We start from the raw sequence: 55894 nt of genomic DNA on the forward strand, positions 1-55894 counted from the left end.
GGCCGAACGAGGGGTCTCCTGATGCATCTCTGCCTGCAACAAGCCTCCCTGCACCGCGTGCTCACTTCGGTTCAGATACGCCTTGATCAAGTCGAACTCTGCGCGGCTCAATCCGCGAAGTTCCAGCTCCAGCGGACGCTCATCGCGCAACCGCCCGGCTGTCTTTGCTGCGTCCAGGGCCATCCCCAGACGGTCTATCAGTTTTTCGTACAACTCGGGTTGCGTTACTGTTGCATGCGACTCCACCATCCCTCACCTCATTGAAGATAAGACTCACTCCCCAACTAGAGCTTAGCTTCGTCGACAAAACAGGCTGCACGCCGCGACCAACGGCCCCAACAGTGGGTCACCCGGCAATCAGGGTTTCCCTAGGCCGAGCGCGGTCATGTATGCTACGGCGCTTCCTGTAAATCCGCTTTCAGCGCGGCTGGACACCGAAAACGCCCGGTTTGGCGTGATCAACCTCCAGCGTTGCCTTGAAGAGGATGAGGCCACCCCTATTCAGTTCAAAAGTAGCCATGCACGAACAATATCAGCCCCGTGAAATAGAAGCCGCCGCCCAATCCTTCTGGGACGAGCAGAAGTCCTTTGAAGTCAGTGAACAGCCAGGCAAGGAGACTTACTACTGCCTATCGATGTTCCCTTACCCCAGCGGCAAGCTACACATGGGGCACGTGCGCAACTACACCATCGGCGACGTGATCTCCCGCTACCAGCGCATGCTCGGCAAAAACGTCCTGCAGCCCATGGGTTGGGACGCCTTCGGCATGCCGGCGGAAAACGCCGCGATGAAGAACAACGTCGCACCGGCCAAGTGGACCTACGAAAACATCGCCTACATGAAATCCCAGCTGCGTAGCCTGGGCCTGGCGGTGGACTGGTCCCGCGAAGTCACTACCTGCAAGCCGGATTACTATCGCTGGGAACAATGGCTGTTCACTCGCCTGTTCGAAAAAGGCGTGATCTACCGCAAGAACGGCACCGTGAACTGGGACCCGGTCGACCAGACCGTACTGGCCAACGAACAGGTGATCGACGGTCGCGGCTGGCGCTCCGGCGCGCTGATCGAAAAGCGCGAAATCCCGATGTACTACTTCAAGATCACCGCCTACGCGGATGAGCTGCTGGAGAGCCTCGACGAGCTGACCGGCTGGCCTGAACAGGTCAAGACCATGCAGCGCAACTGGATCGGCAAATCCCGCGGCATGGAAGTGCAGTTCCCGTACAACGTCGACTCAATCGGCGAAGCCGGCACCCTGAAAGTCTTCACCACCCGTCCGGACACTCTGATGGGCGCCACCTACGTGGCCGTGGCTGCCGAGCACCACCTGGCCACCCTGGCGGCGCAGAACAACCCTGAGCTGCAAGCGTTCATCGCTGAATGCAAAGGCGGTAGCGTGGCCGAGGCCGATGTCGCTACCCAGGAGAAAAAAGGCCTGCCAACCGGCCTGTTCGTCGAGCACCCGCTGACCGGCGAGAAGCTCCCGGTATGGGTCGCCAACTACGTGCTGATGCACTACGGTGACGGCGCGGTAATGGCTGTGCCGGCCCACGACGAGCGCGATTTCGAATTCGCCCACAAGTACAACCTGCCGATCAAATCCGTGGTGCGCACCAGCTCCGGCGAAACCAACCCGGCACCCTGGCAGGACGCCTACGGCGAGCACGGCACCCTGATCAATTCCGGTGAGTTCGACGGCCTGGACTTCGTCGGTGCGTTCGACGCAATGGAAGTCGCCCTGATCAAGAAACAACTCGGCGCCTCGCGCACCCAGTTCCGCCTGCGCGACTGGGGCATCAGCCGTCAACGCTACTGGGGCTGCCCGATCCCGATCATCCACTGCGCAGCCTGCGGTGATGTGCCGGTGCCGGAAGACCAGTTGCCGGTCGTCCTGCCAGAAGACGTGGTACCCGATGGTGCCGGTTCGCCGCTGGCACGCATGCCCGAATTCTACGAGTGCAGCTGCCCGAAATGCGGCCAGCCGGCCAAGCGTGAAACCGACACCATGGACACCTTCGTCGAGTCCTCGTGGTACTACGCCCGCTACGCCTCGCCTCACTTCGAAGGCGGCCTGGTGGAAAAGTCCGCGGCGGATCACTGGTTGCCGGTCGACCAGTACATCGGCGGCATCGAACACGCCATCCTGCACCTGCTGTATGCGCGCTTCTTCCACAAGCTGATGCGTGATGAAGGCCTGGTCAGCTCCAACGAGCCATTCAAGAACCTGTTGACCCAGGGCATGGTGATCGCCGAGACCTATTATCGTCGCGAAGCCAACGGCGCCTACACCTGGTTCAACCCGGCCGACGTCGAACTCGAGCGCGACAGCAAGGCCAAGGTGATCAGCGCCAAGCTGAAATCCGATGGACTGCCGGTGGAAATCGGCGGCACCGAGAAGATGGCCAAGTCAAAGAACAACGGCGTCGATCCGCAGTCGATGATCGACCAGTTCGGTGCCGACACCTGCCGTCTGTTCATGATGTTCGCCTCGCCACCTGACATGAGCGCCGAATGGTCGGACTCCGGTGTCGAAGGTTCGCACCGCTTCCTCAAGCGCGTTTGGCGTCTGGCTCAGGCCCACGTCACCCAGGGCCTGCCGGGCAAACTGAACCTCGCTGCGTTGAGCGATGAGCAGAAAGCCGTTCGCCGTTCGATCCACCTGGCCATCAAACAAGCCAGCCAGGACGTGGGCCAGAACCACAAGTTCAACACCGCCATCGCCCAAGTGATGACCCTGATGAACGTGTTGGAGAAAGCCCCGCAAGGCACCGAGCAGGATCGTGCGCTGATTCAGGAAGGCCTGGAAACCGTGACCCTGCTGCTAGCCCCGATCACGCCGCACATCAGCCATGAACTGTGGCAGCGCCTGGGTCACGCCGACGCGGTGATCGACGCCGCTTGGCCGGTGTTGGACGATAGCGCCCTGGTGCAGGACAGCCTGCAACTGGTGATTCAGGTCAACGGCAAGCTGCGTGGCCAGATCGAAATGCCCGCCAGCGCCACTCGCGAAGAAGTCGAAGCCGCCGCACGCGCCAACGAAAACGTGCTGCGTTTCGTCGACGGCCTGACCATTCGCAAAGTGATCGTGGTACCCGGGAAACTGGTCAACATCGTCGCCAGCTAATTGGAGCAGGTGCCAGGCCCGGCCTGGCACCGAACAAAACCTTTCGGGCTGCAGCGCAGCCCACACGGTTTCAAGGGGAACAACAAGATGATCAAACGCAATCTTCTGGTGATGGGCCTCGCGGTCCTGCTGAGCGCCTGCGGTTTTCAACTGCGCGGCACCGGCACCAGCGAACTGGCGTTAAAGGAAATCGACCTGAGTGCACGTAATGCCTACGGCGAAACCGTGGTGATGATGCGCCAGGTCCTGCAAAGCAGTGGCGTCAAGGTCACTGCCGGCGCGCCTTACAAGCTGGTGTTCACTAACGAGCAGACCTCCCAGCGCAGCCTCAGCTACTCGGGCGCCGGCCGTACCGCCGAGAACGAACTGACCACCGTGCTGGACTACCAGATCGTTGGCCAGAACAACCTCTCGCTGATCAGCGACAAGCTGCAAGTGCAGAAAGTCGTGATGCATGACGGCAGCAACATCACCGGTTCCGTCCAGGAAGAGGACGAAGCCCGCAAGGAAATCCATCGTGAGCTGGTCCAGCGCATGATGTTACGCCTGCAGCAAATTACCCCGGCCCAGTTGGATCAGTTGCAGCAGACCGCCAACGCCCGCGCCAAGGCTGAAGCCGATGCACTGGACGCTGCACAGAAGGCTGAAGCGAATACCCCGCGTCAGTCACCGCTGCAAATTCCTGCCGAGTAAGTCTGACGGGGCGCCTTGGCGCCCCATTGGCCCCGCCCTATGAAACTCGCCCCCGCCCAACTCGCCAAACACCTGCAAGGCACCCTCGCGCCGGTGTACGTCATCAGTGGCGACGACCCGTTGCTGTGCCAGGAAGCGGCTGACGCCATCCGAACCGCCGCCCGTCAACAGGGCTTCGACGAGCGCCAGGTATTCGCCGCCGACGCCAATTTTGACTGGGGCAGCTTGCTGCTGGCCGGCGCCAGCATGTCGCTGTTCGCCGAAAAGCGCCTGCTGGAGCTGCGCCTGCCTTCCGGCAAACCCGGGGACAAGGGCGCTGCGGCACTGATCGAATACTGCTCGCGTCCGGCTGAAGACACCTTGCTGCTGATCAGCCTGCCCAAGCTCGACGGCAGCGCGCAGAAAACCAAATGGGGCAAGGCCCTGGTCGAAGGCGCGCAAACCCAGTTCGTGCAGATCTGGCCGGTGGACGTGCACCAGTTGCCGCAATGGATTCGCCAGCGCCTGTCGCAAGCCGGGCTCAGCGCCAGCCAGGACGCGGTCGAACTGATCGCCGCGCGGGTGGAAGGCAATTTGCTGGCCGCGGCCCAGGAAATCGAAAAGCTCAAGCTGATGGCCGAAGGTGGACAGATCACCGTGGAAACCGTGCAGGCCGCCGTGGCCGACAGCGCGCGTTTTGATGTGTTCGGCCTCACCGATGCAATTCTCAATGGCGAAGCCGCCCATGCCCTGCGCATGCTCGAAGGCTTGCGCGGTGAAGGCGTCGAGCCGCCGGTGATTCTCTGGGCTCTGTCCCGTGAACTGCGGCTGCTGGCCAATCTGTCACTGCAATACAGCCAGGGGGTGCCGCTGGACAAGGCATTCAGCCAGGCCCGGCCGCCGATCTGGGACAAGCGTAAACCGCTGATGAGCAAGGCCCTGCAACGCTACTCCGCGTCGCGCTGGGCGCAGTTGCTGCTGGAAGCCCAGCGCATCGACGCACAGATCAAAGGTCAGGCCGCTGGCTCGCCGTGGATGAGCCTGAGCCGCCTGTCACTGCTGATGGCTGGCCAGCGCCTGGCACTGCCTGCCGAGTAAACACAGCGCTCGGCCCCTGACTTATAGCAACACTGGACAGAGGCCGAACTTGGGCAGATGATGCGAGCCGCACCAGCCACCCCCAGGGAGCCCACTGCCCATGAGCAAGCAAAAACGGCCGAACAAGGCCAAATCCATCGTCGCCCAGCCACTGTTCCGCAGTCGCCAGGAACAGCCCACCAAGGGCAAAGGCAGCTACCGCCGCGAAGCCTTCCAGTCTAAAAGCTGGGAGGCTTCTTACTTTCTGGCCGCTTGAAGCGCAGCACCCCCTCTCCATGATAAGGTCGGCACTTGATTCGTATTCCCTGGACCTGTGCATGCCCTTTTGTATTTCCCGTCACTGGCACCTGCGCCCACTGATTGCCGCCACCAGCTTCGTCTTGCTGGTTGCCTGCGCGGAAAAGCCCACCGCTGCCGACGCGCAAACGCTGCAGACCGTTCCTGTTACCACCGCTCCAGCCGTGGTTGCCCCCGTGGTTCCTACCGGCGACAACCTCGAGATCCAACCGACCCAGACCTTCGAACAATGGCAAGCGGCCTTCCGCCGAGACGCCCTGGCCGCGGGCATCAGCCCGAGCCTGTTCGACCGCGCCTTTGCCGGGGTCAGCCCGGACATGAGCGTGATCCGCGCCGACCGCAGCCAGCCGGAGTTCTCCCGTCCGGTGTGGGAATACCTCGACGGCGCGCTGTCCGCAGTCAGGGTGCGCCGCGGCCAGGCCCTGCTGGTGCAATACGCCGACACCCTGAATGCCATCGAGCAACGCTACGCCGTCGACCGTCAGGCGCTGGTGGCAGTGTGGGGCATGGAAAGTAACTTCGGCAGTTTCCAGGGCGACAAGTCGGTGATCCGCTCGCTCGCCACCCTGGCCTATGAAGGGCGCCGTCCGGGCTTTGCCCATGCTCAGTTGCTGGCGGCGCTGCAGATCCTGCAGCAAGGTGATATCGCTCCCGAGAAAATGCTCGGCTCCTGGGCTGGCGCCATGGGCCAGACCCAATTTATCCCGACCACCTATAACACCCACGCCGTGGACTTCGATGGTGATGGCCGTCGCGACATCTGGGGCAGCCCGGCCGACGCCCTCGCCTCCACCGCGCATTACCTGCAAAGCTCCGGCTGGCAGAAGGGTCAGCCTTGGGGCTTTGAAGTGGTGGTGCCGAGCACCTTCAACTATTCACTGGCCGACGGCGCGATCCGCAAGAGCGTTGCCGAATGGACCCAGCTCGGCGTGAAGCTGCCTAATGGCGCCAGCGTGCCGCCCGGTTCCGAGCAACTGTCTGCCGCCCTGCTGCTGCCGGCCGGCTATCGCGGCCCGGCGTTCCTGATCCTCGACAACTTTCGCGCCGTACTCAAGTACAACAACTCGTCGTCCTACGCACTGGCGGTCAACCTGCTGTCCGAACGTTTCAGCGGTGCCGGCCTGATCAGTGGCCAGTGGCCCAAGGATGACCTGCCGCTGAGCCGTTCCGAACGTATCGAACTGCAGAACCTGCTCAGCGCCAATAACTACGACGCCGGCAATCCGGACGGCATCATCGGCGCCAACACCCGCAAAGCCATTCGGGCGGCGCAGCAGTCGTTCGGCTGGCCCGCTGATGGCTACCCGACGCACAAGTTGCTTGAGAATCTGCGCAAGCGCTAAAAGCATCGCGGCGGTGCGACGATTCGACAAGCCCACTCCCACAGGATTGAATCGATGACCTGTAGGAGCGGGTTTTTCGAAACGTCGCACCGCCGCGAAGACTGACCACCAGACGCTACACCCCTAAGCCCTGAGCACTACATCCTGCTCCAACACCAGCGCCTGCTCCCCCGCATCCAGCCGCACCAGCGCCCCCAGCGGCAATGTCAGGTTCGGATCACAATGGCCACTACGCCAGCCTGCCAGCACCGGAATCCGCAACGGCTCGAAGGTCTGCTTGAGCAAGCGGTTCAACGCTTGCTGGTCGACCCCGGCGACATCCCCGGCCAACACCCCACGCAATTTGTGCAAGTGCCCGGCCAGGCGCATCTGAGTCAGCAGGCGGTCGATGCGGTACAGCGGCTCGTTGACGTCTTCAATCAACAGAATCACCCCGTCGGCATCGATCTCGTACGGCGTGCCCATAGTCGCGGCGATCATCGCCAGATTGCCGCCCAGCAACCGCCCATGGGCGATACCCGGCTCAATTGTGGTCAGTGGGTACGCCACCGGGTGAGTCAACACACTGCCCGCCTTCATCTGCCCACGCAGCATGGCGAAAAACGAAGTGACCGTCGGCGGCTCCTTGTCCCCCAGCAGGTCAGCGTTGAGCAGTGGCCCGTGAAAGGTCACGAACCCGGCATAACGGCTGATTGCCAGATGCAACGCGGTGATATCGCTGTAGCCGACGAACGGTTTGGCATGGCGGCGCAACAGGTCGAAGTCGATGCGGTCCAGCAGTCGCGGCGTACCGTAGCCGCCCCGCAGGCAGATGATTGCGTCAACCCCGTCATCGGAAAACGCGGCGTGCAGATCATTGAGGCGTACCTCGTCACTGCCGGCCAGATAGCCGTCCTTCTCGTAAACCCCAGGAAATACCTTCAGCCCATAACCCCGGGCGCGCATCCATTGCACGGCCTTGTCCGTATCCAGCGCTCCCGGGCCGGCAGGCGCAATGACGCCAATGATCCCCTCGGGGGGCAGCGCTGGCACCGGCTTGTGTGGATTGAGGTGAACAGTCATCCATGGATCTCCCTGCGTGTAGTCGTGCACACACAGTAGTCAGGAACGGAGGCAAACAAAAGGCTCCGTTGGCAGGTGGGGGGGGGTTGTCGTATAGCGGGCAAAAAAATACCCGCCGGGCAACGAAACCTCGGCGGGTATTGTTCAGCAAGCGTCAATCAGGAACCGATCAGCTCGGCCTTGACCAGCTTGGCTTGCTCGTCGGCGTGGTACGACGAACGTACCAACGGGCCAGAGGCGACGTTCTTGAAGCCCATCTTGTAACCTTCCTCGGCGAACCAGGCGAAGGTGTCCGGGTGGACAAAGCGCTGCACCGGCAAGTGGTTGCGGGACGGCTGCAGGTACTGGCCCAGGGTCAGCATGTCGATGTCGTGCTCGCGCATGCGCTTCATGACTTCGATGACTTCTTCGTCGGTTTCGCCCAGACCCAGCATCAAGCCGGACTTGGTAGGAATGTGCGGCATCATCTGCTTGAACTTCTGCAGCAGGGTCAGCGACCACTGGTAGTCCGAGCCCGGACGCGCAGCCTTATACAGGCGCGGTACGGTTTCCAGGTTGTGGTTGAACACATCCGGTGGCTCGGCAGCGGTGATGGCCAATGCTACGTCCATCCGGCCACGGTAGTCCGGCACCAGGGTTTCCAGCTGCACATTCGGCGACAGCTTGCGAATTTCGCGGATGCAGTCGGCAAAGTGCTGGGCGCCGCCGTCACGCAGGTCGTCGCGGTCCACCGAGGTGATCACCACGTACTTCAGGCGCAGGTCGGCGATGGCGATGGCCAGGCTTTCCGGCTCGTTGACGTCCAGTGGCTTCGGACGACCATGACCCACGTCGCAGAACGGGCAGCGACGGGTGCAGATGTCACCCATGATCATGAAGGTCGCGGTGCCACCGGAGAAGCACTCGCCCAGGTTCGGGCAGGACGCCTCTTCACAGACACTGTGCAGCTTGTGCTTGCGCAGCAACGCCTTGATGCGGTCGACTTCCGGCGACACCGGAATGCGTACGCGGATCCAGTCCGGCTTCTTCGGCAGTTCGGTGGTCGGAATGATCTTCACCGGAATGCGTGCAACCTTCTCGGCGCCGCGCAGCTTGACGCCGGCTTCTACCTTGGCACGCGGGGCCGGACGCTCGGTAACATCCAGCGTCGGGATCATGGTTTGCACTGCATCAGTAGTCATATCAGTCGATTCCGCCCGTTAGGGTCGTCTGCTCAGCATAGTCGAGGTGTTTGACGAGCTGCGCGCGCAGCCGGGCACTTACCTCGGCAAATTCAATCGGTCCTGTATGGTCACGTAGCTGGGTCATTGCCAACCCGGCGTAGCCACAGGGGTTAATCCGTCGGAACGGCTCAAGATCCATATCCACGTTCAAGGCCAGGCCATGAAAGGAACAACCGTGGCGGATCCGCAGTCCCAGTGAAGCGATTTTCGCACCGTTGACGTAGACCCCCGGTGCATCCGGCTTGGCCACGGCGGTCACGCCATAACTGGCCAGTAGTTCGATCAAGCACTGTTCCATGCGGCTGACCAGGTCGCGCACACCAAAACCGAGCTTGCGTACATCCAGCAGCAGGTAGGCGACCAACTGGCCGGGACCGTGATAGGTCACCTGCCCGCCGCGATCGGCCTGCACCACCGGAATATCACCCGGGAGCAGCAGATGCTCGGCCTTGCCGGCCTGACCCTGGGTGAACACCGGCAGGTGCTCCACCAGCCAGATTTCATCGGCCCGTGAGCTGCCGCGCTCGTTGGTGAAGCGTTGCATGGCCTGCCAGACCGGCTCGTACGCCAGCTGGCCGAGCTCGCGAAAGCCCAGCGGATCGGACATCACAGCACCATGTGCACGAAGCCGGTGGCTCGCAGGTCGCTGTTGATGTTGTACAGCTGGTCCTGATCGGTCGCGACGATGTGCAACTGAATGGTGGTGTACTTGCCGTTGGTGCTTTGACGCTCATCGACACGCTCATCGTTGATGGTCGCGTGTTTCTTGACGATCTCGATGATCTTGTCCTTGTTGCCCGCACCGGTATCGCTGATCACCTTAACCGGGTAATCCGTGACAGGAAATTCGATCTTTGGCGCCTTTACTTCGGTATCGCTCATGGCGTAACGGCCTCGTAAGCCGTGCCAACGAGCATGGCCCCGCTCCGGGTAGGAGCAGGGCCATGCAGGTCAACACTGAATCAGTTGAACAAACCGTAGAAGAATAGACGGATGCTATCCCACATGCGGCGGAAGATACCACCTTCCTCGACCGCGTCCAGCGCGATCAGGTCGGCGCTGTGTACCACCTTGTCATCCAGTTTGACTTCGACCTTGCCGATCACGTCACCCTTGGCGATTGGCGCCATCAGTTGCGGGTTCATGGTCATGCTGGCCGCGAGCTTTTTCAGCTGGCCTTTTGGCAGGGTCATGGTCAAGTCGTCAGCCAGGCCAGCCTTAACCTGATTGGTGGTGCCTTTCCAGACAGGAGCCTGGGCCAGTTCGGTGCCTTTCTGATAGAAGGTCTGGGTTTCGAAGAAACGGAAGCCGTAGGTCAGCAGCTTCTGGGTTTCAGCGGCGCGTGCCGATTCGCTATTGGTACCGAACACCACGGCGATCAGGCGCATGCCATCACGTACCGCCGAGGACACCATGCAGTAGCCAGCTTCGTCAGTGTGACCGGTTTTCAGACCGTCGACAGTCTTGTCACGCCACAGCAGCAGGTTGCGGTTCGGTTGCTTGATGCCGTTCCAGAAGAACTCTTTCTGCGAGTAGATCGCGTAGTGAGCCGGGTCTTCGTGGATGATCGCGCGCGCCAGCACAGCCATGTCGTGAGCCGACGAGTAGTGCTCAGGGTTCGGCAAGCCGGTCGGGTTCATGAAGTGGCTGTTGGTCATGCCCAGGTCGCCGACGGTTTTGTTCATCATGTCGGCGAAGGCGTCTTCGCTGCCGGCGATGTGCTCAGAGAGCGCAACGCTGGCGTCGTTACCCGACTGGATGATGATGCCGTGCAGCAGATCGCTGACAGTCACCTGCGAGCCAACCTTGATGAACATCCGCGAACCACCGGTACGCCAGGCGTTTTCGCTGACGGTCACTGGGTCGTTTTCACCGATCTGCCCGCGACGGATCTCCAGGGTCGCAATGTACGCGGTCATCAGCTTGGTCAGGCTGGCAGGCGGCAGGCGCTGGTCACCGTTGTTCTCGACCAGCACATTGCCACTGCTGGCGTCCATGAGCACGTAGGACTTGGCGGCCAGTTGAGGTGGCGACGGCATCATCTCGACCGCGAACGCGGCGGGAGAGAGAAGCAGCGGGACTAGCAGGCACAGGCGTTTGGCAAAGGTGGTGATGTTCATCCGTCTCTCGAAATCGCTAATGGAAACTGCCCTTGCGGGCAAAACTAATCAGACAACCTTCTAACGGGTTATCGCGTGTTCAGTTGTTCACTCACTGACCCTTGCCGGGCTTTTGTTGTACATCGAGCCAACAACTCAGGTCCTCCCCCCAATACCGCGAGCGAACCTTGATACGGGTACTGCTTACTCGGCCGTCACCAGGCTCGGCGAACCGAGATTGGCCAGGCGCACGCTGTTTTGCACTTGCGCAATTTCACCCTGCGAGCCGATCGGCCCCAGGCGAACCCGGTGCAGGGTCTGCTGATTGCGCACGATAGAACTGATGAACACCGGAGCGCTCACCATACCGCTGAGCTTCGACCTCAGGAGTTCGGCAGCGTCCGGGTTGGCGAACGCGCCCACCTGCAGATACTGGCCAGAGGCTGCTACAGAAGCGTTTTTTTTTGCATTGACCTGGATCGGCACGACAGCGGCGGCATGTTGCTGCGGCGGCGGGGTCCATTGCTCGACCTTGCCAGTCGATGCAGTGATCACCGGACCGCTGTTTTGCGCGACCTGCGGCTCATTGAGCATCAATGGCGCCGGGCGCCCCTTGGCAGCCCACCACTCTTGCGGGTCGATGCCCTCGACCTTGACCCGCGCGGTGCCGGTCTCGGCATAACCGAGTTTTTTCGCGGCAGCGTAGGACAAGTCGATGATCCGGTCCGAATAGAACGGCCCACGGTCGTTGACCCGCAGGATCACCGTGCGCTTGTTGTCCAGGTTGGTCACGCGGACATAGGCCGGCAGCGGCAGGGTCTTGTGTGCGGCGCTCATGCCATACAGGTCATACACCTCGCCATTGGCGGTGTTCTGGCCATGAAACTTGGTGCCGTACCAGGAGGCCGTGCCGGTTTCGACATAGCGCTTGGACTCGGGCATCGGGTAATAGGTCTTGCCCAGCACGGTGTAGGGGTTAGCCTTGTAGTTGCCGGTGTGCAGGGTCGGGGTGGCGTCGGGAATCCGCGACACATCGACGTCCCACCACGGCGCACCGTCCTTGTGGGCCCGGTTGATATCCAGCCCCGGGGTGGCGCGGACAACGGTCGGTGCCTTCGGTTGCGGCGCACGGCTGGTCGAGCAACTGACGATCAGCATCGACAGCGCGGCAAAAGCCACCAGCTTCAGGGGTTTGTGGATTGGCGATGCGAGCATTACTTGACGCCCCGTGCTTGGACCAGCTGTTCAGACAACTGATGTACGGCCATGGCGTACATCACGCTGCGGTTATAACGCGTGATTGCATAAAAATTCTTCAGGCCCATCCAGTATTCCGGGCCATTGTCACCTTCCAGACGAAACGCCGTCACCGGCATGTCGTCGCGCAGCGCATCATGACTCGACCAGCCCAGCGCTCGCAACTCCCCGACGGTTTTCGTCGGTTCGATCCCGGTGGTCAAGCCCTCGTCGACCTGCTCGCCACGCACATCGGCGCGACTGACCACCGGCTGCCCGGCCTCCCAGCCATGGCGTTTGAAATAACTGGCGACGCTGCCGATGGCGTCGTCGGCGTTGGTCCAGATATTGATGTGGCCATCCCCGTCGAAATCCACCGCATAGGCGCGGAAGCTGCTCGGCATGAACTGCGGCAAGCCCATGGCACCGGCATAGGAGCCTTTCAGCGTCAACGGATCAACCTGCTCTTCACGGGCCAGCAGCAGGAATTCACGCAGCTCCTTGCGGAAAAACTCGGCCCGTGGAGGGTAGTCGAAACCCAGGGTCGACAGGGCGTCGATTACCCGGTAATTGCCAGTATTGCGGCCGAAAAAGGTCTCAACGCCGATGATTGCGACGATTACCTGGGCCGGCACCCCGTATTCCTGCTCGGCACGCGCCAATACGGCTTCGTGCTGGCGCCAGAAGTCGACGCCGCGGGCGATGCGTGCATCGGTGAGGAACATCGGACGATATTCCTTCCATTGCTTGACCCGTTCAGCGGGGCGCGAGATCGCGTCGAGAATCGACTGCTTGCGCTCGGCCTCGCGGAACACGCCCATCAACTGTTCACCAGCGAAGCCGTAGTCACGGGTCATTTCACCGACGAATTCAGCCACTTGCGGCGAGCCCTCATATTCGCCGGCAAGCGCCGCCGGGGCGCTGCCAAGGATGCTTGCCAGGCCGAGCCACGGAGCGTATCGCGTTGCCCAGCCACGCATTACTTGCATTGAAATCTTCACCTTATTCAAACCTGCGCGATCCACTTACGATGGGTATGGATCGACATCAAAACCCCAAACGCTGACAGCAGTGTCACCAGCGAAGTTCCGCCGTAACTAATGAATGGCAACGGCACCCCCACCACCGGCAACAGGCCACTGACCATACCGATGTTGACGAAAACATAAACAAAAAACACCATGGTCAGCGAACCTGCCAGCAACTTGCCGAACAGCGTCTGCGCCTGGGCGGTAATCACCAGCCCGCGACCAATCAACAGCAGATAGATCAGCAGCAGGGCGCAAATGCCCACCAACCCGAACTCTTCGCCCATGACCGCGATGATGAAGTCGGTGTGGCTTTCCGGCAGGAAGTCCAGGTGCGACTGAGTGCCCAGCAGCCAGCCCTTGCCAAACACGCCGCCGGAGCCGATGGCGGCCTTGGATTGGATGATGTTCCAACCTGTGCCCAGCGGGTCGCTTTCCGGGTCCAGGAAGGTCAGGATCCGCTGCTTCTGGTAGTCATGCATGATGAAGAACCACATGGCGATCGCCACCGGCACCGTGGCCGCCAGCACACTGAGAATCCAGCGCCAGCGCAAGCCGCCCATGAACAGCACGAAAGCGCCGCCGGCGAGAATCAGCAACGAGGTGCCGAGGTCCGGTTGGCGCACGATCAGGGCGAACGGGATGCCGATCAAAATCAGGCTGACCCCGACGTGCTTGAGCTGTGGCGGCAAAGTGCGCTTGGACAGGTACCAGGCGATGGTCGCCGGCATGATGATCTTCATGAACTCCGAGGGCTGGAAGCGGATCACCCCGGGAATGTTGATCCAGCGCGTCGCGCCCATGGCGTTGTGGCCCATGATGTCCACCACCAGCAACAGCAGCACGCCGACCACATAGCCCAACGGTACCCAGCGCGCCATGAAACGCGGTTCGAACTGGGCGATGATGACCATCGACACCAGACCGATGCCGAACGACGTCGCCTGTTTGGCCAGCAAGTCCCAGCTCTTGCCGCTGGCCGAATACAGCACGAACAGGCTGCCGGCCGCGAGGATCAACAGCAGGATCAGCAGCGGGCCGTCGATGTGCATGCGCTGCAATAACGTCGCTCGGCGACGCATCACATCCTCGCTGGAGAGAATGCGATCAAAATTACTCTTCACGGGCCGTAGCCTCCGCGGAATTGGGGCTGGCAAATTCAGGCTTGAGTCGACCGTCCTGGTCCAGCAGCCAGGCATCCATCACCTGGCGCACCACCGGCGCAGCGACACCGGAACCGGACTCACCGTTCTCGACCATCACCGAAACGACAATTTTCGGGTTGTCGGCCGGGGCAAATCCTACGAACAACGCGTGGTCACGATGCCGCTCCTGAACCTTGGAGCGGTCGTACTTCTCGCCCTGCTTGATCGCCACTACCTGAGCCGTACCCGACTTGCCGGCGATCCGGTACTGCGCGCCAATCGACGCCTTGCGCGCGGTACCCCGGGCGCCGTGCATGACCTGCTGCATGCCATGGTTGACTCGGGTCCAGTCCGCCGGATCACGCAGGACGATATCCGGCATCGGATTCTCATCCACCGGCTTCTCGCCCTCGATCGACTTGGCCAGGTGCGGCCGGTTCCACTTGCCCTTGTTGGCGACCAGCGCCGTGGCCTGGGCCAATTGCAGCGGCGTCGACTGCATGTAGCCCTGGCCGATCCCGAGGATCAGGGTTTCGCCAGGGAACCAGGCCTGACGCCGGGTGGCCCGCTTCCATTCGCGCGAAGGCATGAGACCGGGCGACTCTTCGAACATGTCCAGCGAGACCTTCTGGCCGATGCCGAACTTGGTCATGTAGGCCGACAGTCGGTCGATCCCCAGCTTGTGCGCCAGGTCGTAGAAGTAGGTGTCGTTGGAGCGCATGATCGCCGTGTCGAGGTCGACAAAGCCGTCACCGGTGCGGTTCCAGTTACGGTACTTGTGATCGTAATTGGGCAGTTGGTAGTAGCCCGGGTCGAATACCCGCGAGGTCGCGGTGACAACCCCGGAATCCAGGCCGGCAATCGCCACCGCCGGCTTGATGGTCGAGCCTGGCGGATACAGCCCGCGCAGGACTCGGTTGAACAGAGGCCGGTCGATGGAATCGCGCAACTCGGCGTAAGCCTTGAAGCTGATGCCGGTGACAAACAGGTTCGGATCGAAACTCGGCTGACTGACCATCGCCAGCACTTCGCCGGTGTTCGGATCCATCGCCACCACCGCGCCACGACGCCCGCCGAGAGCCGCTTCGGCGGCCTCCTGCAGTTTAATGTCGAGGCTCAGGATGATGTCCTTGCCGGGAATCGGATCGGTGCGCTTGAGCACCCGCAGCACGCGGCCGCGAGCGTTGGTTTCGACTTCTTCGTAGCCGACCTGACCGTGCAATTGCGGCTCGTAGAAGCGTTCGATGCCGGTCTTGCCGATGTGGTGGGTACCGCTGTAGTTCACCGGATCGAGGGTCTTCAGCTCTTTCTCGTTGATCCGCCCCATGTAGCCCACCGAGTGCGCAAAGTGCGCGCCCTGCGGGTAATGGCGCACCAGTTGCGCAACCACCTCGACACCCGGCAGGCGGAACTGATTCACCGCAATCCGGGCAATCTGCTCTTCGGTCAACTCGAACAGGATCGGCACCGGCTCGAAGGGTCGCCGCCCCTGGCGCATGCGTTTTTCAAAGATCACCCGATCCTCGGGCGTCAGCTGCAGCACTTCGACGATCACGTCGAGCACTTGCTGCCAATCACCGGAACGTTCTCGGGTCATGCTCAGGCTGAAACTGGGCCGGTTGTCGGCAATCACTACGCCGTTACGGTCGAAGATCAGGCCGCGGGTCGGCGGAATCGGCTGAACGTGGACGCGGTTGTTCTCCGACAGGGTCGAGTGATACTCGTACTGGATCACCTGCAGGAAATACAAACGCGCGATCAGCACGCCGATCAGCAGCACCACTGCAATTGCCCCGAACACGACGCGGCCACGCACCAGACGGGCGTCTTTTTCGTGGTCCTTGATGCGAATCGGTTGGGACATGAGCGCAGGGTTACTTGTGGTAAGGGTGACCGGACAGGACTGTCCAGGCACGATACAGCTGTTCGCCGATGAGGATTCGCACCAGCGGATGGGGCAAGGTCAGCGGCGACAGCGACCAGCGCTGATCGGCCCGCGCGCAGACTTCCGGCGCCAACCCCTCGGGGCCGCCGACCATGAAGTTCACGGTACGCGAGTCCAGGCGCCAGCGATCGAGTTCCACCGCCAGTTGCTCGGTGCTCCACGGCTTGCCATGGACTTCCAGCGTGACGATGCGTTCGTTGGGGCCGACCTTGGCCAACATCGCTTCGCCTTCCTGGCGAATGAAACGCGCCACGTCAGCATTCTTGCCACGGGTATTGAGCGGTATTTCCACCAGTTCCAGCGCCAGCTCGGACGGAAGACGCTTGGCATATTCATGCCAGCCTTCTTCCACCCACTTGGGCATGCGTGAACCGACGGCGATCAGGCGCAGTCGCACAGCGAACCCTTAAAGCTGGTCTTTGTTGAGCTTGTTGAAGTGCTCGTGCGGGTTTTCCGGGCTGTGATGCGCAGCGCTGGCCGAACGACTCTGCTCGGCACCTGCCCAAAGGCGCTCCAGGTCGTAGAACTGGCGGGCCGAGGCGGTCATCATGTGCACGATGACGTCGTCCATGTCCAGCAGGACCCAGTCGCTGTCGCCCTTGCCTTCTTCACCCAATGGCTTGACGCCCTGGGCTTTGACGGCTTCACGGACCTTGTCGAGCATCGCGCCGATCTGGCGGTTGGAAGTACCGGTGGCGATGATCATGAAGTCGGTGATGCTTTGTTTTTCACGAACGTCGATCACCTGGATGTCCTGGGCCTTGACGTCTTCCAGGGCGGCTACGGCAACCTTGACCAGCGCTTCGCCAGCCAGCACTTCACCAGTGTGTGCTTCAACCGGCAGCGGCGCGCTCTTGAAGGTGCCTTTGCGCTTTACTTTCGATACATCTTTGTTAGTCATATAAAACTCGTTTTGCTCGTATGTTCGGGCGCTTCAATACACGTTGTTGCCACGTGCCTTGAGCACTCCTATTCAGTTCGACGCACGGTACAGACCGTGCGCATCGATGTAGGCCAGGACCGCGTCGGGCACCAGGAAACGTACCGACTTACCGCTGGCCAGCAGTTGACGGATCTGGGTGGCGGATACCGCGAGCGGTGTCTGCCAGACGAATGCAATCTGTCCGCTCGGCCCTTTGAGGGCCAGCGGGTCGCTCACCGAGCGCGCTGCCAGCAAGTTGCGCAAGGCATCTGGCGGTTCGCTGTCGGCATCCGGGCGTTGCAGCACCAGGATGTGGCAATGCTGGAGCAACTCTTCCCAGCGATGCCAAGTGGGCAGGCCGCAAAATGCGTCCCAACCCAACAGTAAAAACAACTGGTCATCCGCGGCGAACTCCGCACGCATCAGCTCCAGGGTATCGATAGTGTAGGACGGCTTGTCGCGTTTGAGCTCGCGGTCATCCACCACCAGGGGCACAACCCCTGCTACCGCGCACTCGACCATCGCCAGACGATCGAGTGCCGACACCTGCGGCGTACCCCGATGCGGTGGCCTGGCGCTGGGCGTCAGGCGCAACTCATCGAGGTTCAACGACTCGGCCACTTCCAGCGCGCCGCGCAAATGGCCGATGTGCACCGGGTCGAATGTCCCGCCGAGCACGCCAATACGCCGTGCCGAGGGACTCACCGGGGCTGTCGGGTCGAGATCGCCCAAGTCAGACCGGCTCCTGGCCGCGCAACTGGCCATCACCGACCACAATGTACTTCTCGCAGGTCAGGCCTTCGAGACCCACCGGGCCGCGGGCGTGCAGCTTATCAGTAGAAATGCCGATCTCGGCACCCAATCCGTACTCGAAGCCATCGGCAAAGCAGGTCGGGGTGTTGATCATCACCGAGGCGGAGTCGACTTCGGCGACAAAACGCCGGGCTTCGCCCTGATGCTCGCTGACGATCGAGTCAGTGTGGTGCGAGCCATAGTGATTGATGTGCTCGATCGCCCGATCCAGGCCATCGACCACCAGAATTGAGAGGATCGGCGCAAGGTATTCCGTGCTCCAGTCTTCCTCGGTCGCGGCCACGGCATCGATGATCGCCCGGGTCCGCTCGCAACCGCGCAGCTCGACGCCCTTTTCGCGGAACTGGGCAGCCATGGCCGGCAGGAAGTCCTTGGCCACGGCCTGATCCACCAGCAGGGTTTCCATGGCGCCGCAGATGCCATACCGGTAGGTCTTGGCGTTGAAAGCAATGCGTCGCGCCTTGTCGAGATCAGCGTGGGCACTGACGTAGACGTGACAAATGCCGTCCAGGTGCTTGATCACCGGCACCCGGGCATCGCGACTGACGCGCTCGATCAAGCCCTTGCCACCGCGCGGCACGATCACATCGACGTACTCGGGCATGGTGATCAGGGCGCCAACTGCGGCACGGTCGGTGGTTTCGACCACTTGCACCACGGCCGCCGGCAAACCGGCCTCGGCCAGGCCACGCTGGATGCAGGCGGCAATCGCACGATTGGAATGAATCGCCTCGGAACCACCGCGCAGGATGGTCGCGTTGCCCGACTTCAGGCACAGGCTGGCGGCGTCGATGGTCACGTTCGGACGAGACTCATAGATGATCCCGACCACACCCAGCGGCACGCGCATCTTGCCAACCTGGATACCTGACGGCCGATAACTCATGTCGCGGATCGCACCTACCGGGTCGGGCAACGCTGCCACCTGGCGCAAACCGACGATCATGCCGTCGATGCGTGCCGGGGTCAGGGCCAGGCGTTCGAGCATGGCCGGCTCCAGGCCATTGGCCCGGCCAGCGGCCAGGTCCAGCTCGTTGGCGGCAGATAGCTCGGCGCGAGCAGCGTCCAGCGCATTGGCAGCAGCCTGCAGGGCGCGGTTCTTCTGCCCAGTGCTGGCACGGCCGATCACGCGGGAAGCGTCGCGGGCAGCGCGACCCAAGCGGGTCATGTAGTCAAGAACGGACTCAGTCATGGTCTGGTGTGGTCTTGGCAAATAGGAAAGCGGCAGATTATAGCTGTCGCGCTCTCCTACTAACAGCGGTGACAGGCGGATGGTCGAAATGGACTGCAAATAGACCGTCTTCAGCCTGGATTAAGCCAGCGATTGTTATCATTACGTCACTTTCGCCCTGACATAACTGCCGCCATGTCCATCCTGACCGCCCACCGGCAGCCCAAAGCCCTGCCAGACAGCTTCTTCAACCGTGACGCCCAGCTTCTGGCCTGTGAGCTGCTGGGCAAAGTCATCCGCCATCGGGTCGGCGATTTGTGGCTTTCGGCACGAATTATTGAAACCGAAGCCTATTACTGCGACGAAAAAGGCAGTCATGCCTCCCTCGGCTACACAGAAAAACGTAAGGCTTTGTTTCTGGATGGCGGGCACATTTATATGTATTACGCCCGAGGCGGCGATTCGCTGAACTTCAGTGCCCAGGGCCCGGGTAACGCAGTGCTCATCAAGTCCGGCTATCCCTGGATCGACGAAGTGTCAGGGCCGGCGAGCCTGGCGCAGATGCTGCTCAACAATCCGGACGCCAACGGCCGGCCGCGGGCCTCGCAACGCCTGTGCGCCGGCCAGACCTTGCTGTGCAAGGCGCTGGGTTTGAAGGTACCGGTCTGGGACGCGAAACGCTTCGACCACGACATACTCCTGGTCGAAGACCTCGGCCGACCGCCGACCCAGGTCATCCAGACCACCCGCCTGGGCATCCCTCACGGACGCGACGAACACTTGCTCTACCGTTTCGTCGACAGCGACTACGCCCCCTACTGCACGCGGAACCCTCTGCGCCGCGGCCAGGTCGAAGGCCGCGACTACAACCTGCTGTAATTCTCCCCTGAGCGGGCCAACGAACAATGATGGAGTTGAACCTATGGGCCCATGGCTCGACAGCCTGACCGCCTGGTTGACGGCAAACCCGCAGTGGCTGGCCGCTGCGGTCTTTATCGTCGCCTGTATTGAGTGCCTGGCGATTGCCGGGCTGATCGTGCCGGGCACCGTGCTGCTGTTCGCAGTGGCCGTACTGGCCGGCAGTGGCGCACTGTCACTGGGAGAAACCCTGCTGCTGGGCTTCCTCGGCGGCGTCCTCGGCGATGTGGTGTCGTACTTCCTCGGCCGCCACTTTCACCAGAACATCCGCCGCCTGCCGGGCCTGCGTCATCACCCGGAGTGGATTGGCAGCGCCGAGACCTATTTCCAGCGCTACGGTATCGCCAGCCTGTTGGTCGGACGCTTCATCGGCCCGCTACGGCCGATGCTGCCGATGGTCGCGGGGATGTTCGACATGCCCTTCCTGCGTTTCTTCGCCGTCAGCCTGCTGGCCGGGGCCGGCTGGGCCGTCGCCTACCTGCTGCCGGGCTGGGCCACCGGAGCCGCCATTCGCCTGCCATTGCCCGAGGGTTTCTGGCCGCAAGCCGGGATTGTCGCAGCCAGTGTAGCGGTCATGGTCGGCCTGAGCGCCAACAGCAGCCTGCGCAGTCATCGCAAAGCCGCGATGCTTATCGCCGGCATGAGCTTTCTGATCCTGGCGGGATTGTTCATTGGCTACCCGCACCTCAGTGCCCTCGATCAAGGGGTCATGACCCTGGTCCAGGAACACCGTAACCCGACATTCGATGAAGTCGCCGTGGTCTTCACGCTGATTGGTGAATTCCGCAACATGTTGCTGTTCAGCGCCTTGTTGGTCGGGATACTGCTGGTCACCCGGCAGTGGCGCCAGGCCATATTCGCCGGCAGCACGCTGCTGTGCACTGCGCTGGCCAACACCCTGACCAAACACTTCTTCGCTCGCGTCCGCCCTGAAGTCCTCAGCGAGCCGTTGACCACCTTCAGCATGCCCAGTGGCCACGCTTCGGGCTCTTTTGCACTGTTTCTGACCCTGGCCGTCCTGGCGGGTCGCGGACAACCGCCCAGGATGCGCCTGACCTGGCTGCTGCTGGGCTGCCTGCCAGCGTTGGCCATTTCTGTTTCGCGGGTGTATCTGGGAGCGCACTGGCCGACGGATGTACTGGCGGGGGCGATGCTGGCAGCGTGTGTCTGTGCCGCCAGCCTGTGGTTCAGTCAACGCCAGACTTCGCTGTCCGCCCTACCCCCCAAGGTCTGGTGGATCGTCCTGCCGGCGCTGGTTGGACTGCTCGGGCTCTTCGTGTTGAGGCACCTGCCGCAAACCATGCTGCGCTACGCCTACTGAGCACCTGAATTTTCCGATACCCAGACAAAAACCCCGACCTGAGAGGTCGGGGTTCTTTTTCAACACCTGTTCAACTGACCATCATCACGCACTTTGACGCTTACGCATTTCCAGAATCAGCGCATCGGCCAAGAGTCCTGCGGTGATCGCCGTTTGCTCGAACGACTGCCCGTGACTGGCATTTTTCAGCATGTAGCCCACTGCAGCAGCTTCCCATGCTGCTCGCTCGGATACGAAAATAGTCATGATTTAAATTCCTTTTAGATAATGAAATTGGCCACTTCGTGTGACGCCCCGAGAAACTAAATAATTCGTCCCCCGTTCACAATGCTGGCTAGCTGACTCAAGCCTTGCCAATTGTTACTCAGGCAAACAGTTCGCCCTGCAACTCATCAAGCAAAGCCTGAATGGCATCCAGGCGTTGCTGCGGATCATCGAGCTGCAGCAGGTCGATCTTGTCCAGCTCCGAGAACGGCAACAGGTACGCCAACTGATTGGCCAGGGACTGCTGGCCGTTCGCCTCGGTGCCCATGTTCAAGGCCACCACCATCGGATGCTCGGCCAGGGCCTTGAGCAAGGCCACAAGGTCGTCATCTTCCTCTTGCAGCGGTTGCTCGGGCTCGTCCTCCAGCCACTCGACCTCGGCGACCAGCAGTTGATCGCGCTGCACCTCAGTACGCAACACCTTGAAGCGCCGCCCGCCCGCGACGCGGATCCCCAGCAGACCGTTGTCCTGCTGCTGAAAATCGGTAATCCGTGCTTCACAGCCGATCAGGGCATAGCCTTCAGGGGCGAGCCCCACTTCGTCGCCTTCGAGAATGCACACCACGCCAAAGCCTGCGCCCTGTTTCATGCAGCGACTGATCATGTCCAGGTAACGCGCCTCGAAAATCTGCAAATCGAGGACGCAACCGGGAAACAGCACGGTGTTCAGCGGAAACAGCGCCAGGCTCATAGACATGTCCTTAAACCACCATCGATACCGCCAACGGCAACAACACGGCCGTGGCCACACCCATCAGACTCATCGCCAGCGCGGCAAATGCACCGCACTCGTCACTTTCCTGCAGGGCCACCGAAGTGCCCACCGCATGTGCGGTCATGCCCAGGGCCATGCCACGGGCCTCCGGGCCATGCACCCCGAGACACGTCAACAGCGCCGGGCCGAAAATCGCCCCGAGCACCCCGGTAATCAGCACGAACACTGCCGCCAGTGCCGCGACACCGCCAATCTGCTCGGCCACCAGCATCGCAATAGGCGACGTCACCGATTTCGGCGCCATAGTCATCAGGATCATGTGCTCGGCGCCGAACCACCAGCCCAGCAGCACACACAGGCCGGTTGCCACCACGCCACCTATCACCAGCGTAGTAAAAATCGGCCAGAACAGTTGGCGAATACGTCGCAAGTTGAGGTAAAGCGGAACCGCCAGCGCCACAGTGGCCGGCCCCAGCAGAATACTGAGGATTTCGGTGCTTTTACGGTACTCGGCGTAAGTGAGACCGCATACCAGCAACACGCCGATCACCAGCAACATCGACACCAGCACCGGCTGCAGGAAAATCCAGCGAGTCTTCTCGAACGCCGCCAGCACCAGTTGATAGGCGCCCAGGGTGATGCCAATGCCGAACAATGGATGATGGATCACTGCCGCCAATGCCCCCTGCCAGTCGAACATCATGGCTGTTCCTCCTGCCGCGCCTGGCGCTTGACCAATCGCTGCATCAACACCCCGACAAAGGCCATCGACAGCAACAGCGACAGCACCAGCGCACCGACGATCGCCCAGAAGTCCGCCGCGATATCGGCGGCATACACCATCACCCCAACGGCGGGCGGCACCAGCAACAACGGCAGGTAACGCAACAGGCTGCCAGCGGCCAGGCTCAATGGCTCACCGACTTCGCCACGCACAATCAAGAAGCCCAGCAGAAGGAGCAAACCGATGATGGGCCCCGGCAGTATCGGCAACAGCAAGTGATTGAGCGCCGTGCCCAGCAATTGGAACAGCACCAGCCAGGTCAGGCCACGAAGTAACATGAGTGATCTCCAGCAAAACCCACTCCCCACAAGCGGACCGGCCATTATAAGCATGGCATCCGCTATGCATGGGTATTCGCCAAAGGTATGGGAGGTTGACCGGCACAGCACGCCATGATGATCTAAGGTGGTTGGCGGTCCTTTCAAAAAAAACTATAAATCGTTGAATCAAGGAGAGTCTCAATGCCCTTTGTTGCCGTTGCACAGATCAAAGATTATGTCGGCAAGGAACTCGGACACTCCGAGTGGCTGACCATCGACCAGGAGCGAATCAATCTGTTCGCTGAAGCCACGGGGGACTTTCAGTTCATCCACGTTGATCCGGTGAAAGCGGCCCAGACACCGTTTGGCAGCACCATCGCCCACGGCTTCCTGACACTGTCGCTGATTCCCAAGTTGATGGAAGACATTCTGGTGGTACCAGAAGGCTTGAAGATGGTGGTCAACTACGGCCTGGACAGCGTGCGTTTCATCCAGCCGGTCAAGGTCGGCTCCAAGGTCCGGCTCAAAGTCGAATTGACCGACGCTACCGAGAAGAAACCCGGTCAATGGCTGCTCAAGGCCACCACCACCCTGGAAATCGAAGGCGAGGAAAAACCTGCCTACATTGCCGAGCCTCTGTCGCTGGCATTCGTGTAACCCCGGCCGGATGCGAAGCAGTTCTCGCTGTTTCGCACCGCGTCTCTATTTATCAGGCATATAGCTGCGGCATACTCGGTCGCCTAATTGCCCGGATCCCGTTATGCGCTCACTTGCACCCCTTGCCCTGACCCTATTGCTCACTGCGTGTGGCGATGGCGAATCGCTGTTGCCACCAGACGCACGCCTGCCCGATGGCGGGCGGTATCGCGGTGAACTGGTCGACGGCTTGCTGCAAGGCCAGGGGCGCATCGATTACCCCAATGGCAGTTGGTACGCCGGTCAGTTCGACAAGGGCCAGTGGCACGGCCAGGGTGAATGGCACGGCAGCAACGGCGAACTCTATCGCGGCGGCTTCCAGCAAGGCCTGTTTCATGGCCAGGGCACCCTGAGCACCGGTGATAGCAATTACACCGGCAGCTTCAAACTGGGGCGCCGCGACGGTGAAGGCACGCTCAAGGAACACGGCATGACCTACCGTGGCGAGTTCAAATCCGACCAGTATTCCGGACTGGGCCGCCTTGAACTCGAAGACGGCAGCCAGTACCAGGGGCAATTCGCCCACGGCCAGCCCAATGGCGAGGGGCAGCGCAGCGATGCCAGCGGCAATCAATTCAGCGGGCATTTCGTCAACGGCCAACTGGACGGTGTCGGCAGCTTCAACAGCGCCGAGGGCGACAGCTATGTCGGTGGTTTCAAGCAAAACCAGCTGCACGGTAAAGGACGCTATGAAAACGCCGACGGTGACGTCTGGATCGGCGCGTTCAAGGAAGGCGCGTTGAGCGGCAAGGGCGAATTGATCGGTGCCGACAACAGTCACTACATCGGTCACTTCAGCGACTGGCGCTTCAGCGGCCAGGGCCGCCTCAACCTGCCCGACGGCAGCTTCTATATCGGCCAGTTCGACAACGACAGCTATCAGGGCCAGGGCACCCTGGTGCTGACCGACGGCACAGTGCAAAGCGGCCACTGGATCAACGGCCAGCGGGTACGCGACGCCGATGGAAAACTACTTCCAGACACCCTCGAACTGGGCTTGCTGGCCCAGGGTCGACTGTTGGAAGAGGCATTGGCCAACGTACCGCCGTCAACACCTGCGGTGGAGTTGTACAGCCTGACCCTCGGCGGTGATGGCAAACAGAGCGTATTCCTCCGTGAGTCCGACTACGTCAGCAACATGCTGTCCAGCCGGTTCGGCGCTTATGGACAGATTCGCCTGGTCAATCATCGCGATCATTCCGGCGACCGGCCCATGGCCACCCGCGAGAACCTGCGACGGGCGGCCCTGACCCTGGCCGAGCGCAGCGGCCCGGAAGACCTGCTGTTCATCTACCTGACCAGTCATGGCACGGCGGAGCACGAACTGGTGCTCGACCAACCGCGCATGGAACTGGCAGACCTGCCCGCCGATGAACTGGCAAGCGTGCTGGCACCGTTGAAGAACCGCGACAAGATCATCGTGATTTCAGCCTGCTACTCCGGCGGCTTCATTCCCGCCCTCAAAGACGAGCGGACCCTGATCATGACCGCCTCACGGGGTGACCGCGTGTCGTTCGGTTGCTCCGAGGAGGCCGACTTCACTTATTTCGGCGACGCTCTGTTCGCCCAGGCCCTGAACCAGACCGATGACCTGGAGCAGGCCTTCAAGCTGGCCAAGGCCACGGTCGCCGAGCGTGAGCTGGCGGACAACTTCGAAGCCTCCGAACCACAGATATGGGCGCCCAAGGGAGTACTGGCGCGCTGGCAGGCACTGCGCAAGCAACAAGCGCGAAAAGCGCTGCAAAGTGCCGCGCTGGACAGCAAGGAAACAAAGAGCAACTAAGCTGAACAGTATCAAGGGAGAAACACTATGTACTTGACGCCTCAGCACGTACTGCTCGCTGGAGCCACCGGCCTGACCGGTGAACATCTGCTCGACCGACTGCTCAACGAGCCCACCATCAGTCGCGTATTGGCGCCCTCGCGCCGGCCGCTGGCGGAACATCCGCACCTGGAAAACCCGGTCGGCGCACCGGCCGAGTTCCTGCCGCAGCTCAGTGGCCGGGTGGACATCGCCTACTGCTGCCTGGGCACGACCATCAAGCAAGCCGGCTCCGAACAAGCATTCCGTGCAGTCGACCTGGACATGGTGGTGGCTTTCTCCAAACGTGCGCGGGAAATGGGCGCGCGGCATCTGATCGTGATCAGCGCGATTGGTGCCGATCCGAAATCATCGGTGTTCTACAACCGCGTCAAGGGCGAAATGGAACAGGCTCTGCGCGCTCAGGATTGGCCACAACTGACCATCTGCCGACCTTCGCTGTTGCTGGGCGAGCGCCTGGAACCACGGCTTGCTGAGCAATTCGCCGGCCCACTCTCCAGGCTGATCCCCGGCAAATACCGCGGCATCGAGGCCTGCCAACTGGCCCGTGCCATGTGGCGCTTGGCGCTGGAAGAACAGGATGGGGTGCGCATTGTCGAATCGGACGAACTGCGCAAGCTCGGCAAATAACCGCTACAAACCGCCGGTTGCCTGAAAGCCGACACCCAGCACTGTCAGCAACGACAGTGGCAACAGCAGGGTGTCGAGCAAGGCACTGGCAGGCAAATCGACACCCGGGTAGCTCGGCGCTTCAGCGCCGAAGCGGTCCTTGGCGCAACAGCCCCCTTGCATGGCATACAGGTCCAGACGCGTTCCCGAATACACCACCGGTGCGCCCGGCTGAGCAGCATCGAGGGTACGCACCGTGGCGCAGCCGGCCAGTTGCAAGGCCAGCAGCGCGACCAGCAGCTTATTCATCGCTGCTCAAATGGTGCTCGCCCCAGCGTGGCAGCATGTCTTGCGGGATATTCAACAGATTGAGAATCCGCGCCACGACAAAGTCCACCAAATCATCGATGGTCTGCGGCTGATGATAGAACCCGGGCGACGCCGGCAAAATGGTCACGCCCATGTTCGACAGCTTGAGCATGTTTTCCAGGTGAATGCTCGAGTAAGGTGCTTCGCGAGGCACCAGAATCAACTGCCGGCGCTCCTTCAGGGTGACGTCGGCGGCTCGCTCGATCAGGTTGTTGCACGCCCCTGCCGCAATTGCCGCCAGAGTCCCTGTCGAACAGGGCACCACCACCATTGCCGCTGGCGAACCGGAGCCCGAGGCCACCGGCGACATCCAGTCCTCCTTGCCATACACACGAATCTGCCCGGCAACCGCGCCGGTGTACTCGGTGAGAAAGGCCTGCATCATCTGCGGCTTGGGTGGCAGGCTGACGTCGGTCTCGGTGGCCATCACCAGTTGCGCGGCCTTGGAGATTAGGAAATGCACCTCACGGTCCTCCCGCACCAGGCAATCGAGCAGGCGCAAACCGTACTGCGCGCCAGAAGCGCCGGTCATTGCCAGGGTGATGCGATCCGGACCGTTGTTCATTTGAGCGCCTCGGCGAGTTTGCCATGCAGGCCGCCGAAGCCGCCGTTGCTCATGATCACCACGTGGGTGCCGGGCTGCGCCTGGCTCTTGACCCGCTCAATGATGCCTTCCAGCGAGTCACTGACAATCGACGGCACCGTGCACAGGGCTGCGGTCGCCGCCAAGTCCCAGCCGAGGTTGGCTGGCGCGTACCAGATCACCTGATCGGCATCGACCACACTTTCCGGCAGGCCGTCACGGTGCGCGCCGAGCTTCATCGAGTTGGAGCGCGGCTCAATGATCGCGATCAGCGGCGCATCGCCAATGCGCTTGCGCAGGCCATCGAGGGTGGTGGCAATCGCTGTCGGGTGGTGGGCAAAGTCGTCGTAGATGGTGATCCCGTTGACCTGGGCCACCACTTCCATGCGCCGTTTCACACTCTTAAATGCGCTCAGGGCAGCGATCCCCATGCTCGGGACCACGCCCACGTGTCGCGCTGCCGCCAAGGTCGCCAAGGCGTTGGCCACATTGTGCTGGCCGGTCATGTCCCACTCCACCACGCCCTGGGCGACGCCCTCGAACATGACTTCGAAGCGCGAGCCGTCCTCGCTGAGCAGCTTGACCTGCCACTGGCCGCCGGCGCCGGTGGTTTGCACCGGGGTCCAGCAACCCATTTCGATGACCCGCTGCAGCGCCGGTTCGGTGGTCGGATGAATCACCAGGCCTTCACTCGGGATGGTGCGCACCAAGTGATGGAATTGCCGCTCGATGGCCGGCAAATCGGGGAAGATGTCCGCGTGATCGAACTCAAGGTTATTGAGAATCGCGGTGCGCGGACGGTAATGGACGAACTTCGAGCGCTTGTCGAAGAACGCGCTGTCATATTCATCGGCTTCGATGACGAAGAACGGTGTGTCACCCAGGCGGGCCGACACCGAGAAATTCTGTGGCACGCCACCGATCAGGAAGCCCGGGCTCATGCCGGCGTGTTCCAGGACCCAGGCCAGCATGCTGCTGGTAGTGGTTTTCCCGTGGGTACCCGCCACCGCCAGCACCCAGCGGCCTTGCAGCACGTGGTCAGCCAGCCATTGTGGACCGGAAACATAGGGCAGGCCCTTGTTCAGGACGTATTCGACGGCCGGGTTGCCACGGGACATGGCGTTGCCGATCACCACCAGGTCCGGGGCCGGATCGAGCTGGGCCGGGTCGTAGCCTTGCGTCAGCTCAATGCCCTGCGCTTGCAGTTGAGTACTCATCGGCGGATAGACGTTGGCGTCGGAACCGGTCACGCGATGGCCCAGCTCTTTGGCCAGAACCGCCATCGAGCCCATGAAAGTGCCGCAGATACCCAGGATATGAATGTGCATAGTCAACCTCGTAAAACATCGAGGCAGGTTAGCGTAGGGTGGGGAAATTCGCACCCTTTAGCTGAGCGGACGCGGCGTGTCCGAGCAACTAGCGGGCGATCGCGTGTTTGCGCAGCTTGCGATAGAGGGTATTGCGGCTGATGCCCAGTTGCTCGGCGGTATGGGTCATGTGCCAGCGCTGCTGCTCAAGGGCATTGAGCAGGGCCAGGCGCTCGGCGTCATCCAGCGGAAAATCGGTCAATGGCGGCGCACTGCTCATCTGCGGCCGCGACTGGCGAATCATCGCCGGCAGGTCATCCAGGCCGATGCTGCCATCCTCACACAAGGCGGCCAGGGTGCGCAGAACATTGCGCAACTGCCGCACGTTTCCCGGCCAGGCAAACGCCAGCAAGGCCTGCCGCGCCGGTTCGGCAATCTGTACCGCCTCGTCGCCGGCTTCCTCTGACAGGAGAAAATCCAGCAGCTGCGATTTGTCGCTGCGTTCGCGTAGTGCCGGCAAGGCCACTTCCAGACCATTGAGCCGGTAGTACAGATCCTCGCGGAAACCGCCATCCTGCACACGATCAAGCAGATTACGGTGGGTGGCGCTGATGATTCGCACGTTGACCGCCTGCGGTTCGCCGCCAATGGGCACCACCAGCCGATCCTCGAGCACCCGCAGCAGGCGGGTTTGCAGGGCCAGCGGCATGTCGCCAATCTCGTCGAGGAACAAGGTGCCGCCATCGGCCTGTTGCAACTTGCCGCGCATGCCTTCCTTGCGTGCCCCGGTAAAACTGCCGCCGCGATAACCAAACAGCTCGCTTTCGATCAGACTTTCCGGGATCGCCGCGCAATTGAGTGCGACGAATGCCTTGTCCGCGCGCTGGCTGGCCTGATGCACCGCCTTGGCGAACGCCTCCTTGCCGGAGCCGGTTTCGCCATTGATCAACAGCGGCACATCACGCTCGAACACCCGCAGCGCTTTACGGAAGTCCGCCTGCAGCCCTTCGTCACCCAGGCAAATGCCGGCCAGGGGTGGCCGCTCCTCGATTTTCCGCGCAGGCACCAGCGGCACCGGCACACTGCGCGCCTGGCCGCGCAGTACGGCAAACAATCCGCGCCCGTCGCGGGTCCGCAGCGGCCAACTGGCGCTGGCGTTAACGCTGGCGCGGGACAGCAGTTCGTCCAGCGAACAGTCGAAAAAGTTATCCACCGGCTTGCCCACCAGACCGCCACGAATGTGCCCCAACAGGTTCAACGCACTCTGATTGACCGCACTGATCCGCCCTTCGCCGTCGAACGCCAGCAAGCCTTCACTGAACAACCCCACCGATTCCGCCTGCAGGTGGAAGCGCAACAGCCACTGATTTTCGAAATGTCGCAGGAAATAGCAGCTCTCGATCATTTTCGCCGAGAGGTTGACCAGCGCCATGGTGTGGAACTGGCTTTGCCGGGAAACGTCGTGGCGCGCCGATGAGACGTCGAGCACCGCCAGCAATTCGCCATGGGGATCGAACACCGGACTGGCGGAACAGGTCAGGCCGGTGTGCCGGCCGCGAAAGTGTTCATCCTGATGAATGGTCAGGGCCTGGCGTTCCACCAGGCACGTACCGATGCCGTTGGTACCTTCGCAGGCCTCGCTCCAGTCGGCGCCCAACCACAGCCCCGCACGTTCGAAAATGCGCCGCTCGGTGGGCGCGGTGACACAGTTGAGAATCACCCCGCGAGCATCGGTCAGCAGCACCGCATGGCCGGCACCGGACAATTGCTGATGCAGGCTGGTCATTTCGCCGCCAGCGATGTGCAGCACCTGTTGCAGGCGCTCGCGACTCTCCAGCACACGGCCGTGTTCCAGCACCGTAGGGGCCATGTTCAACGCCGGATCGAGATGGTAATCCTCAAGGCAGCGCAGCCAGGAACGGGCGATCGACGGATCACTGCCCGGCCCCTGCAATTGGTGTTTGCCCTGAGTAACGGTCAACACCTGCTGGGCATGGCGACTCAAATGGTTGTTGTGCATTTCTTATTCTGCTCCAGGGGGTGCGGCGAACCTGGCCTGTGGACGCCCAGCATCCCCCAGCCATCGGCGCATTGCAATGGCGACGAGACCGGCCGGTCACACTGTGTGCCATAAGCGGTACAAAGTGTCACACCCGCTGTACCGCATCTGTCACAAGCCTCACCGAATCCATTGAGAAAAACCTGCCAACCCCTTGATTTACAAGACCTGGACGGCACTGGCCCGACCTTTGCTCTAGGCTTGTACAAGCGCTTACCGCGCGTACTCCCTTATAAGCACAAAAGCCAAGGAGACACTCATCATGCGTTACGCTCACCCCGGTACCGAAGGTGCAATCGTTTCGTTCAAGAGCAAATACGGTAACTACATCGGTGGCGAATTTGTCGCGCCGGTCAAAGGTCAGTACTTCACCAACACCTCGCCGGTGAACGGCCAACCGATTGCCGAGTTCCCCCGCTCCACGGCTGAAGACATCGAAAAAGCCCTGGACGCTGCCCACGCAGCCGCCGATGCCTGGGGCAGCACTTCTGTCCAGGCGCGCTCGCTGATCCTGCTGAAAATCGCTGATCGTATCGAACAGAATCTGGAAACCCTGGCAATCACCGAAAGCTGGGACAACGGCAAGGCCGTGCGCGAAACCCTGAACGCCGACATTCCGCTGGCCGCCGACCATTTCCGCTACTTCGCCGGCTGCCTGCGCGCGCAGGAAGGCAGTGCCGCGGAAATCGACGGCAACACCGTGGCCTATCACATTCACGAACCGCTGGGCGTTGTCGGGCAGATCATCCCGTGGAACTTCCCGATCCTGATGGCCGCCTGGAAGCTCGCACCAGCCCTGGCCGCCGGTAACTGCGTGGTACTCAAACCGGCCGAGCAAACTCCGCTGGGCATCACCGTACTGATGGAGCTGATTGGCGACCTGCTGCCGCCGGGCGTGCTGAACGTGGTGCAAGGGTTCGGCCGCGAAGCCGGTGAAGCCCTGGCCACCAGCAAGCGTATTGCCAAAATTGCCTTTACCGGCTCGACTCCGGTGGGCTCGCACATCATGAAGTGCGCAGCGGAAAACATCATTCCGTCCACTGTGGAGCTGGGCGGCAAATCGCCGAACATCTTCTTCGAAGACATCATGAAGGCCGAGCCGAGCTTCATCGAGAAAGCCGCTGAAGGCCTGGTGCTGGCGTTCTTCAACCAGGGCGAAGTCTGCACCTGCCCGTCCCGTGCGCTGGTACAGGAATCGATCTACGACGAATTCATGCAAGTGGTGATGAAGAAAGTCCTGCAGATCAAACGCGGCGACCCGCTGGACACCGACACCATGGTCGGCGCCCAGGCCTCGGAGCAGCAATTCGACAAGATCCTTTCGTACCTGGAAATCGCCAAGGGCGAAGGCGCGGAGCTGCTGACCGGCGGCAAGGTGGAAAAACTCGAAGGCAACCTGGCGAGCGGATACTACATCCAGCCAACGCTGCTCAAGGGCACCAACAAAATGCGCGTGTTCCAGGAAGAAATCTTTGGCCCGGTGGTCAGCATCACCACCTTCAAGGACGAAGCCGAAGCCCTGGCCATCGCCAACGACACCGAGTTCGGCCTTGGCGCCGGCCTCTGGACCCGCGACATCAACCGCGCTTACCGCATGGGCCGCGCGATCAAGGCTGGTCGCGTCTGGACCAACTGCTACCACCTGTACCCGGCGCACGCCGCATTCGGTGGCTACAAGAAGTCCGGCGTCGGCCGCGAAACCCACAAAATGATGCTCGACCACTACCAGCAAACCAAAAACCTGCTGGTGAGCTACGACATCAACCCACTGGGCTTCTTCTGATTGACCCTCCCGGCGACTTCGGTCGCCGGGAGGCGCTTCGCTGTCCGCGTCACCGCTTATTTTTGCATCGACTTCGCCGTTCACCCGCGGCGGATGCCTTGTTGCAAGCGCATTTCCCCGATTCATGCAGCGCTCGCCCCGGGCCTCAGGCTGCGCTGAAAAACAACAATAAGAAGGAACTATGCAATGGATCAGATCGGCAACTACGTGCTCTATCTCATTATGTTCTGTGCCGTACTCGGCGCCTTCGCCGCGATTTACAACAGCGATGAAGGGCTGGGTAAAGAATTCATGGAGGGCATCCATGCCACGGGCCACATCTTTGTCCCGGCGGCCGGCATCATGGCCTCCATCCCCTACCTGACCGTGGTCATCGAAAAAGCCTTCGGCCCATTCTTCAGCGCCCTGGGCGCCGACCCGGCGCTGGCGGCGACCATGATCATCGCCTCAGACATGGGCGGCTACCACCTGGCCTCGGCCCTGGCAGCCAGCAAAGAAGCGCTGGTGATGGCGCTGATTACCGGCTTCATGGGCGGTGCAACCATCGTCTTCTCAATTCCCATGGGCCTGGCGATGCTCGACAAGCGCGACCATAAATACATGGCCCTGGGCATCATGTCGGGAATCCTGACCATCCCACTGGGCGTGCTGATCGCCAGCGTGATCCTCGCGTTCAGCAATCCGTTGGTCCGCGAACTGGTCTCGACCAACGGCGAGGCCACCTATCAACTGGCACTCGGCCTGGGCAGCATCTTCGCCAACCTGCTGCCGATCCTGATCTTCGTTGTCGCCCTGGCCCTCGGCCTGCGCTTCCTGCCCGACCTGATGATTAAGGGTTTCATCGTCTTTGGTCGAACCCTCGATGCCGCGATCAAGTTGGTCCTGGTGTTCTCCATCGTCGAATACTTCACCGGCGTGTTCACCCTGGTCTTTGGCGCCTGGGGTTTCCACCCGATCATCGCCGATGCCGAGGATCAGACCCGCGCCCTGGAAACCGCTGGCTACATCGGCATCATGCTGGCCGGCGCATTCCCGATGGTCTACCTGCTGCGCAAATACCTCGGTAAACCGCTGGAAAGCCTGGGTGGCAAGATTGGCCTGAGCGCCGTCGGCAGCGCCGGCATGCTGGCGACCATTGCCAACATCCTCGCAATGTTCCGCCTGGTGCGCTTCATGCCGCCCAAGGACAAGGTGATCAACATTGCCTTTGGCGTGTGCGCGGCGTTCCTGCTCGGCGACCACCTGTCGTTTACCGCCAACTTCCAACCGACCATCATCCTGCCAGTGCTGATTGGCAAGATAAGTGCAGGTTTCATCGCCGTCGGTCTGGCGTATTGGCTGTCTGTGCCCAAGGCCCTGCAACTGGAAGCTGAAGACCGTGCCGCCGGAATCATTGCCGAAGGCGAGTACCTGGGCCTGCCGGTGCCGGAAACCATCGCCCCGAACGGCGTCAAGGCCACGGTTTGAGTGCGCTGCATTGAAGTGCGCAAGCTGCACCAGGCGTGGCATGCTGGATCGACCGCAGCCCCGCCCAGCGCACTTTCCAATTTGAACGGAGACTGAGATGGCAAGTTTTTCCCATAGCGTCGGCGCCCAGACGTACCGCTTCGACGACCTCAAGGACGTCATGGCCAAGGCCAGCCCGGCGCGCTCCGGAGACTTCCTGGCCGGTGTTGCCGCCCACAACGATGGCGAACGGGTCGCGGCGCAAATGGCCCTGGCCGACATCCCGCTCAAGCACTTCCTGCAGGAAGCGCTGATTCCCTACGAAAGCGATGAAGTCACCCGGCTGATCATCGACACCCACGATGCCCAGGCTTTTACCACCGTCAGTCACCTCACCGTCGGCGGTTTCCGCGATTGGCTACTCAGCGACGCGGCCGATGAACACAGCCTGCGCGCGCTGGCGCCAGGCCTGACTCCGGAAATGGCCGCCGCCGTGTCGAAGATCATGCGCGTGCAGGATCTGGTGCTGGTCGCGCAGAAGATCCGCGTGGTCACCCGCTTCCGCGGCACCCTCGGCTTGCGCGGCCGCCTGTCGACTCGTCTGCAGCCTAACCACCCCACCGACGAACCGGCGGGCATCGCCGCGAGCATCCTCGATGGCCTGCTCTACGGTAACGGCGACGCGATGATTGGCATCAACCCAGCCACCGACAGCATCGCCTCGATCTGCGCCATGCTGGAAATGCTCGATGCCGTGATCCAACGCTACGAAATTCCGACTCAGGCCTGCGTGCTGACCCACGTCACCACTTCAATCGAAGCGATCAACCGTGGCGTGCCGCTGGACCTGGTGTTCCAGTCGATCGCCGGCACCGAAGCAGCGAATGCCAGTTTCGGCATCAGCCTCAGCGTGTTGCAGGAGGGCTATGACGCCGGCTTGAGCCTCAACCGTGGCACCCTCGGGCAGAACCTGATGTATTTCGAGACCGGCCAAGGCAGCGCCCTGTCGGCTAACGCCCATTTCGGCCTCGACCAGCAAACCTGTGAAACCCGCGCCTACGCGGTGGCGCGCCACTTCAAACCGTTCCTGGTCAATACCGTGGTGGGCTTCATCGGTCCGGAGTACCTGTACAACGGCAAACAGATCATCCGCGCCGGCCTCGAGGATCACTTTTGCGGCAAGTTGCTCGGTGTGCCAATGGGTTGCGACATCTGCTACACCAACCACGCCGAAGCCGACCAGGACGACATGGACACCCTGCTGACCCTGCTGGGTGTGGCCGGGATCAACTTCATCATGGGCATTCCCGGCTCCGACGACATCATGCTCAACTACCAGACCACCTCATTCCACGATGCCCTCTACGCGCGCCAGACCCTGGGCCTGAAACCGGCGCCGGAGTTCGAGGCGTGGCTGGCGAAGATGGGCATTTTCACTCAGGGTGACGGCAAAGTTCGTTTTGGCGACAACCTGCCGCCGGCCTTCCGCCATGCCTTGGCGCAACTGCGATGAGCGATCTGATGATGGATAAATCGGCAATCGATACGCAAAACCCCTGGCTGGATCTGCGCCGCCTGACGCCGGCACGAATCGCCCTCGGACGCAGCGGCACCAGTATGCCGACCAACGCCCAACTGGATTTCCAGTACGCCCATGCCCAGGCCCGGGATGCCGTGCACCTGCCGTTCGATCATGCCGGGCTGAGCCGCCAGTTGACCGAAGCCGGGCGCGACAGCCTGTTGCTGCACAGTGCCGCCGCAGACCGCGACAGCTACCTGCAACGCCCGGACCTTGGCCGCAAGTTGAGCGACGACTCGGCGCAAAAGCTGCGTGACTATGCGCTGGCACATCCCGGTGGCGTCGACTTGGCAGTGGTGGTAGCCGACGGGCTGTCGGCGCTGGCCGTGCATCGCCATACCTTGCCATTTTTGGCGCGCATGGAAGAACAAACCCAGGCCGAAGGCTGGTCGTTGTCGCCGGTCATCCTGGTGGAACAGGGTCGGGTCGCCGTCGCCGATGAAATCGGTGAGTTGCTGGGAGCCAAAATGGTGGTGATCCTGATCGGCGAGCGTCCCGGCCTGAGTTCGCCTGACAGCCTCGGCCTGTATTTCACCTACAACCCCAAGGTCGGCCTGACGGATGCGTACCGCAATTGCATTTCCAACGTGCGCCTGGAGGGTTTGAGTTACGGCATGGCGGCACATCGCTTGCTGTATCTGATGCGCGAAGCCTGTCGCCGCCAGCTGTCCGGGGTAAACCTGAAAGATGAGGCCCAGGTGCAGACCATCGAGTCAGAAAACGACTCAGGGCAGCACGCCAATTTCCTACTCAATCACCCACAAGACTGAGCCGAATCCGCATTGCGTTTTGCCGCAGCTTTGAGGCAGAGTCGACGAACGGCTGCCCGTGCGATGACACGATTGTCGTCAAATCCAATGGAAACTGCCGTCATAACTACTTGAAGTTGAGGCCTCGCATGCGGATTATTCAAGCAACTCTCGAGCACCTGGACCTGCTGACGCCTCTGTTCGTCAAGTACCGCGAGTTTTACGGCTCGCTGCCCTACCCTGACTCCTCCCGCGCGTTTCTGGAAAAGCGCCTGCGACGCAAGGAATCGGTGATCTACCTGGCCTTTCCGGATGATGATGACGGCCGATTGCTGGGTTTTTGCCAGCTCTACCCGAGCTTTTCCTCGCTATCCCTCAAGCGGGTTTGGATCCTCAACGATATCTACGTGGCCGAAGACGCACGCCGCCAACTGGTGGCCGACAACCTGATGCGCACCGCAAAGAAAATGGCCAAGGAAACCCAAGCGGTACGCATGCGAGTTTCGACCGACAGCGCCAACCTGGTGGCGCAGAAAACCTACGAGTCCATTGGCTTTCGCGAAGACACCGAGTTCAAGAACTACATCTTGCCGATAAGTGACGAATTATAACTGCCGCCGTTGGCTCAACTGGGACGCACAGCGTCCCAGCGACCTGAATACGGGCTGTATCAGGCGCATTCAGCTTCGGCGTTGATGCATTTACCGGTCGCCTCCGAAATCCTTCGCTACAAAACCCACACGCTTTTCACCTTCGTGTCCGTATAATTCCGAGCTCTATGGGCCGTAAGAATTCGTCCACAGCCCTGTAGCTCTCCTCTCTATTTATTCCGCACAGGCTTGCCGAGTCGAGCCATCACACAGGTGCCCTCCATGGATTTCAACCCGCTCGACCTTATCCTGCATCTCGACGTCTATCTCGATTTGCTGGTAACCAACTACGGGCCATGGATCTACGCCATTCTGTTTCTGGTGATCTTTTGCGAAACCGGTCTGGTGGTAATGCCCTTCCTGCCCGGCGATTCCCTGCTGTTTATCGCGGGTGCCGTCGCGGCCGGTGGCGGCATGGACCCGGTGCTGCTGGGCGGCTTGCTGATGCTGGCGGCAATTCTGGGTGACAGCACCAACTATGTGATAGGTCGAACAGCCGGGGAAAAACTCTTCAGCAACCCGAACTCGAAAATTTTCCGTCGCGACTACCTGCAACAAACCCACGATTTCTATGACAAGCATGGCGGCAAGACGGTGACGCTGGCGCGCTTCCTGCCGATCATCCGCACCTTCGCGCCGTTCGTGGCCGGTGTCGCGAAGATGCCTTACCCGCGCTTCTTCGGCTTCAGTGTGTTCGGCACCATCCTCTGGGTCGGCGGCCTGGTCACCCTGGGCTACTTCTTCGGTAACGTACCCTTTATCAAAAAGAACCTGTCGCTGCTGGTGGTCGGAATTATCCTGCTGTCCCTGGTGCCGATGATCATCGGTGTAATTCGCAGCCGCCTCGGCAGCTCCAGCTCCAAAGCCCATCCGCGCTGAAGCACCATGGGACTGCTGACCAGTTGGCGGCGCCAGCGCATTTTGGCCAAGCATCCGGTTGCCGATGAAACCTGGCAGCGGGTGCGCCAGCACTTGAGCTTTCTCGACGGCCTGGACGATGACGAAGACCGCTGGCTGCGTGAGTCTGCGGTGCTTTTTCTGCAGGACAAGTACCTGACCTGCCTGCACGGCGTCGAGCTGCATCAGGAACAACGCCTGTTGCTCGCGGCGCAGGCCCAACTGCCACTGCTGCATCTGGGGGACTTGAACTGGTATCAGGGCTTCCACGAGATCGTCCTCTACCCTGACGACTTCCTCAGCCCGCAGCGTCATCGCGACGCCAGCGGTGTCGAGCACGAGTGGGATGGTGAGCACAGCGGCGAAGCCTGGCAACAAGGGCCGGTTATTCTGGCGTGGCCAGGCGTCATGGCCAGTGGCGGCTGGGAGGGCTACAACCTGGTGATCCACGAACTGGCGCATAAACTCGACATGCTCAACGGCGACGCGAACGGCCTGCCGCCCCTGCACAGCGACATGCGGGTCAGTGAGTGGGCGCAGGTCATGCAGCACGCCTACGACGATCTCAACCGTCAGCTCGACCACAACCCCGACGCCGAGACGCCAATCGACCCGTACGCGGCGGAAAATCCGGCAGAGTTCTTCGCCGTCATCAGCGAATACTTCTTCAGCGCCCCGGACCTGCTGCACAGCGCCTATCCACAGGTCTACCAGCAACTGCAACTGTTCTACCGCCAGGACCCACTGGCCAGACTCGAGCGCCTGCAGGCCGAGCATTCGGCCTATCGCAGCCACGACTAAGGTCTACACGACTTCTGATACGTAGCACCGGCGCGGGAATATGCCTATAATCGCCGCCACTTTTTGGTCAATCCGGCCAAGTCATTTGGCCACTAACGGGGGGCAACGCCCAATGAGCTACAGCAAGATTCCGGCTGGCAAAGACCTGCCGAACGACATCTACGTCGCGATCGAGATTCCGGCCAACCACGCGCCGATCAAATACGAAATCGACAAAGACAGCGATTGCCTGTTCGTTGACCGTTTCATGGCCACCCCTATGTTCTACCCGGCCAACTACGGTTTCATCCCGAACACCCTGGCAGACGACGGTGATCCCCTCGACGTGCTGGTTGTGACTCCGTACCCGGTAGCTCCAGGCTCGGTCATCCGCGCACGTCCGGTCGGTATCCTGAACATGACCGACGACGGCGGCGGCGATGCCAAAGTTATCGCAGTACCACACGACAAACTGTCGCAGTTGTATGTCGATGTGAAGGAATACACCGATCTGCCAGCCCTGCTGCTGGAACAGATCAAACACTTCTTCGAGAACTACAAAGATCTCGAAAAAGGCAAGTGGGTGAAGATCGATGGTTGGGGCGACGCAGAAGCTGCCCGCGCCGAAATCATGAAATCGGTTGCTGCCTACAAAGGCTGAGACGGCACTGACCCAAGGTCACTGACGGCTTGAATAAACCCCGGACTTCCGGGGTTTTTTATTCCCATTAAACAGCTCGCAGACATTAACTAACAAAACTATACAAAGTGTTTATTCGAGTTTAGTTAACGCGCACCATATCGCACTGAGGAGCAGAATATTCCTGCATAAATTACTCAAGTTGTTTATTCAAACTTGTAAGTTCACTCCGTAAAATCCGCACTCATGAAAAAACACAAATGCGGCCCACGCTTCAAAGCACTCCTCAAGGAGGTGAAAATCACCCCGTCGGAGTTCGCATCTTTCTGCAACGTCGAGCCCCAGCACGTCAATAACTGGTACATCCGCGGCGTACCCTACCCACGCCTGGAAGAAATTGCCCGCCTCCTGAGCGTCAACAGCCAGTGGCTACTCAACGGCGAGGGACCCAAGTATCCCAGCGCAGGGCAACCCAGCGAACCCAGCGCCGCGCCATGCCAACTTTCACCTGTCCATGGCCCTTACGGCGGCTCGCTCGACCTGGAAATTCCGCTGTACAAAGAACTTCCCAAGGAACCCGGTGCCAGTGCCACCCACGTCGTCAAAATTCCCGGCGAAGTGGTGCGCCTGCCACGGCACTATCTGGAAAGCCTGGAAGTCGAGCCCGCGAAGGCCATCTGCGTGACCATGGTTGGCGACAGCATGTCGGAAAAAATCGAAGACGGCTCGACCCTGGCCATCGACCGCGGCCTGACCCAGGTCATCGACGGGCATATCTACGCCATCAAGCACGACGGCATGTTGCGCATCAAATACCTGCACCGCCTCCCGGGCGGCGCCTTGCGCCTGCGCAGCCACAACAGCCACGCCTATCCGGACGAGCTCTTCAGCGCCGCTCAGATCGAATCCCAGAAAATCGAAGTACTGGGCTGGGTGTTCTGGTGGTCAACCCTCAATAAACAAAGGCCACCGGTCCCCTTCGGTTGATCCGGCAATGCCTCGCAATACACATCGCGCTGGGAATTTCCCAAAAAAATCAGTATGCTGCGCCGCACATTTGCATCGACCCGCCTAGCGCCGGTCCGATCGCACCGACAAGGCAGAAGACTTTCTCGCCACGTCCCGCAGCCGGACGCAAGATCCGGATGTACGTTTTGAAGGCTGGTACGGTTTACCAAAAATAAACCAAGCCAGTCCCCGAGAAGCCGGCCACAAGCCGGCTTTTTAATATCTGCTGCGCAGCAGCCTTCCCACATCACCGCCCTCCCGTACAAGCACCGACGTTTGCCCCACACCCCCCTATCTGCTAGTGTCGCGCCGGTTTAACGTCACCGGGATAGCCGCCATGGCCCGCAAAAAAGCTGCACTGGATTTCGAACAATCCCTCGCCGACCTGCAAACGCTGGTTGAACGCCTGGAGAACGGCGAACTGTCGTTGGAAGACTCGCTGACGGCCTTCGAGCAAGGCATTGGCCTGACCCGTGACTGCCAAGCGGCATTGGCCCAGGCAGAGCAGAAGGTCCAGGTGCTGCTGGAGCGTGATGGCGAATTGTCCGAGGCGCCGTTCGACGCGGAACAGCCGGAATGATCGCGATGTATTCGGCCGACAGCCAGGCGCGAGTCAACGCAGCGCTGGAAAAACTGTTCATCGCCCCGAGCCCTGAACTCGCCCGTCTTTACGAAGCCATGCGCTACAGCGTGATGAATGGCGGCAAGCGCGTGCGCCCGTTGCTCGCCTACGCGGCGTGCGAAGCGCTGGGTGGCCAGGCCGAGCAGGCCAATGGCGCGGCTTGCGCGGTGGAGTTGATCCACGCTTATTCGCTGGTCCACGATGACCTGCCCGCAATGGACGATGACGATCTGCGTCGCGGCCAGCCGACTACCCACAAGAAATTTGACGAAGCCTGCGCCATTCTCGCTGGTGATGGCCTGCAGAGCCTGGCTTTCAGCGCCCTGCTCGATCCGCAGTTGAACTGCGCTGACGCCGAGGTGCGCCTGCAGATGGTCAGCGCCCTCGCGCTGGCGGCGGGCCCTGCCGGAATGGTCGGTGGCCAGGCCATCGATCTCGGTTCGGTCGGCCTCAAGCTGGATCAGCAAGCCCTCGAATACATGCACCGGCACAAGACCGGCGCGCTGATCGAAGCCAGCGTCAAGCTCGGCGCCCTGGCCAGCGGTTGCGCGGAAAATGCCGAATTGCAGTCGCTGCAGACCTACGCCCAGGCAATCGGTCTGGCGTTCCAGGTGCAAGACGACATTCTCGACGTCGAAAGTGACACCCAGACCCTGGGCAAGCGCCAGGGTGCCGACATTGCCCGGGACAAGCCGACCTACCCGGCCCTGCTCGGTCTTGACGCCGCCAAGGCCTACGCCCTGGAACTGCGTGACCAGGCGCTGCACGCACTGCGACCGTTTGCCGCGTCGGCCGAGCCGCTGCGTGAACTCGCGCGTTATATCGTCGAACGGCGTAGCTGATCTGGCGCCCGCTGCCCGGCAACTTCCGCGCTCTGCGTGGGCAGCGTGCGCTGCATCAGGTAAACTGCCGCATCTTTTATACCTATAACGATTCGCCTGATGCCCACGACGTTTCATGAGATTCCCCGCAAACGCCCGACCACGCCCCTGCTCGACCGCGCCAACACGCCGGACGGCCTGCGCCGGTTAGGCGAAGCCGAGCTGGAAACCCTGGCTGATGAGTTGCGCCTGGAATTGCTCTACACGGTCGGCCAGACCGGTGGGCATTTCGGTGCCGGCCTGGGCGTCATCGAGCTGACTATCGCGCTGCATTACGTCTTCGACACGCCGGACGACCGGCTGGTGTGGGACGTCGGTCATCAGGCCTATCCACACAAGATCCTCACCGGTCGACGCGAGCGCATGGGCACCCTGCGCCAGAAAGACGGCATTGCCGCCTTCCCGCGTCGCTCCGAGAGCGAGTACGACACCTTTGGCGTCGGCCACTCCAGCACCTCGATCAGTGCCGCGCTGGGCATGGCCATTGCCGCCCGCCTGCAGAACAGTGATCGCAAGGCGATTGCGGTGATCGGTGATGGCGCGCTGACGGCGGGCATGGCCTTCGAGGCGCTGAACCATGCGCCGGAAGTCGATGCCAATATGCTGGTGATCCTCAACGATAACGACATGTCGATCTCGCGCAATGTCGGCGGTCTGTCGAACTATCTGGCCAAGATCCTCTCCAGCCGCACTTACGCCAGCATGCGCGAGGGCAGCAAGAAGGTGCTGTCGCGCCTGCCTGGCGCCTGGGAAATTGCCCGCCGCACTGAAGAGTACGCCAAGGGCATGCTGGTTCCCGGCACCCTGTTCGAGGAGCTGGGCTGGAACTATATCGGCCCGATCGACGGCCACGACCTGCCGACCCTGATCGCCACCCTGCGCAACATGCGAGACCTCAAGGGCCCGCAGTTCCTGCATGTGGTCACCAAGAAAGGCAAAGGTTTCGCCCCGGCGGAAGTAGATCCGATCGGCTATCACGCCATCACCAAGCTCGAACCGCTGGACGCCCCTGCCACCGCGCCGAAAAAGGTCGGCGGGCCGAAGTATTCCGGCGTGTTTGGTCAGTGGCTGTGCGACATGGCGGCCGCCGACCCTCGCCTGGTGGGCATCACCCCGGCGATGAAGGAAGGCTCCGATCTGGTGGCCTTCAGCGAGCGCTATCCACAGCGCTACTTCGATGTGGCGATTGCCGAGCAGCACGCGGTGACCCTCGCCGCTGGCATGGCCTGCGAAGGCGCCAAGCCGGTCGTAGCGATTTACTCGACGTTCCTGCAACGCGGCTACGACCAACTGGTTCATGACGTCGCAGTGCAAAATCTCGATGTGCTGTTCGCCATCGACCGTGCCGGTCTGGTGGGCGAAGACGGCCCGACCCATGCTGGCAGTTTCGACCTGTCATTCCTGCGCTGCATCCCGGGCATGCTGGTGATGACCCCGAGCGACGAGAACGAACTGCGCAAGATGCTCACCACTGGCCACCTGTACAACGGTCCGGCGGCGGTGCGCTATCCGCGCGGCAATGGTCCGAACGCGACCATCGAACAAGACCTGGAACCGATCGAAATCGGCAAGGGCGTGGTGCGTCGCCAGGGCAGCAAGGTCGCCCTGCTGGTGTTTGGCGTGCAACTGGCTGAAGCCTTGAAAGTGGCCGAAACGCTGGATGCCACCGTAGTCGACATGCGCTTCGTCAAACCTCTGGATGAACAGTTGGTACGCGAGATTGCTGGCAGCCATGAGTTGCTGGTGAGCATCGAGGAAAACGCAATCATGGGCGGCGCCGGCGGTGCGGTCAGCGAATTCCTGGCGCGGGAAAACATCCTCAAGTCGGTGCTCCACCTCGGCCTGCCGGACAGCTACGTCGAGCACGCCAAGCCCGCGCAAATGCTCGCCGAATGCGGGCTGGACGAAGCCGGGATCGAAGCGACAGTGCGCCAGCGCCTGCAACTGCTGAACCTTTAAATCTCTGGATACATGCCCCCCTGTGGGAGCGAGCCTGCTCGCGATGGCGGACTGTCAGTCGACTCTACAGTCGACTGATACACCGTCATCGCGAGCAGGCTCGCTCCCACAGTTGATTTGTGTGTGCCACGAAATATCACCGGACCATCAATGAAGCTCTACCCCCTCGCCCTGACGCTGACGCTGCTGCCGTCCGCGCCGCTACTGGCCGACACCCTCGACCGCGAACAAGCCCTGAAACTGCCGGACGTGCTGATCAGCGCCAATCGCCAGGTCGAAGCGCGCAACGACAGCAGCGCAGCCAACACCGTGTTCACCCGCGACGACATCGACCGCCTGCAGCCCACCAGCGTGGTTGATCTGCTGAGCCGCGTGCCGGGCGTACAAGTGGCGCAAGCCGGTGGCCGTGGCAGTTTGCCGGGGGTGTACATTCGCGGCACCAAGGCCGCGCAAAGCCTGGTACTGGTGGACGGCCAGCGCATCGGCAACTCGACCTCGGGGGACAGCAACCTGCAGCACCTGAATATCCAGCAGATCGAGCGCGTGGAAGTGTTGCGTGGCTCGCGCTCGGTGATCTACGGCAGCGATGCAATTGGCGGAGTGATCCAGATCTTCACCCGACGCAGCGCCGAAGCAGGCCTGCAGCCACGCCTGCAAATGGCTCTTGGCAGCAATCAGACCTGGGAGCGCAGCCTGGGATTGTCTGGTGGCGACCAGAACACCCGCTTCAACCTCGGAGCCAGCCTCGACGAAACCGCCGGGATCAATCGCACACACGAGTCGTACCCCAGCGATGGCGATCACGACGCCTACCGCAACCAGGCCCTGAGCCTGAGTCTGAGTCACAGCTTCAATGACGACATCGAAGCCGGCCTGAATATTCTGGATAACCGCGGCAAGAGTGAGTTCGACAACCCGTTCGGACGCTATGACGAAAACACTGATAGCAGCTTCCAGCAAAAACCCTATAGCGATTTCACCGTCAGCAGTGTCAGCAGCTACGTCGACGCACGCCTGAACGATACCTGGCAATCCCGGGTGGAAATCGGCCACAGCGAAAACCGCGAGGAAACTTTCGACAAGCTCAGTGACGAAGACTCGGTGTTCAACACCTACCGCGACTCGCTGAACTGGCAAAACGACTTGCAACTCAATGCGCAACACAGCTTGATTCTCGGCGGTGACTGGTACGAGGACCGGATCAACAGCAGCACCTCGTTCGACGAAGACAGCCGCTGGAACCGCGCCGCCTTCGTTCAGCATCGCTTCCGCGCCGAGCACTTTTCCACCGAATTGGGCCTGCGCCACGACGACAACCAGCAGTTCGGCAGCCAGAATAGCTGGAGCGGCACCCTGACCCTGCCGGTGAATGCCGACAACGACATGTTGCTGACCTACAGCGAAGGGTTCCGTGCACCGACTTTCAGCGACTTGTACTACCCGGGTTACAGCAATCCCGACCTGAAACCTGAGACTTCGAAGAGCTACGAACTGCAATGGCGCAGCCAGTTGAGCGAAACCAGCCGACTGGAAGCCTCGGTGTACCGCACCGACCTTAAAGACGCGATTATCTCCCGCAACTATTCCCCTCCAGAAAATATCGCCTCCGCCCGAATCTACGGCTTCGAAGCAGCGCTCAAGCAGGAGCTGTTCGGCTGGCAGAGCAACCTTGGGGTTTCGATCATCGACCCACAGGACCGCGACACCGGCCACACCCTGGCGCGCCGCGCTCGGCGCACCCTCAATCTGGATCTGGACCGACAGTACGACCGCCTAGGCCTCGGCGCGACCTGGCAAGCGGTCAGCAGCAGCTATGACGATGAGAATAATCAGCAGCCATTGGGTGGATATGGCCTGCTGGGCCTGCGCAGCAGTTGGGCGGTGAACCGTGAAGTGAGCCTGCAGATGAAGGTCGATAACCTGCTGGATAAGTCCTACAGCCGGGCGTTGTACAGCTACCAGGGCAATCAGTATGGCTATCGCGAGGAAGGACGGGCGTTGATGTTTGGGGTGACGTGGACGCCGGAGCTCTGATCCGGAATTGATGTTGTCTGGGCCGACCTCATCGCCCGGGGGCGAGCAACCGGCATAGCTTGGCGGTTGCCTCGATCATCTGCCCGCTCGGGCGCTCCAGGCCTTTATCCGTCACCACCAGCAATTGCCCACGCTCTACCGCCTTCACCTGCGGCCAGGCTTTCCAGGCATCAAGCTGCGCTTGGGCGGCGGCAAGAATCACCTCCGGATTTCTTGCCAGCACCGCTTCGACGCTGACCTGGGGTGCCGGCAGCTGTAGGTCGGCGAAGATATTACGCGCACCACACACCTGCAGCGCGTCGCTGATGATCTGCTTACCGCCCACGGTGTACAGCGGCTGGTCCCAGACCTGATAGAACACTCGCAGTGGCTCGCTGCGCCGGTAACGCTGGCGCAAGTCAGAAAGGCGCTGGCGCAGGTTTGCCGCTAAAACCTGGCCACGCTCAGGCCGACCCAACTGCTCGGCAATGGCTTCAATCTGGATGATGAGCTGTTCGAGGCTGTGGGGTTCGGCGACGAAGGTGGGGATCCCCAGTCGACTCAGTTGCTCGCGTTGCGCCGGACCGACACTGCCCGGCCAGAGTAGCAACAGATCGGGTTTGAGGCTGAGCAGGCGCTCCATGTCCAGTTGCCCGTAGCGACCGACCGATGGCACGTCCTTCAACGCCGCAGGCCGTTCACCTGCGTCGAGCACGCCGACCAGCAGATCCGCACCGTTCAGTTCAACGACGATTTCCGAGAGTGACGGCGCCAGGCTGACCACCCGCTCCACTGCTGCCGCCGAGCCACTGATGGCCAGCACAACAACCGCCAGCCAGCGGCCCATCAACCGAGTTGACGCGGGATACGGTAGAGGTAGAACAACACCGCTGTGGACAACCCGAGCAGGGTCAGCGGCACGCCCTCGAGGCCAACGAACACCGCCAGGGCAGCGATCCAGGCCGGCAGCGAGGCCGCCAGCAGGGCCTTGCGCCGCGTCGCCGCGAGGGCGATCCAGGCAGTTGGCTCTTCAGGGGTGTCGAGGGCTTTATGGGTGCTGATCAGGCCATGCTTGTAGCCGCCGAAGAATTTCAGGCTGACAAACATTGAAGCCATGCCGGCGATAAAAAACGGCATCGCCAGCACCGGTGTAACCGCCTCGCCATCACCGAACAGCGCATTGATCACCAGCAGCGGCAACAAGGCCAGCGCCAGATATTGCCACCAGTTGACGGACAGCCGCCGCCGAACCTGACCCCGGGTCACGCCCGGTCAGCCTCGCCCTGATGTTCATTGCCCATCATATGGTCGAGCTTGCTGGCTTTGGTCGCCAGGTACAGTTTGTTGTGCGGGTTATGGCCGGTGTGCAGCGGCACGCGCTCGGCGACCACGATGCCCATGTCGGTCAGGGCTTTGACCTTGCGCGGGTTGTTGGTCATCAAGCGCAGGGATTTCACCCCCAGGTGCTCGAGCATCGGCAGGCACATCGCGTAGTCACGCTGGTCAGCGGCGAAGCCCAGGCGCTCGTTGGCTTCAACGGTATCGGCACCACCATCCTGCAGCTCATAGGCGCGGATCTTGTTCAGCAGGCCAATGCCACGGCCTTCCTGACGCAGGTACAGCAACACGCCGCGACCTTCGCGGGCAATGGCCTGCAAGGCGGCTTCCAGTTGCGAACCGCAGTCGCAGCGCTGGCTGAACAAGGCATCGCCGGTCAGACATTCGGAATGCAACCGGCCAAGAACCGGCGCACCATCGGCCACATCACCCAAGCTCAATACAACGTGCTCGCGGCCAGTGGACTCATCGAGGAAGCCATGCATGGTGAATTGCGCAAATGGCGTTGGCAGCTTGGAAGCGGCAACAAAAACGACAGGCACCGGTGTGCTCCTGATCTAGATTCTGGTAATTCGCAGAGGCGGCATTGTAACAGCAGGTCGCAATAGACGCTTAGGCTGAATTATTTGTCATAACTATCAAATAGTTTGATTACTCGACGGCGGGCTTGGCACTTCCTTCAAACGGATAAGGCTCCTGCCAGCGTTCGAAAATCGGCTTCAGCTTGCCGCTGCTGACCAGCAATGCCATGCGCCGGTCGTACAATGCCATCAGCGAGCGGGCCTGCGGCGTGTCGGCGAAGCCCAGGTACAACGGCAGTTCCGCAACGTGAGTAGAACGATACGGCTTCACGTCCTTGGCCTCCCGAACCACCGCGTCGACCTCAGTCTGTGCATCGATATAGAAGTCCGCGCGCCCCTGCTTGAGCATTCCCAGAATCCCCTGGCGCCGCTCGATCTGGGTGAAGTTTTTTATGTCCGGCAGGTATTTGTCGTATCGATAGCCGCGCACCCAGGCCAATCGGTACTTGCCCAGCGTTGCCAGAGTGGGTGTCGGCGTGCCGGCCAGACCGAGAGCATAAATATGATCGGAATCGAAGTTCCACTTGGGATACAGCACGCCTTCGACTTCGTCCCGGTAGGAGCCCACCATGGCGTCCACTTCCTTGAGCTGCACCAGGCCAATGGAACGGGTATAGGGCACCGTGCTGATCTTCAGTTTGACTCCGGCCGGCTCGAACACTTCTCGCAGAATGTCCCAGGCCATGCCGTGCCCGTCAGCGGCGGTATAATCTTCCCAGTCCTCGCTCGCCAGTTGGATGACGGCGGGCACTTCCGCCGCCCGGACGACAGAGCAGAACAGCGCAAACAGAACAATCCAGCACCCGCGCCTCACCATTCCCTAGCCCCTCGAATCATCCCTTAGGTGAAATACCAGACCAGCCCCTGCATGCCCAACCAGGCGAACACCCCAGCCAGTACGTCGTCGAGCATGATCCCGACGCCGCCGTGTACATGCCGATCGATCCAGCGGATCGGCCAAGGTTTGAGGATGTCAAAAAAGCGGAACATCAGGAACCCCGCCAGCAACCAGTACCAACCTTCCGGCACCAGCCACAGGGTGATCCACATCCCGACCATTTCGTCCCAGACGATGCCTTCGTGGTCGTGCACACGCAAATCGTCAGCCACCTTGCCGCACAGCCAGAAGCCGAACAGCATGGTGATGCCGAGCATCAGCCAGTAACCCCAGTCGGGTAACATCTGCCACAAAGGGATGAAGGGTAACGCAACCAGCGAACCCCAGGTGCCAGGCGCTTTGGGCAAAGTACCCGAGCCGAAGCCGAACGCCAGGAAATGCCAGGGATTACGCCACACCGACGGCGGCACAAACTCGGCCGGGACCTGTTTGGGATGATCTGTCACGGTGTCTCCTGAAAGTGTTGGTAGCCGCGGATCTGCGGGGTGATGTCCTGCCCGCTCGCGTCAACCAGGGTCACGCCCTGCCCGGCCATGACCCGACCGACCACATGGACCGGCCAGCCCTCGGTCAGCAGTGCCGACAGATGCTCCTCTGGCAAGGTAAATGCCAGCACGTAGTCGTCGCCACCACTGACGGCGGCAACGCGGGCCGCATTCTCGCCGAGAAAACCCACCAGCGCCTCGGACAACGGCAGTTTGTGATTTTCGATCAGCAAGCCGACAGCCGAAGCCTTGGCGATATGCCCGCAATCGGCCAGCAAGCCGTCGGATATATCCAACGCCGAACTGGCTTTGCCCCGCAGCGCCTGGCCCAAGGCCAATTGCGGCTGGGGCGACCAATAATGCGCCAGTAACGGCTCGGCAACGGCGGCAAGCGCCGTTCGCTGCCCCAATACCAGCGGCAAGGCACCGGCGGCGTTGCCCAGATCGCCGCCGACGCACAACAGATCGCCGACCTGCGCACCGCTGCGGGTCAGGGCCTGGCCGGCCGGCACCCGGCCGAACACGGTCATGGTCAGGCTCAGCGGGCCACGGGTGGTATCGCCGCCCACCAGCCGCACACCACAGCCTTGGGCCATGCTGTTCAAGCCACGGGCATAGGCCTGCAGCCAATCGGCGGTCACCGTCGGCAAGGTCAGGGCAAGGGTAAAGGCAACAGGGGTGGCGCCCATGGCAGCCAGGTCGCTAACCGCCACGGCCAGCGAGCGCTGGCCGAGCAGGAACGGGTCGCAGGGATCGGCGAAATGCACACCGGCCACCAGGGTGTCGGTAGAGATCGCCAGTTGCTCCCCGGCAGGCAGCGCGAGCAAGGCGCAGTCGTCGCCAATCCCCAGTGCAACGCCATCGCCCGCCTGCGCACAAGGCGCAGCGGCGAAGTAGTTGCGGATCAGCTCAAACTCGCCCATAGGCACATGTTCAAGCGCCAATCAGCGCTTGAACGCCTTCACTTCAGCTTCACGCAGGCGCGGCGCCAGCTTGTCGAGTACACCGTTGACGAACTTGTGGCCGTCGGTGGAGCCGAATACTTTTGCCAGCTCGATACCTTCGTTGATCACCACGCGATACGGCACGTCAACGCGCTTGAGCAGTTCCCAGGTGGACAGGCGCAATACCGCCAGTTCAACCGGGTCCAGCTCTTCGATGGTCAAGTCCAGGCAAGGCTTGAGCGCGGTGTCGATTTCGGTCTTGCTCGCCGGAACCCCGTGGAGGATTTCGCGGAAGTAAGCGCCGTCAACATCGCTGAAATCGTTATCGACCCGGAATTGCGCTTCGATCTCGTTCAGCGAAGCCTTGGCCATGTGCCATTGATACAGGGCCTGAGTCGCGAGCTGACGAGCTTCGCGACGCTTGGCGCTTTTCGATGGCTTGCCGGCATCCGCAGGTTTCGGATCGCGCGGGTTGAAACGATCGCTTTCGTCGCTAATCACTTGGCCTCCAACTGCGCCAGCAGGCTGACCATTTCCAGAGCGGACAGGGCAGCTTCGGCACCTTTGTTACCGGCCTTGGTGCCGGAGCGCTCGATGGCTTGCTCGATGGAATCAACGGTCAGGACGCCAAAGGCAACCGGTACGCCGAACTCCATGGACACCTGGGCCAAGCCCTTGGTGCATTCGCCAGCCACGTATTCGAAGTGCGGAGTACCGCCACGAATGACCGCGCCCAGGGCGATGATTGCCGCGAACTCGCCTTTCTGGGCGACTTTCTGCGCAACCAGCGGGATTTCGAAGGCGCCAGGCGCGCGGATGATGGTGATGTCGCTTTCGCTCACGCCATGGCGAACCAGGGCATCAACAGCACCGCTGACCAGGCTTTCAACCACGAAGCTGTTGAAACGGCCCACTACCAGAGCGTAGCGGCCTTTAGGGGCGATGAAGGTACCTTCGATGGTCTTCAGGGTCATTCGATAGATCTCTTAAAGAGCCGGGACGCGTCTTCTACGCGCCCCTCAGTGATATTTGAACCGCGAACAAGGGGGTAAAAACTACCGGCCTTTATTCGGAGGGCACGTATTCTACAACTTCCAGATCGAAACCGGATATCGCATTAAATTTCATCGGTGCCGACATCAGGCGCATTTTGCGCACACCGAGGTCGCGCAGGATCTGCGAACCGGCACCGACGATGCTGTAGGTGGTCGGTTTTTTCGGCGCTGCCTGCTCACCGGTTTCACGGATATGTGCCAGCAGCACGTCGCCATCGAGCGGGTGTCCGAGCAACAGCACCACACCGCTGCCGGCCTCGGCAACCGCAGCCATCGCGGCGCGCAGGCTCCAGCGACCCGGTTGCTTGACCATCAGCAGGTCGCGCAGCGGGTCCATGTTGTGCACCCGGACCAGGGTCGGTTCTTCGGCGCAGACAGTGCCCAGGGTCAGTGCCATATGCACGTCGCCTTCCACCGAATCACGATAGGTCACCAGGTTGAATTGGCCCAGTTCGCTGTCCAGCGGCTGCTCGGCGATCCGCTGAACGGTACGTTCGTGGATCATCCGGTAGTGAATCAGGTCGGCAATGGTGCCGATCTTGATGTTGTGTTCAGCAGCGAAGGCTTCGAGCTCAGCACGGCGGGACATGGTGCCGTCGTCGTTCATCACTTCGCAGATCACCCCGCTCGGCTCGAAACCGGCCATACGCGCCAGGTCGCAAGCGGCTTCGGTGTGTCCGGCACGTGCCAGGGTACCGCCGGCCTGGGCCATCAGCGGGAAGATGTGGCCCGGGCTAACGATGTCGTCGGCCTTGGCATCACGGGCGGCGGCAGCCTGTACGGTGCGCGCACGGTCGGCGGCGGAAATGCCGGTGGTGACGCCGGTAGCCGCTTCAATCGACACGGTGAACTTGGTGCCGAAGCCCGAGCCATTGCGTGGCGCCATCAATGGCAACTTGAGCAACTCGCAGCGCTCGCGGCTCATCGGCATGCAGATCAGGCCACGGGCGTGCTTGGCCATAAAGTTGATGTGCTCGGGCTGGCAGCACTCGGCGGCCATGATCAGATCGCCTTCGTTCTCGCGGTCTTCGTCATCCATGAGGATGACCATCTTGCCTTGGCGGATGTCTTCAACCAGTTCTTCGATGCTATTGAGCGCCACAAGGCACCCCCTTTAATTCGAAATTTGAGCTCAGGATTTGAGGTAGCCGTTGGCGGCCAGAAAGCTTTCGGTGATGTTGCTGGCAGCCGGCTCTGCGGCCTTGTCGCCCAGCAGCAGGCGCTCCAGATAACGGGCCAGCAGGTCCACTTCGAGGTTCACCCGGCGACCTGGCTGGTACGAAGCCATGATGGTTTCGCTCAGGGTGTGCGGAATGATCGTCAGCAGAAACTCGGCGCCGTCCACGGCGTTCACGGTCAGGCTGGTGCCGTCGACGGTGATCGAACCCTTGTGGGCGATGTACTTGGCCAGCTCCTTCGGCGCACGGATGCGGAATTCCACGGCGCGGGCGTTTTCGGTGCGGGCAACCACTTCGCCGACACCGTCGACGTGACCGCTGACCAGGTGACCACCCAGGCGAGTGGTCGGGGTCAGGGCTTTTTCCAGGTTGACCGGGCTGCCGCTTTTAAGATCATTCATCGCGGTGCAATCCAGGGTCTCGCGGCTGACATCCGCCGCAAAACCGTTGCCTGGCAATTCAACTGCGGTCAGGCAGACGCCGTTCACCGCGATGCTGTCGCCCAGCTTGACGTCGCTCAGATCGAGCTTGCCGGTTTCTACGTGTACCCGCACATCTCCGCCTTTTGGGGTCAATGCACGAATACTGCCGATGGATTCGATGATGCCGGTAAACATGGAGTCCTCCTCGAGAACAAAACCTTCTTGGCCGCAGCCGGGAATTATACGCTGGCTGATGGCACAGGAATGGCAGTGACCCGCCAGTCATCGCCAACCGCACGAATTTCAGTGATTTTCAGCGCCGGGGCATCCTTCATTTGCGCCAGGGGCCAGTCCAGCAGAGGTCGCGCGGACGATCCGAGGAACTTGCCGGCCATGAAGATCTGGTACTCGTCCACCAGGCCCTGCTGGGCAAAAGCGCCGGCCAGGCGTGGGCCGGCTTCCACCAGTACCTCGTTGACCCCGCGAGCGGCCAACTCGACCAGCAGTTGTCGCAGGTCTACCTGACCCTCAGCGCCGGGCACGATCAGACACTCCGGGCCGTTGGCGTATTGCTCTTCGACGGCGACGCAGGTCGCGACCAAGGCCGGCCCGGCCTTGAAGAAGGCGGCCTCCAGCGGCACCCGCAGGCGTCCGTCGATCAACACCCGCAGCGGCGGTCGGCTCAGCGCCAGGGCGGTCTGCTCGGCGTCCAGCCCCAGCTCGGCGGCGCGCACGGTCAGGCGTGCGTCATCCGCCAGCACCGTGTCGGCACCGGTCAGCACTACGCTGGCCTGGGCGCGCAGACGCTGCACCGCAGAACGGGCATCCGGGCCGGTGATCCATTGGCTTTCGCCGCTGGCCATCGCCGTACGGCCATCCAGGCTCATCGCCAGCTTGACCCGCACGAACGGCATGCCGTGCTCCATGCGCTTGAGGAACCCTTGATTGAGCAGACGCGCCTCGTTTTCCAGCACGCCACTGTCAGTGGCAATGCCAGCCTGTTGCAGACGCTGCAAACCGCGTCCGGCGACTTCCGGGTTGGGGTCCTGCATCGCCGCCACCACCCGCGCCAGCCCGGCATTGACCAGGGCATCGGCGCAGGGCGGCGTGCGCCCATGATGGCTGCACGGCTCAAGCGTCACATAGGCCGTAGCCCCGCGCGCCAGCTCGCCTGCCGCGCGCAAGGCGTGGACTTCGGCATGCGGCTCGCCCGCGCGCTCATGCCAGCCTTCGCCGACAATTTGCCCGTCGCGCACGATCACGCAACCGACGCGCGGATTGGGATGGGTGCTGTAGTGGCCCTTGCGCGCCAGCTCCACGGCGCGCGCCATGTAATGGGCGTCGAGGATGGCCTGCTCTGGAGAAGTGGTCATGGCTTGATCGGCTCACGGGCCAGGCGATCGATTTCTTCACGGAACTCGTTGAGGTCCTGGAAGCGGCGATACACCGAGGCGAAACGAATGTAGGCGACTTCATCGAGCTTCTGCAGCTCGGCCATCACCAGCTCACCGACCACCAGTGACTTGACCTCGCGCTCACCGGTGGCGCGCAGCTTGTGCTTGATCTGCGCCAGCGAGGATTCCAGGCGTTCGACACTCACCGGACGTTTTTCCAGGGCGCGCTGCATCCCGGCGCGGAGTTTTTCTTCGTCGAACGGCTGACGGCTGCCGTCGGTTTTGATCAGGCGCGGCAACACCAGTTCGGCCGTCTCGAACGTCGTGAAACGTTCGCCGCAGGCCAGGCATTCACGCCGGCGGCGCACCTGATCGCCCTCGGCGACCAGTCGCGAGTCGATGACCTTGGTGTCGTTGGCACCGCAGAAGGGACAGTGCATGGTGGCAGGCAACAAAAAAAGGGAGGGCCATGGTAGCGCATCCCGGTGGCAAGACAAGCCATAGGCTTTGCGGTATACAGACGGGCTATAGTGCCTGAACCATGGATTTGATCTCGCTGGAGCCGTAAATGCCGCTACGACCGCTCGTTTTACTCAGTTTCGCCGGCCTGTTGGTCGCCTGCAGCAGCGATGCGCCCAAGCCCGCCGAACCGACGCCCGGCCCGGCCCCGCAGATGGCCCAGAAAAAAGCCCAGGAGTCCGCGGCCCTTGGTCCGCTTCCCGCCTATCAACGTGAGTTGACCGGCTCCCTGCAGGGCGTACCGCAAGGCGCCGAAGTGGAACTGGCGCTGCTGGTGATCGACGAACGTTCGCGCCCGCAACAACTGTTGGCCAGCGCCAACCTGATCGGCAACAACCAGACTTTGCCGTTTCACCTGCGCTTCAACCCTGAAGCCTTTCCCGCCGGTGCCCGCGTTGAATTGCGCGGCCGCGCCAGCCAGTCCGGGCAATTGATTTTGCACCTGCCGGCGCAGCGAATTTTCCAGCCGACCACCCAGGCCCTGGGTCAACTGCAATTCGTCAAAGCACCATGAATGCACCGTTAGACCTGCAGCAGGCCCTCGGCGACCTGCTCGGCGACGCACAACTGGTGCCTAGCCCATTGCCGGGCACCGAGCTGAAGTTGTGGCTGATCGATGGCGACAACATGGACCGCGCTTTCAGCCCGGAAGAAACCCGGCGCATCCTTCACGAGCCGCCGTACTGGAGTTTTTGCTGGGCCAGCGGCCTGGCGCTGGCCCGTTACCTGGCCGAGCAGCCGCAGTGGGTCGTCGGTAAACGAGTGCTGGATTTCGGCGCTGGGTCCGGCGTCGCCGGGATTGCCGCGGTGAAGGCCGGCGCGCTCGAAGTGGTGGCCTGTGACCTGGATCCGCTGGCGATTGCCGCCTGCCGGGCCAACGCCGAATTGAATGGTGTCGAGCTGAACTACTCGGTGGACTTTTTCGCCGAGGCCGACCGCTTTGACCTGATCCTGGTGGCTGACGTGCTTTATGACCGCGCCAACCTGCCGTTGCTCGACCAGTTCCTCAGTCGCGGCCGCGAAGCGCTGGTGGCGGACTCCCGGGTGCGCGATTTCCGTCACCCGCTGTACCAGCGCCTGCAGATCCTCGAAGCCATGACCTTGCCAGACCTGGCCGAACCCCACGAGTTTCGTCATGTCAGCCTGTACCACGCCCGCCGGACATGAGGCTTTCGGCCATACCCCGG

The 55894-nt window shown here is 61.5% G+C and carries 59 protein-coding genes (1 of these 59 cut by a window edge); 25 read left to right on the forward strand and 34 right to left on the reverse strand.

Going from position 1 to position 55894, the window contains the following annotated elements:
• A protein-coding gene (locus KW062_RS25750) for a hypothetical protein (RefSeq protein WP_027617769.1) crosses the window boundary here: on the reverse strand, positions 1-249 show its 5' portion. The gene continues 72 nt to the left of window position 1, outside the view; the window shows 249 of its 321 coding nt (coding positions 1-249); the start codon lies at positions 247-249; its stop codon lies off the left edge, out of view.
• A 269-nt stretch (positions 250-518) separates the two neighbouring features.
• On the opposite strand from KW062_RS25750, the gene leuS reads away from it, so the two are divergent.
• The 5 genes from leuS to KW062_RS25775 all read left to right on the forward strand — a co-directional run bounded on the left by leuS (position 519) and on the right by KW062_RS25775 (position 6535).
• Positions 519-3125: a leucine--tRNA ligase gene (gene leuS / locus KW062_RS25755; RefSeq protein WP_027617768.1), complete on the forward strand. Its 2607-nt coding sequence runs from the start codon at positions 519-521 to the stop codon at positions 3123-3125.
• Positions 3126-3212: 87 nt separating this feature from the next.
• Positions 3213-3818, forward strand: a complete 606-nt coding sequence (locus tag KW062_RS25760; RefSeq protein ID WP_105754466.1) for an LPS-assembly lipoprotein LptE — start codon at positions 3213-3215, stop codon at positions 3816-3818.
• Positions 3819-3857: 39 nt separating this feature from the next.
• Positions 3858-4895, forward strand: a complete 1038-nt coding sequence (gene holA / locus KW062_RS25765; RefSeq protein WP_027617766.1) for a DNA polymerase III subunit delta — start codon at positions 3858-3860, stop codon at positions 4893-4895.
• Between the two features lie 100 nt (positions 4896-4995).
• Positions 4996-5151: an alternative ribosome rescue factor ArfA gene (gene arfA, locus KW062_RS25770; protein ID WP_027617765.1), complete on the forward strand. Its 156-nt coding sequence runs from the start codon at positions 4996-4998 to the stop codon at positions 5149-5151.
• A gap of 61 nt (positions 5152-5212) precedes the next feature.
• Positions 5213-6535 (forward strand): lytic murein transglycosylase, encoded by a 1323-nt coding sequence (locus tag KW062_RS25775; RefSeq protein WP_105754430.1) that lies wholly within the window; start codon positions 5213-5215, stop codon positions 6533-6535.
• A 123-nt stretch (positions 6536-6658) separates the two neighbouring features.
• Here the strand turns inward: KW062_RS25775 and KW062_RS25780 are convergent, their stop codons facing one another.
• The 13 genes from KW062_RS25780 to KW062_RS25840 all read right to left on the reverse strand — a co-directional run bounded on the left by KW062_RS25780 (position 6659) and on the right by KW062_RS25840 (position 19200).
• Entirely contained in the window at positions 6659-7597 is a 939-nt protein-coding gene (locus KW062_RS25780) for a S66 peptidase family protein (protein WP_105754429.1), read from the reverse strand.
• Positions 7598-7755: 158 nt separating this feature from the next.
• Positions 7756-8778: a lipoyl synthase gene (gene lipA / locus KW062_RS25785; protein WP_027617762.1), complete on the reverse strand. Its 1023-nt coding sequence runs from the start codon at positions 8776-8778 to the stop codon at positions 7756-7758.
• 1 nt (position 8779) lies between these two features.
• On the reverse strand, positions 8780-9427 hold the full coding sequence (lipB, locus tag KW062_RS25790; protein WP_027617761.1) for a lipoyl(octanoyl) transferase LipB: 648 nt from the start codon (positions 9425-9427) through the stop codon (positions 8780-8782).
• Positions 9427-9702, reverse strand: coding sequence for a DUF493 domain-containing protein (locus KW062_RS25795; RefSeq protein WP_027617760.1), 276 nt, complete (start codon positions 9700-9702; stop codon positions 9427-9429). Before KW062_RS25795 ends, lipB begins: the two co-directional genes overlap by 1 nt.
• An 80-nt stretch (positions 9703-9782) precedes the next feature.
• A complete protein-coding gene (locus KW062_RS25800; RefSeq protein ID WP_027617759.1) occupies positions 9783-10940 on the reverse strand; it encodes a D-alanyl-D-alanine carboxypeptidase family protein in 1158 nt (385 codons plus the stop codon).
• 183 nt (positions 10941-11123) lie between these two features.
• Positions 11124-12134 carry a septal ring lytic transglycosylase RlpA family protein gene (locus KW062_RS25805; RefSeq protein ID WP_027617758.1) on the reverse strand — a complete coding sequence of 337 codons (1011 nt, stop codon included), beginning with the start codon at positions 12132-12134 and terminating at the stop codon, positions 11124-11126.
• A complete protein-coding gene (mltB, locus tag KW062_RS25810; protein ID WP_027617757.1) occupies positions 12134-13144 on the reverse strand; it encodes a lytic murein transglycosylase B in 1011 nt (336 codons plus the stop codon). The genes KW062_RS25805 and mltB overlap by 1 nt, the downstream gene beginning before the upstream one ends.
• A 17-nt stretch (positions 13145-13161) precedes the next feature.
• Positions 13162-14265 (reverse strand): rod shape-determining protein RodA, encoded by a 1104-nt coding sequence (gene rodA, locus KW062_RS25815; protein ID WP_051550489.1) that lies wholly within the window; start codon positions 14263-14265, stop codon positions 13162-13164.
• A 31-nt stretch (positions 14266-14296) separates the two neighbouring features.
• Positions 14297-16192, reverse strand: a complete 1896-nt coding sequence (gene mrdA, locus KW062_RS25820; protein WP_027617755.1) for a penicillin-binding protein 2 — start codon at positions 16190-16192, stop codon at positions 14297-14299.
• Positions 16193-16202: 10 nt separating this feature from the next.
• Positions 16203-16670 (reverse strand): 23S rRNA (pseudouridine(1915)-N(3))-methyltransferase RlmH, encoded by a 468-nt coding sequence (gene rlmH / locus KW062_RS25825; protein WP_003185785.1) that lies wholly within the window; start codon positions 16668-16670, stop codon positions 16203-16205.
• Positions 16671-16679: 9 nt separating this feature from the next.
• A complete protein-coding gene (rsfS, locus tag KW062_RS25830) occupies positions 16680-17174 on the reverse strand; it encodes a ribosome silencing factor (protein ID WP_027617754.1) in 495 nt (164 codons plus the stop codon).
• A 72-nt stretch (positions 17175-17246) separates the two neighbouring features.
• Positions 17247-17960: a nicotinate-nucleotide adenylyltransferase gene (nadD, locus tag KW062_RS25835; protein WP_033866063.1), complete on the reverse strand. Its 714-nt coding sequence runs from the start codon at positions 17958-17960 to the stop codon at positions 17247-17249.
• A complete protein-coding gene (locus tag KW062_RS25840; RefSeq protein WP_027617752.1) occupies positions 17929-19200 on the reverse strand; it encodes a glutamate-5-semialdehyde dehydrogenase in 1272 nt (423 codons plus the stop codon). Before KW062_RS25840 ends, nadD begins: the two co-directional genes overlap by 32 nt.
• A 174-nt stretch (positions 19201-19374) precedes the next feature.
• Here KW062_RS25840 and KW062_RS25845 point away from each other — a divergent pair, with 174 nt between their 5' ends.
• On the forward strand, positions 19375-20058 hold the full coding sequence (locus tag KW062_RS25845) for a DNA-3-methyladenine glycosylase (protein WP_105754428.1): 684 nt from the start codon (positions 19375-19377) through the stop codon (positions 20056-20058).
• A gap of 43 nt (positions 20059-20101) precedes the next feature.
• The gene (locus KW062_RS25850) at positions 20102-21418 is read left to right on the forward strand and encodes a bifunctional DedA family/phosphatase PAP2 family protein (RefSeq protein ID WP_027617750.1); all 1317 of its coding nucleotides are present in this window, start codon (positions 20102-20104) and stop codon (positions 21416-21418) included.
• 84 nt (positions 21419-21502) lie between these two features.
• On the opposite strand, the gene KW062_RS25855 is transcribed toward KW062_RS25850, so the two are convergent.
• From KW062_RS25855 to KW062_RS25870, 4 genes are all read right to left on the reverse strand, one after another.
• The gene (locus tag KW062_RS25855; RefSeq protein ID WP_158261839.1) at positions 21503-21664 is read right to left on the reverse strand and encodes a hypothetical protein; all 162 of its coding nucleotides are present in this window, start codon (positions 21662-21664) and stop codon (positions 21503-21505) included.
• Positions 21665-21782: 118 nt separating this feature from the next.
• Positions 21783-22373: an LON peptidase substrate-binding domain-containing protein gene (locus KW062_RS25860; protein WP_105754427.1), complete on the reverse strand. Its 591-nt coding sequence runs from the start codon at positions 22371-22373 to the stop codon at positions 21783-21785.
• A gap of 10 nt (positions 22374-22383) precedes the next feature.
• Positions 22384-23100 carry an LrgB family protein gene (locus KW062_RS25865; protein WP_105754426.1) on the reverse strand — a complete coding sequence of 239 codons (717 nt, stop codon included), beginning with the start codon at positions 23098-23100 and terminating at the stop codon, positions 22384-22386.
• The gene (locus tag KW062_RS25870; protein WP_027617747.1) at positions 23097-23459 is read right to left on the reverse strand and encodes a CidA/LrgA family protein; all 363 of its coding nucleotides are present in this window, start codon (positions 23457-23459) and stop codon (positions 23097-23099) included. Before KW062_RS25870 ends, KW062_RS25865 begins: the two co-directional genes overlap by 4 nt.
• A gap of 183 nt (positions 23460-23642) precedes the next feature.
• Here KW062_RS25870 and KW062_RS25875 point away from each other — a divergent pair, with 183 nt between their 5' ends.
• The 3 genes from KW062_RS25875 (at position 23643) to KW062_RS25885 (ending at position 26589) form a co-directional block, all read left to right on the forward strand.
• Entirely contained in the window at positions 23643-24098 is a 456-nt protein-coding gene (locus KW062_RS25875) for a MaoC family dehydratase (protein WP_027617746.1), read from the forward strand.
• 103 nt (positions 24099-24201) lie between these two features.
• The gene (locus tag KW062_RS25880; RefSeq protein ID WP_027617745.1) at positions 24202-25920 is read left to right on the forward strand and encodes a C13 family peptidase; all 1719 of its coding nucleotides are present in this window, start codon (positions 24202-24204) and stop codon (positions 25918-25920) included.
• 27 nt (positions 25921-25947) lie between these two features.
• The gene (locus KW062_RS25885) at positions 25948-26589 is read left to right on the forward strand and encodes an oxidoreductase (protein WP_027617744.1); all 642 of its coding nucleotides are present in this window, start codon (positions 25948-25950) and stop codon (positions 26587-26589) included.
• Between the two features lie 3 nt (positions 26590-26592).
• Here KW062_RS25885 and KW062_RS25890 read toward each other — a convergent pair whose 3' ends face one another.
• The 4 genes from KW062_RS25890 to KW062_RS25905 form a co-directional block, all read right to left on the reverse strand.
• Complete coding sequence (locus KW062_RS25890) at positions 26593-26877, reverse strand: YceK/YidQ family lipoprotein (RefSeq protein WP_027617743.1); 285 nt, start codon at positions 26875-26877, stop codon at positions 26593-26595.
• A complete protein-coding gene (gene ubiX / locus KW062_RS25895; protein ID WP_027617742.1) occupies positions 26870-27502 on the reverse strand; it encodes a flavin prenyltransferase UbiX in 633 nt (210 codons plus the stop codon). Before ubiX ends, KW062_RS25890 begins: the two co-directional genes overlap by 8 nt.
• Positions 27499-28848, reverse strand: coding sequence for a UDP-N-acetylmuramate:L-alanyl-gamma-D-glutamyl-meso-diaminopimelate ligase (gene mpl / locus KW062_RS25900; protein WP_105754425.1), 1350 nt, complete (start codon positions 28846-28848; stop codon positions 27499-27501). The genes ubiX and mpl overlap by 4 nt, the downstream gene beginning before the upstream one ends.
• A gap of 88 nt (positions 28849-28936) precedes the next feature.
• The gene (locus KW062_RS25905; RefSeq protein WP_105754424.1) at positions 28937-30847 is read right to left on the reverse strand and encodes a sigma-54-dependent Fis family transcriptional regulator; all 1911 of its coding nucleotides are present in this window, start codon (positions 30845-30847) and stop codon (positions 28937-28939) included.
• A 301-nt stretch (positions 30848-31148) separates the two neighbouring features.
• Between KW062_RS25905 and exaC the strand changes: the two genes are divergently transcribed.
• From exaC to KW062_RS25970, 13 genes are all read left to right on the forward strand, one after another.
• Complete coding sequence (exaC, locus tag KW062_RS25910; protein WP_027617739.1) at positions 31149-32669, forward strand: acetaldehyde dehydrogenase ExaC; 1521 nt, start codon at positions 31149-31151, stop codon at positions 32667-32669.
• A 186-nt stretch (positions 32670-32855) separates the two neighbouring features.
• On the forward strand, positions 32856-34136 hold the full coding sequence (eutH, locus tag KW062_RS25915; protein ID WP_105754423.1) for an ethanolamine utilization protein EutH: 1281 nt from the start codon (positions 32856-32858) through the stop codon (positions 34134-34136).
• Positions 34137-34233: 97 nt separating this feature from the next.
• The gene (locus KW062_RS25920) at positions 34234-35628 is read left to right on the forward strand and encodes an ethanolamine ammonia-lyase subunit EutB (protein ID WP_027617737.1); all 1395 of its coding nucleotides are present in this window, start codon (positions 34234-34236) and stop codon (positions 35626-35628) included.
• A gap of 8 nt (positions 35629-35636) precedes the next feature.
• Positions 35637-36464 (forward strand): ethanolamine ammonia-lyase subunit EutC, encoded by an 828-nt coding sequence (gene eutC, locus KW062_RS25925; RefSeq protein ID WP_371321461.1) that lies wholly within the window; start codon positions 35637-35639, stop codon positions 36462-36464.
• Positions 36465-36592: 128 nt separating this feature from the next.
• Entirely contained in the window at positions 36593-37054 is a 462-nt protein-coding gene (locus KW062_RS25930) for a GNAT family N-acetyltransferase (RefSeq protein WP_027617735.1), read from the forward strand.
• A gap of 261 nt (positions 37055-37315) precedes the next feature.
• On the forward strand, positions 37316-37972 hold the full coding sequence (locus KW062_RS25935; RefSeq protein ID WP_027617734.1) for a DedA family protein: 657 nt from the start codon (positions 37316-37318) through the stop codon (positions 37970-37972).
• 6 nt (positions 37973-37978) lie between these two features.
• Entirely contained in the window at positions 37979-38791 is an 813-nt protein-coding gene (locus KW062_RS25940; protein ID WP_105754422.1) for a zinc-dependent peptidase, read from the forward strand.
• Between the two features lie 112 nt (positions 38792-38903).
• Entirely contained in the window at positions 38904-39431 is a 528-nt protein-coding gene (gene ppa / locus KW062_RS25945) for an inorganic diphosphatase (protein ID WP_027617732.1), read from the forward strand.
• Positions 39432-39656: 225 nt separating this feature from the next.
• Entirely contained in the window at positions 39657-40397 is a 741-nt protein-coding gene (locus KW062_RS25950) for an XRE family transcriptional regulator (RefSeq protein ID WP_027617731.1), read from the forward strand.
• A gap of 358 nt (positions 40398-40755) precedes the next feature.
• The gene (locus tag KW062_RS25955; protein ID WP_027617730.1) at positions 40756-40998 is read left to right on the forward strand and encodes an exodeoxyribonuclease VII small subunit; all 243 of its coding nucleotides are present in this window, start codon (positions 40756-40758) and stop codon (positions 40996-40998) included.
• Positions 40995-41882 carry a (2E,6E)-farnesyl diphosphate synthase gene (gene ispA, locus KW062_RS25960; RefSeq protein ID WP_027617729.1) on the forward strand — a complete coding sequence of 296 codons (888 nt, stop codon included), beginning with the start codon at positions 40995-40997 and terminating at the stop codon, positions 41880-41882. Before KW062_RS25955 ends, ispA begins: the two co-directional genes overlap by 4 nt.
• Before the next feature lie 99 nt (positions 41883-41981).
• Complete coding sequence (gene dxs, locus KW062_RS25965) at positions 41982-43880, forward strand: 1-deoxy-D-xylulose-5-phosphate synthase (RefSeq protein WP_027617728.1); 1899 nt, start codon at positions 41982-41984, stop codon at positions 43878-43880.
• A 150-nt stretch (positions 43881-44030) separates the two neighbouring features.
• Positions 44031-45914 (forward strand): TonB-dependent receptor domain-containing protein, encoded by a 1884-nt coding sequence (locus KW062_RS25970; RefSeq protein ID WP_105754421.1) that lies wholly within the window; start codon positions 44031-44033, stop codon positions 45912-45914.
• 28 nt (positions 45915-45942) lie between these two features.
• On the opposite strand, the gene KW062_RS25975 is transcribed toward KW062_RS25970, so the two are convergent.
• From KW062_RS25975 to nrdR, 12 genes are all read right to left on the reverse strand, one after another.
• Positions 45943-46740, reverse strand: a complete 798-nt coding sequence (locus KW062_RS25975) for a cobalamin-binding protein (RefSeq protein ID WP_371321425.1) — start codon at positions 46738-46740, stop codon at positions 45943-45945.
• Positions 46740-47159: an MFS transporter gene (locus KW062_RS25980; RefSeq protein ID WP_105754419.1), complete on the reverse strand. Its 420-nt coding sequence runs from the start codon at positions 47157-47159 to the stop codon at positions 46740-46742. Before KW062_RS25980 ends, KW062_RS25975 begins: the two co-directional genes overlap by 1 nt.
• A complete protein-coding gene (gene ribA / locus KW062_RS25985; RefSeq protein WP_027617724.1) occupies positions 47156-47773 on the reverse strand; it encodes a GTP cyclohydrolase II in 618 nt (205 codons plus the stop codon). The genes KW062_RS25980 and ribA overlap by 4 nt, the downstream gene beginning before the upstream one ends.
• 109 nt (positions 47774-47882) lie before the next feature.
• Positions 47883-48629 (reverse strand): substrate-binding periplasmic protein, encoded by a 747-nt coding sequence (locus KW062_RS25990; RefSeq protein ID WP_027617723.1) that lies wholly within the window; start codon positions 48627-48629, stop codon positions 47883-47885.
• Between the two features lie 23 nt (positions 48630-48652).
• Entirely contained in the window at positions 48653-49156 is a 504-nt protein-coding gene (locus tag KW062_RS25995; RefSeq protein ID WP_027617722.1) for a phosphatidylglycerophosphatase A family protein, read from the reverse strand.
• Positions 49153-50118, reverse strand: coding sequence for a thiamine-phosphate kinase (thiL, locus tag KW062_RS26000; protein ID WP_105754418.1), 966 nt, complete (start codon positions 50116-50118; stop codon positions 49153-49155). Before thiL ends, KW062_RS25995 begins: the two co-directional genes overlap by 4 nt.
• A 21-nt stretch (positions 50119-50139) precedes the next feature.
• Positions 50140-50640 (reverse strand): transcription antitermination factor NusB, encoded by a 501-nt coding sequence (gene nusB / locus KW062_RS26005; protein ID WP_027617720.1) that lies wholly within the window; start codon positions 50638-50640, stop codon positions 50140-50142.
• On the reverse strand, positions 50637-51113 hold the full coding sequence (gene ribH / locus KW062_RS26010; RefSeq protein ID WP_003228649.1) for a 6,7-dimethyl-8-ribityllumazine synthase: 477 nt from the start codon (positions 51111-51113) through the stop codon (positions 50637-50639). The genes nusB and ribH overlap by 4 nt, the downstream gene beginning before the upstream one ends.
• Before the next feature lie 91 nt (positions 51114-51204).
• On the reverse strand, positions 51205-52296 hold the full coding sequence (ribBA, locus tag KW062_RS26015; RefSeq protein WP_027617719.1) for a bifunctional 3,4-dihydroxy-2-butanone-4-phosphate synthase/GTP cyclohydrolase II: 1092 nt from the start codon (positions 52294-52296) through the stop codon (positions 51205-51207).
• Positions 52297-52326: 30 nt separating this feature from the next.
• Positions 52327-52989, reverse strand: a complete 663-nt coding sequence (locus KW062_RS26020) for a riboflavin synthase (RefSeq protein ID WP_027617718.1) — start codon at positions 52987-52989, stop codon at positions 52327-52329.
• Positions 52990-53033: 44 nt separating this feature from the next.
• Positions 53034-54167, reverse strand: a complete 1134-nt coding sequence (ribD, locus tag KW062_RS26025; RefSeq protein ID WP_105754417.1) for a bifunctional diaminohydroxyphosphoribosylaminopyrimidine deaminase/5-amino-6-(5-phosphoribosylamino)uracil reductase RibD — start codon at positions 54165-54167, stop codon at positions 53034-53036.
• Entirely contained in the window at positions 54164-54628 is a 465-nt protein-coding gene (nrdR, locus tag KW062_RS26030) for a transcriptional regulator NrdR (RefSeq protein ID WP_027617716.1), read from the reverse strand. The genes ribD and nrdR overlap by 4 nt, the downstream gene beginning before the upstream one ends.
• Positions 54629-54756: 128 nt before the next feature.
• Between nrdR and KW062_RS26035 the strand changes: the two genes are divergently transcribed.
• Together KW062_RS26035 and KW062_RS26040 are read left to right on the forward strand one after the other, a co-directional pair.
• Complete coding sequence (locus tag KW062_RS26035; RefSeq protein ID WP_027617715.1) at positions 54757-55221, forward strand: YbaY family lipoprotein; 465 nt, start codon at positions 54757-54759, stop codon at positions 55219-55221.
• Positions 55218-55874 (forward strand): class I SAM-dependent methyltransferase, encoded by a 657-nt coding sequence (locus tag KW062_RS26040; RefSeq protein WP_027617714.1) that lies wholly within the window; start codon positions 55218-55220, stop codon positions 55872-55874. Before KW062_RS26035 ends, KW062_RS26040 begins: the two co-directional genes overlap by 4 nt.
• Positions 55875-55894: the final 20 nt, after the last annotated feature.

Origin of the sequence: Pseudomonas fluorescens, from assembly GCF_019212185.1 — a bacterium.
GTDB lineage: Bacteria > Pseudomonadota > Gammaproteobacteria > Pseudomonadales > Pseudomonadaceae > Aquipseudomonas.

Excerpts from the sequence above, each read along its gene's own strand:
- leuS (WP_027617768.1), top strand. The coding sequence starts at position 519 with ATGCACGAACAATATCAGCCCCGTGAAATAGAAGCCGCCGCCCAATCC.
- KW062_RS25760 (WP_105754466.1), top strand. The coding sequence starts at position 3,213 with ATGATCAAACGCAATCTTCTGGTGATGGGCCTCGCGGTCCTGCTGAGC.
- holA (WP_027617766.1), top strand. The coding sequence starts at position 3,858 with ATGAAACTCGCCCCCGCCCAACTCGCCAAACACCTGCAAGGCACCCTC.
- arfA (WP_027617765.1), top strand. The coding sequence starts at position 4,996 with ATGAGCAAGCAAAAACGGCCGAACAAGGCCAAATCCATCGTCGCCCAG.
- KW062_RS25775 (WP_105754430.1), top strand. The coding sequence starts at position 5,213 with ATGCCCTTTTGTATTTCCCGTCACTGGCACCTGCGCCCACTGATTGCC.
- KW062_RS25780 (WP_105754429.1), bottom strand. The coding sequence starts at position 7,597 with ATGACTGTTCACCTCAATCCACACAAGCCGGTGCCAGCGCTGCCCCCC.
- lipA (WP_027617762.1), bottom strand. The coding sequence starts at position 8,778 with ATGACTACTGATGCAGTGCAAACCATGATCCCGACGCTGGATGTTACC.
- lipB (WP_027617761.1), bottom strand. The coding sequence starts at position 9,427 with ATGTCCGATCCGCTGGGCTTTCGCGAGCTCGGCCAGCTGGCGTACGAG.
- KW062_RS25795 (WP_027617760.1), bottom strand. The coding sequence starts at position 9,702 with ATGAGCGATACCGAAGTAAAGGCGCCAAAGATCGAATTTCCTGTCACG.
- KW062_RS25800 (WP_027617759.1), bottom strand. The coding sequence starts at position 10,940 with ATGAACATCACCACCTTTGCCAAACGCCTGTGCCTGCTAGTCCCGCTG.
- KW062_RS25805 (WP_027617758.1), bottom strand. The coding sequence starts at position 12,134 with ATGCTCGCATCGCCAATCCACAAACCCCTGAAGCTGGTGGCTTTTGCC.
- mltB (WP_027617757.1), bottom strand. The coding sequence starts at position 13,144 with ATGCAAGTAATGCGTGGCTGGGCAACGCGATACGCTCCGTGGCTCGGC.
- rodA (WP_051550489.1), bottom strand. The coding sequence starts at position 14,265 with ATGCGTCGCCGAGCGACGTTATTGCAGCGCATGCACATCGACGGCCCG.
- mrdA (WP_027617755.1), bottom strand. The coding sequence starts at position 16,192 with ATGTCCCAACCGATTCGCATCAAGGACCACGAAAAAGACGCCCGTCTG.
- rsfS (WP_027617754.1), bottom strand. The coding sequence starts at position 17,174 with ATGACTAACAAAGATGTATCGAAAGTAAAGCGCAAAGGCACCTTCAAG.
- nadD (WP_033866063.1), bottom strand. The coding sequence starts at position 17,960 with ATGGCCAGTTGCGCGGCCAGGAGCCGGTCTGACTTGGGCGATCTCGAC.
- KW062_RS25840 (WP_027617752.1), bottom strand. The coding sequence starts at position 19,200 with ATGACTGAGTCCGTTCTTGACTACATGACCCGCTTGGGTCGCGCTGCC.
- KW062_RS25845 (WP_105754428.1), top strand. The coding sequence starts at position 19,375 with ATGTCCATCCTGACCGCCCACCGGCAGCCCAAAGCCCTGCCAGACAGC.
- KW062_RS25850 (WP_027617750.1), top strand. The coding sequence starts at position 20,102 with ATGGGCCCATGGCTCGACAGCCTGACCGCCTGGTTGACGGCAAACCCG.
- KW062_RS25855 (WP_158261839.1), bottom strand. The coding sequence starts at position 21,664 with ATGACTATTTTCGTATCCGAGCGAGCAGCATGGGAAGCTGCTGCAGTG.
- KW062_RS25860 (WP_105754427.1), bottom strand. The coding sequence starts at position 22,373 with ATGAGCCTGGCGCTGTTTCCGCTGAACACCGTGCTGTTTCCCGGTTGC.
- KW062_RS25865 (WP_105754426.1), bottom strand. The coding sequence starts at position 23,100 with ATGATGTTCGACTGGCAGGGGGCATTGGCGGCAGTGATCCATCATCCA.
- KW062_RS25870 (WP_027617747.1), bottom strand. The coding sequence starts at position 23,459 with ATGTTACTTCGTGGCCTGACCTGGCTGGTGCTGTTCCAATTGCTGGGC.
- KW062_RS25875 (WP_027617746.1), top strand. The coding sequence starts at position 23,643 with ATGCCCTTTGTTGCCGTTGCACAGATCAAAGATTATGTCGGCAAGGAA.
- KW062_RS25880 (WP_027617745.1), top strand. The coding sequence starts at position 24,202 with ATGCGCTCACTTGCACCCCTTGCCCTGACCCTATTGCTCACTGCGTGT.
- KW062_RS25885 (WP_027617744.1), top strand. The coding sequence starts at position 25,948 with ATGTACTTGACGCCTCAGCACGTACTGCTCGCTGGAGCCACCGGCCTG.
- KW062_RS25890 (WP_027617743.1), bottom strand. The coding sequence starts at position 26,877 with ATGAATAAGCTGCTGGTCGCGCTGCTGGCCTTGCAACTGGCCGGCTGC.
- ubiX (WP_027617742.1), bottom strand. The coding sequence starts at position 27,502 with ATGAACAACGGTCCGGATCGCATCACCCTGGCAATGACCGGCGCTTCT.
- mpl (WP_105754425.1), bottom strand. The coding sequence starts at position 28,848 with ATGCACATTCATATCCTGGGTATCTGCGGCACTTTCATGGGCTCGATG.
- KW062_RS25905 (WP_105754424.1), bottom strand. The coding sequence starts at position 30,847 with ATGCACAACAACCATTTGAGTCGCCATGCCCAGCAGGTGTTGACCGTT.
- exaC (WP_027617739.1), top strand. The coding sequence starts at position 31,149 with ATGCGTTACGCTCACCCCGGTACCGAAGGTGCAATCGTTTCGTTCAAG.
- eutH (WP_105754423.1), top strand. The coding sequence starts at position 32,856 with ATGGATCAGATCGGCAACTACGTGCTCTATCTCATTATGTTCTGTGCC.
- KW062_RS25920 (WP_027617737.1), top strand. The coding sequence starts at position 34,234 with ATGGCAAGTTTTTCCCATAGCGTCGGCGCCCAGACGTACCGCTTCGAC.
- eutC (WP_371321461.1), top strand. The coding sequence starts at position 35,637 with ATGATGGATAAATCGGCAATCGATACGCAAAACCCCTGGCTGGATCTG.
- KW062_RS25930 (WP_027617735.1), top strand. The coding sequence starts at position 36,593 with ATGCGGATTATTCAAGCAACTCTCGAGCACCTGGACCTGCTGACGCCT.
- KW062_RS25935 (WP_027617734.1), top strand. The coding sequence starts at position 37,316 with ATGGATTTCAACCCGCTCGACCTTATCCTGCATCTCGACGTCTATCTC.
- KW062_RS25940 (WP_105754422.1), top strand. The coding sequence starts at position 37,979 with ATGGGACTGCTGACCAGTTGGCGGCGCCAGCGCATTTTGGCCAAGCAT.
- ppa (WP_027617732.1), top strand. The coding sequence starts at position 38,904 with ATGAGCTACAGCAAGATTCCGGCTGGCAAAGACCTGCCGAACGACATC.
- KW062_RS25950 (WP_027617731.1), top strand. The coding sequence starts at position 39,657 with ATGAAAAAACACAAATGCGGCCCACGCTTCAAAGCACTCCTCAAGGAG.
- KW062_RS25955 (WP_027617730.1), top strand. The coding sequence starts at position 40,756 with ATGGCCCGCAAAAAAGCTGCACTGGATTTCGAACAATCCCTCGCCGAC.
- ispA (WP_027617729.1), top strand. The coding sequence starts at position 40,995 with ATGATCGCGATGTATTCGGCCGACAGCCAGGCGCGAGTCAACGCAGCG.
- dxs (WP_027617728.1), top strand. The coding sequence starts at position 41,982 with ATGCCCACGACGTTTCATGAGATTCCCCGCAAACGCCCGACCACGCCC.
- KW062_RS25970 (WP_105754421.1), top strand. The coding sequence starts at position 44,031 with ATGAAGCTCTACCCCCTCGCCCTGACGCTGACGCTGCTGCCGTCCGCG.
- KW062_RS25975 (WP_371321425.1), bottom strand. The coding sequence starts at position 46,740 with ATGGGCCGCTGGCTGGCGGTTGTTGTGCTGGCCATCAGTGGCTCGGCG.
- KW062_RS25990 (WP_027617723.1), bottom strand. The coding sequence starts at position 48,629 with ATGGTGAGGCGCGGGTGCTGGATTGTTCTGTTTGCGCTGTTCTGCTCT.
- thiL (WP_105754418.1), bottom strand. The coding sequence starts at position 50,118 with ATGGGCGAGTTTGAGCTGATCCGCAACTACTTCGCCGCTGCGCCTTGT.
- ribH (WP_003228649.1), bottom strand. The coding sequence starts at position 51,113 with ATGACCCTGAAGACCATCGAAGGTACCTTCATCGCCCCTAAAGGCCGC.
- KW062_RS26020 (WP_027617718.1), bottom strand. The coding sequence starts at position 52,989 with ATGTTTACCGGCATCATCGAATCCATCGGCAGTATTCGTGCATTGACC.
- ribD (WP_105754417.1), bottom strand. The coding sequence starts at position 54,167 with ATGACCACTTCTCCAGAGCAGGCCATCCTCGACGCCCATTACATGGCG.
- nrdR (WP_027617716.1), bottom strand. The coding sequence starts at position 54,628 with ATGCACTGTCCCTTCTGCGGTGCCAACGACACCAAGGTCATCGACTCG.
- KW062_RS26035 (WP_027617715.1), top strand. The coding sequence starts at position 54,757 with ATGCCGCTACGACCGCTCGTTTTACTCAGTTTCGCCGGCCTGTTGGTC.
- KW062_RS26040 (WP_027617714.1), top strand. The coding sequence starts at position 55,218 with ATGAATGCACCGTTAGACCTGCAGCAGGCCCTCGGCGACCTGCTCGGC.